Raw genomic sequence first — 56320 nt, forward strand, 5'->3', positions numbered from 1 at the left:
ACGAGCTTGCGGTAGCCCCCGAGCAGCAGCAGGGCGAGGTCGGCGCCGGACCGGGACATGGAGGGCACGGTACCGGCTTGCGAATCGACAACCTAGTTGTCTAGGGTTGGACAACCACGTTGTCGATATCCGGAGGCTCGCATGCCCGTTCCCGCCACCATCCCCGAGGTCGAGCACCACCGGTTCGCGACCGAGGGCACCGAGCTGCACTACGTCTCGGCCGGCACCACCGGCAGCCCGGTCCTGCTGGTGCACGGCTTCCCCGAGAGCTGGTGGGCCTTCCACCGGTTGATCCCGCTGCTCGCAGCCCATCACCGGGTCTTCGCCGTCGACCTGCGCGGGTTCGGGGACTCGGCCGTCGCCGACGAGTCGTTCGACAGCGCCACCGCCGCCGACGACCTCCGTGAGCTGATCGACCACCTCGGCGTCGGCCCCGTCCACCTGACCGGCCAGGACATCAGCGGCGGGGCCGTCCTCCGGCTGGCCGCCGCGCACCCCGAGCTGGTCCGCAGCCTCACCGCGATCGAGATGGGCCTGGCCGGGTTCGGGCTCGAGGCCTTCGCCGACGTCACCCACGGCGGGTCGTGGCACATCGGCGTGCTCGCCGACCCGACCGCCGCGGCGATCCTGCTGCCGGGCCGCGAGCGCGAGCTGCTCGGCGACTGGGCGTTCCCGTCGATGACGGCCGACACGACCGCCGTCGGCCCGCGGGACATCGACGAGCTCTCCCGCACCTACGCGCGTCCTGGTGGCTGGCTCGGCGCCGGCGGCCTCTACCGGTCGATGCTGACCGAGGGGGCGGCGCTTCGGTCGCTGGCCGCCACCAGACCGCTGGCGATGCCGGTCCTCGCCGTCGGTGGGGGCGGCGGTCCCTTCACCGCCGAGACGCTCTCCCAGGTCAGCAGCCGCCCGGTCAGGTCGGTGCAGCTCGCCGGGGTCGGGCACTACGTGGCGCTCGAGGCCCCCGAGGCGCTCGCCGCGGCGCTGCTGGAGTTCTTCGCCCGGGTGCCGGCCGACGTCTCCTGAGCGTCGCCCACCGGGATCCCCGCGACGCAGGTATGGACGGGTCACCGCCCGTTCACCTTGACCCGCGAGACTCGCGGGTTGTGACCACCGGACCGAATCGAGCACCGACCCCCCGACGGGTCACCTGCCGGTGACGCTGCTCCGATCCGACCGCGCGACGCCACCGCGCACCCTGGTCGACGTGTTCCGCGACACCCAGGAGGCGCACCCCGACGCGCCGGCCCTCGACAACGGCGCCGAGGTCCTCACCTACACCGAGCTCGGCGACGCGGCCGAGGCCGTGGCCGCCGCCCTGCACCAGCTGGGGATCGGCCCCGACGACCGGGTCGGGGTACGCCTCAGCTCGGGCACCGTCGAGCTGTACGTCGCGATCCTCGGCATCCTGGTCGCGGGCGCGGCGTACGTGCCGGTCGACGCCGACGACCCCGACGAGCGGGCGCGCACGGTGTTCGGCGAGGCCGGCGTCGCAGCCGTCATCGGGGAGGCGGTCACGATCGCCACCCACGGGGCCCCGAGACCCCCGATCGAGCACGACGGCCCCACGCCGGACGACGACGCCTGGGTGATCTTCACCTCCGGGTCGACCGGGACCCCCAAGGGCGTCGCGGCGACCCACCGCTCCGCGGCCGCCCTCGTCGACGCCGAGGCCCGGCTGTTCCTGCAGGAGCGCCCGATCGGACCCGGCGACCGGGTGATGGCCGGGCTGTCGGTGGCGTTCGACGCCTCCTGCGAGGAGATCTGGCTGGCCTGGCGGCACGGGGCGTGCCTGGTGCCGGCACCGCGGTCGCTGGTGCGGTCCGGCATGGACCTCGGGCCCTGGCTGGTCGCCAACGACATCACGGTGGTGTCCACGGTGCCGACCCTCGTGCTGCTCTGGCCGGTCGAGGCGCTCACCGAGGTCCGGCTGCTCATCCTGGGCGGTGAGGCCTGCCCGCCGGAGATCGGCACCCGGTTCGCGACGCCCGAGCGGGAGGTCTGGAACACCTACGGACCCACCGAGGCGACGGTGGTCTCGTGCGGTGCCCGGCTCACCGGCGGGTCGCCGGTGCGGATCGGCCTGCCGCTGGACGGCTGGGACCTCGCCGTCGTCGACCAGCACGGCGCACCCGTCGCGCCGGGTGGGACGGGCGAGCTGATCATCGGCGGCATCGGGCTGGCCCGCTACCTGGACCCCGAGAAGGACGCCGAGAAGTTCGCGCCGATGCCGAGCCTCGACTGGGAGCGCGCCTACCGCAGCGGCGACCTCGTGCGGCACGAGGACGAGGGCCTGGTCTTCGTGGGCCGGGCCGACGACCAGGTCAAGATCGGTGGCCGGCGCATCGAGCTCGGCGAGATCGACAACACGCTCCTCGCCCTGCCGGGCGTGACCGGTGCGGCGACCGCCGTACGTACGACGAGCGCCGGCAACCGGCTGCTGGTCGGCTACGTGGCCGTCACCGAGGCCTTCGACCCCGTGCGGGCGATGGAGCAGCTGCGCCGCACGATGCCGGCGGCGCTGGTCCCCCGGCTCGCGCGGGTCGACGACCTGCCGACGAAGACCTCGGGGAAGATCGACCGCGACGCGCTGCCGTGGCCCGTGCCCGGCAGAGAGGCCGCGGCCCCGGCGGGGCGGGTGCTCGAGGGCACCGCCGCCTGGCTGCAGGAGCTGTGGGGCGAGATCCTCGGCGCCGAGGCCGGCCGCAGCACCGACGACTTCTTCGACCTCGGCGGCGGCAGCCTCACCGCGGCCCAGCTCGTCGGCCGGCTGCGCAGCCGGTTCCCCGACACGACCGTGGCCGACGTCTACGAGCACCCCACCCTCGACGGCCTCGCCGCCGCCCTCGACGCGATGTCGACGGCGCCGACATCGACCGCGAACCGCCCGGTCCGGCCGGTGCCGGGCAAGACCCAGGCCGGGCAGGTGCTGGCGAACGTCGCGCTGCGCACGGTGACCGGGCTGCGGTGGCTGACGTGGACGGCCGCCGGCACCAACGTGGCGTCGCGCGGCCTCGACCTCGCGTGGCTGCCCACGACCTCGTGGTGGTGGGTCGTGCTCGGCTGGCTGCTGCTGGTGACCCCACCCGGGCGGATGGCGCTGACGGTCCTCGGCGCCCGCCTGCTGCTGCGCGGCATCGCGCCCGGCGAGTACCCCCGCGGCGGCCGGGTGCACCTCCGGCTGTGGCTCGCCGAACGGCTCGCCGACGAGATGGGCGCGGCCAACCTGGCCGGCGCGGCGTGGCTGCGCACCTACGCCCGGGCACTCGGCGCCAGCGTCGGCCAGCACGTCGACCTCCACTCCATCCCGCCCGTCACCGGGATGCTCCGGCTCGGCACCGCCTCCTCGATCGAGCCGGAGGTCGACCTGCGCGGCCACTGGCTCGACGGCGATGTGCTGCACCTCGGCGCGATCGAGGTGGGTGCCGGCGCCCGGATCGGGGCCCGCAGCATGCTCGCGCCCGGCGCCCGGGTCGGGGAGCGCGCCGAGGTGGCCCCGGGGTCGGCCGTCTTCGGCGCGGTGCCGGACGCCGAGGCGTGGTCGGGTGCGCCCGCGACGTACGCCGGTCCCGCTCGTGGCCCGTGGGAGGACGCCCCGCCCAACCGCCCCGTCTGGATCCTGGGGTACGCCGCGATCGCCGGGCTGATCTCGGTCCTGCCGCTCCTGGCGCTCCTCGTCGGCACCGCGGCCACCCCCCCCGGGCTGCGCGACACCACCTCGCTGGGCGACGCGGCGGGGGCGGCGCTCGTGCGACTGCCCCTGCTGGTGCTGCTGGCCGCGGCCTGCCTGCTGGTCTCGGTCTGGGCGCTGGTGCGCCTGCTGTCCCTCGGCCTCGACGAGGGGCACTACCCCGTGCACGGGCTGCGCGCCTGGCAGGCATGGTCGATCCTGCGGGTGCTGGACGAGTCGCGCACCTGGCTGTTCCCGCTCTACTCCAGCTGCCTCACCCCCACCTGGCTTCGAGCCCTCGGCGCCCGCGTCGGCAAGGACACCGAGGCCTCCACGGTCCTGCTGATCCCCAAGCTGACCTCGGTCGGCGACGGCGCCTTCCTCGCCGACGACACCCTGCTCGGCGGCTACGAGCTCGGCGGTGGCTGGCTGCGCATCGGGCGGGTGAAGGTCGGCAAGCACGCGTTCGTCGGCAACTCCGGCATGACCGCGCCCGGGCGCAAGGTGCCCAAGCTGGGCCTCGTGGCGGTGCTGTCGGCCGCGCCCCGTCGTACCAAGGCGAAGGCGGGCACCGCCTGGCTGGGCAGCCCCCCGACCCGGCTGCGCCGGGACGCCGCCGAGTCCGACCAGAGCCGCACCTACCGGCCCGCCACCCGGCTCCGGGTGGCGCGCGCGGCGGTCGAGCTGCTCCGGGTGGTCCCGGTGCTCGTCCACTTCACGATCGTGGTCGGGGCCGTCGCGTTGCTGCTCCTCCTCGCGGACGAGGCGGGCTGGTGGATCGCCGCGGTGCTCTCGGGGCTCGTGCTGATGACCGGTGGTGCGGTGGCGGCGGGGGTGACGACGGCGGCGAAGTGGATCGCGGTCGGACGGCTGCGGCCCGGCGACCACCCGCTGTGGAGCTCGTTCGTCTGGCGCAACGAGCTGGCCGACACGTTCGTGGAGTACGTCGCGGCGCCGTGGTTCGCGCGGGCGGCCACCGGCACTCCGGTGCTGAACCTGTGGCTGCGCTCGCTCGGGTGCCGCGTTGGCCGCGGGGTCTGGTGCGAGACCTACTGGCTGCCCGAGGCCGACCTGATCCGGCTCGACGACGGCGCCACCGTCAACGAGGGCTGCGTCGTGCAGACCCACCTGTTCCACGACCGCGTGCTCAGCATGGACACCGTGACCCTGCGTGCGGGTGCAACGCTCGGCCCGCACAGCGTGATCCTCCCGGCGGCCGTCCTGGGGTCGCACGCTACGGTCGGCCCTGTGTCGTTGGTGATGAGGGGCGAGTCGGTGCCGGCGAAGACCCGCTGGATCGGCAACCCGATCGGCCCCTGGGCCGACGAGCAACCGGTCCCGGAGTCCGCTTCGTGAAGGTGTCCGTCCCCGCGTCGGACGACTACTTCCCGGGCTCCGGCGACCCGCGCTACTCGGTGCGGCACTACGACCTGCGGCTGGACTACCGGGTCGACGGCAACCGGCTCGACGGGCACGCCGAGCTCGAGGCCGTGGCCCTGGTCGACCTCGACGAGCTCGCCCTCGACCTGCACGGCCTCGACGTGGCCAAGGTGCGCGTCGACGTCGCGGCGGTCGCCCGCTACACCCACAAGCAGGGGCGCCTGGTGGTCCGGCTCCGCCGTACGATCGCGGCCGGCACGGCCTTCCGGGTCGCCGTGCGCTACGAGGGCCGCCCGCGCCCGATCGCCGACGGCGACGACGGGATGGGCTGGGAGGAGCTGACCGACGGCGTCCTCGTCGCCGGGCAGACCAACGGCGCACCGACCTGGTTCCCGTGCAACGACCGCCCCGACGACAAGGCGTCGTACCGCATCGAGGTGACGACCGCCTCGGCCTACCACGTGGTCGCCAACGGCTCCCTGACCCAGCGGCACCAGGGCGCCGGCGCGACCACCTGGGTCTACGAGCAGCCCGAGCCGATGGCGACGTACCTCGCGACCGTCCAGATCGGCCACTACGTCGCCCGCCAGCTCCCCGGGGCCGTGGTCCCGATGACCGCGGTGCTCCCGGCCGGCCGGCTGCACGAGTACGACGCTGGGTTCGGCCGGCAGGTCGAGATGATGGAGTTCTTCGTCCGCCGCTTCGGGCCCTACCCGTTCGCCGGCTACACCGTGGTGATCACCGACGACCCGTTGGAGATCCCGCTTGAGGCGCAGACCCTCTCGATCTTCGGGTCCAACTTCCTCACCGACGACTGGGACTCGGTGCGGCTGGTCGCTCACGAGCTCGCCCACCAGTGGTTCGGCAACGCCGTGACCGCCTCGTCCTGGCGCGACATCTGGCTGCACGAGGGCTTCGCCTGCTACGCCGAGTGGCTCTGGTCGGAGGAGTCGGGCGGCCTGAGTGCCCAGGAGCGCGCCGAGGAGCACTGGCAGCGACTGAGCAGGCTGCCCCAGGACCTCCTGCTCGGCGACCCGGGCGCGACCGACATGTTCGACGACCGGGTCTACAAGCGCGGCGCGCTCACCCTGCACGCGCTGCGCGCGCAGGTCGGCGACGAGACGTTCTTCACGCTGCTCCAGGAGTGGGTACGCCGGCACCGGCACGGCTCGGTGACCACGGCGCAGTTCACCGAGCTCGCTGCCGAGATCGCCGGCGAGACGGCCGGTCCGGCGCTCGCCGAGCTGTTCACGGCGTGGCTGTGGCGCGAGCCGCTCCCGGACCTGCCGGGCTGACCACGAGCTCCGCCGGGTCGGTGGCCAGCACCGCGGCCGCGGTCACGAAGCCGGGCGCCGTCTCGACGTCGTACAGCCGCACGGCCGGCACGGCCGGCTCGGGCCACGCGAGCAGCTCCGGCTCCTGGTCCGGCCGGCTGAGCCGCACCGTGGCGGGGTCCACCCGCAGCCCGTGTCCCGTGGCCTTGAGCAGCGCCTCGGTGCGCACCCAGGTCACCGTCGACTCCGCGCCGGCGGCGTCGGCCCGCTCGACGTCGACGCCGACCGGCGCGGTGTCGCAGACCGCCACCACCGTCAGCGGGCCGGCCCGGCTGATGCTCAGGTGCGGCTCCGAGCGGCCCGCGAGCACGGGACGCCCGTGGTCGGCGGCGCCGCACCACGGGCACAGCCGCCGCACCTCGTGACCGTCGACCGCGCCGGACCCCGGCAGGCCGGCCAGCACGTCGGCGAGCAGCCGGTCCGCGAGCGTCCGGTCGCCGCCGAGCGCCCAGACGACCCGGACGCTCGGCCCCGCTGCCGGCGTCGAGGTCATCGCCGCAGCCAGGCCCGCAGGTCCGACGGGGCGGGCAGGTCGGCGTACGCGGCGAGGTACTGCTCGGCCAGCGCCCGGGCGCGCTCCTCCTCCAGCGCGTGCAGGCGGCCGAAGGTGAAGCCGTTCTCGTCACCGAGGTGCGTGCGGGCGCCGAGCTCGCGCAGCACCTGCCGGGCGACGACGGTGTCCTGGTGCTCGCCGAGCACCTGCTGCACCGCCTTGGCCCGCGTCGAGAGCATGGCGGCGCGCTCACCGAACACGGGTACGGCGGTCTCGGCCGAGTAGCGCAGCCGCTTGGCGGCCTTGCGCACCTCGTGCAGCGCCCGCCCGGCCGGCTCCGGATCGCCCGTGGCGAGGTAGGCGCGGTGCCGTCGGCGCACCCGCCGTAGGTCGGCGCGCAGCAGCGCCGGCAGCAGCCGGCGCGCCGGCTGGGCCGCGTCGTCGAGGAGCGGCGGCTGGTCGAGGAGACCCTCCACCCGGTCGAGGAGCCGGAAGTACCGATCACCATCGAGCTCCGCGTCGGCGGCGGACCGGGCGGACCGGAACGCGGCCCGCAGCTCGTCGTCGACCCGCCGCGCCACCGGTCCGAGCACCAGGAAGGCCGGCTGGCCGGCGACCAGCTCGAGCAGCCGCTCCCGGACCACCTGGGCGTCGCGCGCCGGCGCGAGCACCTCGCCCAGCCACCGGAGCTCGTCGCGGACCCCTCGCGTCACCGCCGCGTCCAGCACGTCGTCGTACGACGCGAGCGCGGAGCGCAGCCGGCGGGCCGCGATCCGCAGCTGGTGCACGCCCTCCTGGTCGCCGGCGCGCAGTCGCCGGTCCTCGGCCTGCAGGCGCTCGAACTGCTCGGCGAGGTAGGCGACGAGCACCTCGCCGGTCGACGACTTCCTGCCGACGGGCTCTGCCGACCGCCACGACGGCCCCGGCGGCAGGGACTCGGCGAGGACCCGCGCGAGCTTGGAGGAGCCGGCCGACCGCTCGGCACCGGCACCGAGCAGCACCGGCTCGGCCGCACCGAGCAGCTCGGCCGGGCCGCCGACGAGCTCGAGCTCCCACTCGCGCCACTGCTCGGCCGTCGCCGCGCCGCCCGCCGTGCCCGCCTCCACCCGGTCGTCGCACAGCTCGGCGAGCACCTGCTCGTCGCCGTCGAGGAGTCGGTGCACCTGCCGCCGGGTGCGCACCACCGCCACCGGCACCAGCGGGCGGTCGCGGACGATCGCCCGCACCCGGCGCACCAGCTCATCCGGCACGGGCTCGTCGGTGGCGGACGGGTCGACGATCGGCGCGTGCACCTCCTCGCGCCGGCCGGTCCCGGCGGGCAGCTTGAGGTGCCAGCCGTCGTCCACGCCACCGACCCGGCGGCGCAGCGTCACGCGCGCGGTGAGCAGCGCCAGGTCCTCGGTGTCCACGTAGGTCGCGGTCTGGTCGAGCTCCTCGGCCGGTGCCACCCGGGCCACCCCCGGCAGCACGGACAGGTCGGGCACCTCGCCGCACTCGGGCGCCACGTCGTACTTGTCCTCGATCTCGTACGTCGGCTCCGTCGGCTGCTGTGCCGGCATCGGCGACCTCGCTCTCGGTGCCGGTCGCTCCCTCTCAGGAGGACTGGTGTCGCCCGGCCGGCGACGTCTGTCGCCGGCCCAGGCGCTCGCGGACCTGGCGTTCGACCAGGATGGGGACGAAGTCTCGCACCGGTCGACCGGCGTACGCAGCCAGGGCCTCGGCGATCGCGGCGTCGACCTCGTCCGCGGTGAGCCCGAAGTCGGAGCGCAGGCGCTCGGAGACCTGCTCGAGGGCCCGCGCCTCGGCCGTCGGTCCGTCTGCTGTCCTCATGACGCCAGCCCACACGGGCGGCGTCCGCCGGACAAGGGTCCTCCGACCTGGGACCTGGGTCCCGGGACGACCACCCCCCGGTTCTGTGGATCTCCGTTCACCTTCGTGTGGTCCAATTTTCGGGTGTCAGCCACTCACGTGTCGGGACGTCACGCCCGGCTCGACGTATCGATCGACGGTGTCCGGATCACTCGTACGGCCTCGGACGCAGCGCGTCGGCACGTCGACCGCACCTCTGAGATCGGCTGGGACGACGTCACCGGCGCGGTGCTGCAGACCTCCCGCAAGGGCCGCGCGATCGTCCGCGTCCTGGTCGCCGACGCCGCGGTCGTCGAGAAGCACCGCGACGATCCCTACGCCGTGAAGGTCTTCCGGGGGGACACCGCCGATGCGTCGGCTGTGGTCGAGCTCATCGAGCACGAGGTCCGGGTGCGCCGCGACTGGCGAGAGCAGGCAGCCGGCAGCGCGCTGGGCTGATCCCCGGGCTCCGTCTCCTCGGCGGGTCAGGCGCCGACCGACTCCCTCGGCGCGGCCGCACGGGTGCCGGTGCGGTTGCGGCGTGCGATGAACAGCAGCGCCAGGCCGATCAGGATCAGCGGGATGCCGACGGCGAGGCCGACGACGGGGACGATGTCCTCGAGCAGCCGGAGCGTGGAGAGGGCCTCGTTGGCGTCGTCGACGTTCTTCTTCACCTGGTCGTCGGTGAAGGCGAGGTCGAGGTCGAGGAGGGGGGTGTCGTTGTCGGCGACCCGCTCCTGGTGGACGACCTGGTTGATGATCGATCCGGTCCGCGGCTCGATGTAGAACGTGTAGGTCGCGGTGTAGGTGCCGGTGATGTCGCCGACCAGGAGGACCCCGTCGGCGGTGGTGTTGTACTCGTACTTGTAGACCTTCAGGCCGTCGATCTTCTCCTCGCCCAGGTAGTCGGCGTCGACGGCCGCGCCGACGATGTCGTCCCAGACGGGGTAGGTCTTCTTCTCGGCGTTGAACGGCCACTTGTTCTGCAGGCCCTCGAGCTGCGGGGCGTCCGCCGGCAGGTAGTCGCCGTTGTCGACCGTCATCGCGGTGTGCCGGTCCGCGACGAACTGCGAGGTCTCGGCGCTGATCAGCCGCCCCTCGGGGTCGGTGTCGTCGACGCAGCTGTCGATCCCGCCCTCGTCGTGCACCAGGCACAGGGAGGTGTTGAACACGACGTTGTCGTCGTCGGACGCCTTGGAGTCGACCGCGTTGCCGCTCCAGGCCAGCACCGGGCCCTCGTCGAGGGTGTCCCCGCCGGAGAACACGCCTGCGGTGCCGGACAGATGGGTCGTGTTGTCGGTGTCGAGGGGCGTGCGCTCGACCTGGCCGGGCACCCAGGTCAGGGCGACGATGGCCACTACCACCAGGAACGAACCCACGGTGACGAGCAGAACAGGCAGCACCTTGCGCATGGCGACTCCTCGACGACACGACATCCAGGCACGACCCGCCCGGGGGGTCGAGCGGATTCGACCAGCCCGAACCGTACTAGACCCTGCGGCAGCCCGTTGGCCAGGAGACGCAGATCACACTACGCGCGTAGCGGCTCGATTGTCAGAGGTGGCGGCATCGGCCCGCCGCGTCGACCCGCCGACGAGCAACAAGCCCCCGACCGCATCGCTGCAGATCAGGGGCCGCGCTGGTGACAAGCTCACCGCGCAGCCTGACGGCGACATCGCCGACGCTCACCTCGGCTTGCCGGCCGGGTAGGTGCGCCTGTGAAATGAACGTGGCTGCGGGTTCCCGGCCGGCCTCGATTCGGATCTCGTGGCGGCGGGTGGCGACGTGCTCGCGCACCATCCAGTACGACAAGGCCGTGGGGTGGTGCTCGTCCAGGAGCCGGTCGAAGACTCGTTTTCGAGGTGTGCCGCTGCTTGCTGGGCGCGTCCGGGTCCGACCGCAGCCAGTCGTCGATCACTTCTCGCTACGGGTCCAGCCGAGAGCTCCGCTTCGGGGGTGGCTTCCGCTCCTACGGCCAGGCCGACGCCATGCTCGCGTTGCAGCGCACGGCTCGACATCCCCGAGCGGGCACCCCGCCGGATCGCGGCGTACAGCTCGACACGCGACTGCCTCACGCTGGGCCCTGCCTACCTCGTGGCGGCCGATGTTGGTACGAGCTGTGCGAACTGGTTCTCGAGGATCTTGTCGGGGCCAGCGGCCCAGGCGTCGGTCAGGAACGCGGTCGCGGGATCGGGGAATATGTCCTCGACACCCTGCTCGACCGCGTCGAGGATCGCCCGCGCGGCGTCCTCGGGGGAGGTCTTCGGAATGTCGAGCTCGCGGGTCATGTCGGTGTCGATGGGGCCGGCGAGCACGGCGTGGAACTTGACGCCATGGGCCGCCTGAGCCGCACGCAGCGTCTTGGTCAGCGAGAACGCCGCGGCCTTGGAGGCCGAGTACGAGGTGAACATCGGCAGCGGGGCGAGCGCGACACACGAAAGTAGGTTCACGACCGCCCCTCGCGAGCCGATCAGCGCCGGCAGGAGGGCCTGGGTCATCGCGTTGGCCCCGTACAGGTTCACGGCCAGGTGCCGCTCAAACACGGCGGGCTCGAACGGGTTGTCGGGCAGCATGACGCCGGCGTTGTTGATCAGGATGTCCAGCGCCTCAACCTCGCGCGCGGCTGCCTCGACCTGGACAGGGTCGGTGACATCGACGATCAGCGGCGTCAGCCGCGGATCGGGATCCGTCAGGGGCTGACGGGTGCCCGCATAGACCCGTGCGGCCCCCCTGGCGAGCGCCTCGTCGGCGAGCGCTTTGCCGATGCCGCGGTTCGCGCCCGTCACCAACACGGTCTTGTCTGCCATCGCGATGCTCTGAGTCACTTGCCGCTCCTTCGCGGGTGAGGTTCGAGTCAGGGGACGAGCGCGAGCTTGCCGACGGTTGCGCGCGCCTCGAGCTCCGCAAGCGCCTTCGGCCCATCAGCGAGCGCATGAACAGTGGGTTGGCCTGGGCCGAGCGGCTTCGCCACCATTCACCGCCGCCTGGCCGGTCCCGCCGGCCGCGGCGTGGATCAGCACCGACTGCCCCGGTTCGACCTTCCCGAGGGGCTTGAGGGCGGCCACGGCCGTGGGCCAGGACACCACCATGCCAAGGGCCTGCTCGTCAGACCAACCGTCCGGCACGGGGAGCGCGCCCATCGCCGGCAACACCATGTATTCGGCGAACGCCCCACCGGCGATGCCGACGCCAATCACGTGTGCACCGGGCTCCACGCCGGAAACCCCGTCACCGACGGCGACGACTTCGCCGGCCCCTTCGATCCCCGCCAGGTACGGCGGCTGCGGGCCACCGGCCGAGGCACCCCGGGACTGCGAGATGTCGAGGAAGTTGACACCGGCAGCAGTGACCCGGATAAGAACCTCGCCCTGACCAGGGCTTGGCACCGGCGCATCGGTCAGCAGACGAAGATCCTTCGGTCCATTCAGAGTGGTCTGTTGCAGGGCACACATCGTCGAGGGAGTGCTCATGACCGTCCGTCCATGTTTGTTTAGTGATTGCCAAACAAACCTTGCCACGGCCGTGCCCCGCGGGTCAACGTAAACTTGGTCGCACGACAAACAAACGACGGAGGCACGCCAGATGGCTACTCGAGGACGGCCGCGCACGTTCGACCCCGAGACTGCGCTGCAGCAGGCGACGCAGCTGTTCTGGGAACGGGGCTACGAGGGCACCTCGCTGAGCGACCTTGCAACGGCGATGGGCATCGCGTCGGCCAGCATCTACCATGCCTTCGGCAGCAAGGCGGACCTGTTTCGCCAGGTCATGGAGCGCTACGGCACGACCTACGGCAGCCCACCCAAGCGAGCCCTGACCGAGCACGCGACCACCCGCGAGGCGGTCCAGGCCATGCTGCGCGCAACGGCAGACCAGATCACCCGCGCCGATGCACCGCACTACTGCATGCTCATCCTCGCCGCACCCACCGGCACGGTCGAGAACCATGCCGTCAGAGAGTTCCTGGCAGACATCCGCCGCTCGCAGTACGCCGCAATCAAGGAACGACTCGACCGAGGAGTCGCCGACGGCGACCTCAGCATGCCACTGGACACCGTCGATGCACTCGCTCGCTACTACGCCACCGTGGTGCAAGGACTCTCGATCCAGGCCCGCGACGGCGCGACCCGCGACGAGCTAGAAGCAGTCATCGACTGTGCGCTGGCAGCCTGGGACCAAGTCGCCGGCGCGGCATCACCGGCAGGAGTATCCGCAGGCGCTCACACAACCGACACCCGCAGCGCCTGACACGAACGTCGACCTTGAGCCACGCCTCATCACGCGACCGGCGAGCCGCAGACCCAGAGTGAGCCACACCAGAACAGCCGGTGGGCGGCCGCATCCAGAACTGCCCTCGGTGGCGGACTCCTCCTCGTCGAGGGTGACCTCGGCCTTCATGGTGACGCCGTCGTCGTCGGCCACCGACACCGCACCGCAATCGTCGAGACTCTCACCCACGGCGTTCAGGATCGCGAGGAGATCACCTGCCTCGTCGGATGACGGCACGTGCTCGAACTACTCATGCGATCGCACCCACTCGCCCAGGGCTTTCCCGGACGCACGTCCTGGAAGGTCCAGGATCGCGGCGGCAGCAGCCAGTACCGCCTCATCGATCCAGCGCGGGATCTTGTCCCGGGTTCGCACGTAGGGGCGGATCATGCCGTAAGGCGTCTGCCGTACTGCGAGCGCTACGACGTCGGCCGTGCGTCCGCCGGTCGTGCCGTAGAGCGCCAGGGTCTGCTCGCGGCCGAGCGCCCAGATGTCGTCGTTGATCCGGGCGGCCGCCGGGCGGAGGCTTTCGGGTCCCGAGGCCACCAACTCTCGTTGGCTGTAGAGGCTCATGGCGAGGGCGTCGTCGGGATGGGAGCGGCAGAAGCGGGGCTGGTGCACGGCCTGGGCGAGTAGCGCGTCACGAGGGTCCTCGATCACCCGCGTAGCGAGCAGGCCAGCTTGGAACCGGCCGATGGCGCGGATCCAGAGGCTGGCCAGCAGATGCTCGCGCGAGGGGAAGCGGTGGTAGATCGATCCGACCGGGGCCCCGATCTCTGCCGAGACCTGGGCGATGGTGGCGCCGGGCCCGTGCTCGGCGATCGCCCTGGCGGCGCCGTCGAGGATGTCGTCGGCGGTGAACTTGGCGGGTCTTGCCACGTTCGCACCCTACCGCTAGTTTTTGTGCATGGGTTCTAGTACGCAGATTCTACAACGACCGCGGGCGGTGCGTCTCCGGCGGCCTCCCACTCGGTGGGCCCGGATCGCTGCCTGGGGCGCCTTCGCGTGCACGGTGCCGTCTGCGGTCTGGCGGGTGTTGATGATCGAGGGCTTGATGCCGGGTACGGCTGACCTGCGTTCGGCGCATGCTGCCGACCACGGCTACGTCTGGGCGCTGACCGTTGTCCAGCTCGCCACGGGCTTCCTCGCTGTCGGCCTGGTTCGTCCGTGGGGCGATCGGGTGCGTGGAGTCGAGGTGCCGCGGTGGCTTCCGATCGGACTGGGTGCGCTCGGTGGCGTCGCTGTCACTTTCCTGTTCACCGTGTCCTCGGTGGTCGGGCTGGCCCAGGGCCACAGGCCCGACCAGGGCCTGGTGCATGGCTGGGCCCTCGTCGTGATGGTGCTCTGCTACGCCCCGACCGTCTTGTGGGGGCCGCTCGAGCTGGCCGCTGTCGTGGCGTATGCCAGGCGAGGCCCGCTGCTTCTCCCTGGCGACGACGGTGAGGATGCGCCGCTAGGGAGGTGGAGAGTGTCAAGGAGGGCCCGGAGCCACCGTCAAGCAGCAACCGAACCGTGAAAGGCACGAACCCGAGCCACACCGTCAAGGAGGACTCGGGCTCGTGCACTGCTGTGGAGCCGCCTGTCGGAATCGAACCGACGACCTTCTCATTACGAGTGAGACGCTCTACCGACTGAGCTAAGGCGGCGCGCCGCCCGGCTTCTGGGGGTCCAGCGTCCGGGCAACCCGGAGAAGTATACGGACGCCGGTCCGGTGCGCGAAAACGGCGCCGGGCGGCGTCCGGACGGTCGGGACGAGGCCAGGGAGCGGGGTGCGTCAGGCGGCGAGCGTGACGGCTGCCGCGGACTCGGCGTGACGGCCGGTCACCATGGTCTGCTCGGCGCCGCACCAGCAGGTGAAGGTCACGACGATGCCGTGGTCGGTGTTGGTGAGCCCGGTGATCTGGGTCGGGTAGATCAGCTCGCGCCGGTCGCAGACGGTGCAGTGGTGGTCGAACATCGACGGACCCTCCTCGAGGTCGGCAGCGGGGATGCACCTCCATCCTCGGCGTACGGCGGCCCTAGGGGTAGCCTTGGTTTCCTTCACAGCCTCAAGGATCTCCCTATGTTGTCTCTGCACCAGCTGACCTGCTTCCTCGCGACCTACGAGCACGGTTCGCTGACGGCCGCCGCGGAGGAGCTCGGCTACGCGCAGCCCTCGGTCTCCGAACAGGTCCGCAGCCTGGAGAAGTCCCTGGGCGTCCAGCTCTTCCGCCGCGTCGGGCGCGGCGTCGTGCCCACCACGGTCGCCGACACCCTGCGCCCGCACGCCGAGCGGGTGCTCGCGTCCGTCGACGAGGCGCGCCAGGCGGTGCAGAGCGTGAAGTCCTTCGAGACCGGCACCATCCGGTTCGGGATGTTCGGCATCGCCCATCTGTACGCGGGCGCCGGGCTGATCGCCGACGTGCTCACCCGCCACCCCGGGCTCCGGGTCGAGCTGGTCGGCCAGAACTCCACCGAGGTCGCCGAGGATCTCCGCCGCGGCCGGCTGGAGGCCGCGATGCTCGCGGTGCCCCGGGTCGACAGCGAGGGGCTGACGGTGACCCCGATCGCGCGGGAGGAGCTCGTCTACATCAGCAACGACCACACCCGCCTGGCCAGCCCGGTCACCGCCCACCGGCTCGCCCAGGCGTCGCTGGTGATGTCGGAGACGACGTACCGCGCCGTCGACTCCACCCGCGCGACGCTGCGGCAGATGCTCCACGAGACCGGCCGCAACCCGACGACGCGGATCGAGGTCGAGGACGTCGAGACGGCGGTCGAGCTCGTCGGCATGGGGTACGCCGACTCCGTGATCCCCAAGGGCGCCGCCCGGCAGCTGCTGCCGCGGCTGGCGCCGAGCGCCGGGTGGGTCTCGCTGCGGCCGCGGCAGTACGACACCTTCGCGGTCGTGCACCGCACGGGCGCGATCCTGTCCCCCGCCGCCCGGCTGATGATCGAGCTGGCCACCGCGCGGATGCAGGCGATCGCCGAGCCGGTGACGCCCGGCCGGCCGCGGGCTACCGTCGGACCATGACCGCCGAGCAGACCGTCCGCGACTTCCTCGAGCACCTCGCCGCCGCCGAGACCGAGGAGGCGCTCGCCCTGCTCGCTCCCGACGTCGAGTGGCGCAACACCGGGATGCCGGCGTTCCGCGGCGACCGGGTCCACCAGATGATCCGTGACATGGAGAAGCGCGGCGTCGGCTTCGAGGTCCGCTGGCGGCACGTCGCGGCCGACGGCGAGACGGTCCTGACCGACCGCACGGACGTCATCAAGTACTCCGGCTGGGAGACGTCGTTCCGGGTGCGCGGCACCTTCCTCGTGCACGACGACCGGATCACCGTCTGGGACGACGCGTTCAGCTGGCTCGAGCTGCTCGGGTCCGGCGTCGCCGGCCTCGGCCGGGTGCTGACCGCGCGATAGCCTCGCACGCCCGCCGCGGCGGCCCTACGCTGCGACTCGTGTGCGACACCGTCGTCTTCCGCACCGAGCCCGGGATGGTGCTCGCGAAGAACTCCGACCGCGACCCCAACGAGGCGCAGCTGTGGGAGTGGACGCCGGCCGCCGATCACACCGCCGGCGCACGCACACGGACGACGTACGCCGACCTCCCGCAGGTCGCCCGGACCCACGCGACGGTGGTCTCCCGGCCCTGGTGGATGTGGGGTGCCGAGATGGGCACCAACGAGCACGGCGTCGCCATCGGCAACGAGGCGGTGTTCACCAAGGAGCCCACGAGCCTCGAGCCCGGCCTGCTCGGCATGGACCTCCTGCGGCTCGCGCTCGAGCGCGCAGCCTCGGCGCGCGAGGCCGTGGAGGTCGTCGTGGCGCTGCTCGAGGAGCACGGGCAGAGCGGATCGTGCAGCGTCGAGCACCGCCGCTTCACCTACCACAACAGCTTCCTCGTCGCCGACCGCGACAGCGCGATCGTGCTCGAGACCGCCGGGCGGCACTGGGCGACCGAGGAGGTGACCGGACCGGCACGCAGCATCAGCAACGGGCTCACGATCCCCGGCTTCGCCGAGCGGTACGCCGACCGGCTGCGCGGCCGGGTCGCCCGGTGCGGCCCCCGGCAGACGCTGACCCAGCACCGCGCCGGAGGGGCGGACGGCGTCCTGGACGCGATCTCGATCCTGCGCGACAACGGCACCGGCAGTGGTCCCCGGTGGTCTCTGGTCAACGGCTCGATGGCCGGGCCGAACATGCACGCGGGCGGCCTGCTCGCCTCCAGCCAGACCGTCGCGTCGTGGGTCAGCGACCTGGGGTCCGGCACCCACTGGGCGACCGGCACCGCCGACCCGGCGCTCTCGCTGTTCGTCCCGCTGCGCGTCGACGAGCCGCTCGCGGAGGCGGCGTACCCCACCGACGGCGTCAGCAACCGGCGCGACGACCGGTCGCTGTGGTGGCGGCACGAGCGGCTGCACCGCGACGCGCTGCGCGACTGGGACGGCGTCGAGGCGCGGATCGCCCCGGAGCGCGATGAGGCCCAGCGCCGGTGGGTGTCCCACCCGGTGCCGGCGGCCACCGCGCTCGCGGAGGCCGACGCGCTGCGCGAGCGCTGGGCCGCGGTCGCCGCCGCGACCACGGGTGACACCAGGCCGGCGTGGGTGCGCCGGCGCTGGACCGGATTCGAGCGGAAGGCGGTGGGCGCATGAGCCAGGTCATGAGCGACGTCATCGTGGTGGGAGCGGGGCTCTCCGGACTCGCGGCAGCCACCCGCCTGCGGGCGGCCGGGCGGTCCGTGGTGGTGCTGGAGGCGCGGGACCGCGTCGGCGGGCGCACCGAGGCGGGCGCCCTGAGCGACGGTCAGTGGATCGAGCTCGGCGGTCAGTGGGTCGGACCGACCCAGGACCGGATGTACGAGCTCATCGCCGAGCTCGGCCTCGAGACGATCCCGACGTACAACGACGGCGACATCGTGTTCTCGCTGTGCGGCCGCACAGGCAGACTGGCCGGCAAGAAGGGCGCGATCCCGCGGCTCAACCCGTTCGCGATCGCCGACCTCGCGCAGGGCACCCTGCGCTTCGCCCGCCTGGCGCGCCAGGTCGACCTCGACCGGCCGTGGACCACCGACCGCGCCGCCGCGCTGGACGGCCAGACGTTCCGGACCTGGGTGCAGCGCAACCTGCGCACGCCGCAGGGTCGGGCGTACTTCGAGCTCTACTGCGAGGCGGTGTTCTCCGCGGACCTCTCCGACCTCTCGCTGCTGCATGCGCTCTTCTACACGCGCTCCGGCACCGACATGGACACGCTGATGGCCGTCGACCGGGGTGCCCAGCAGGACCGGATCCTCGGCGGCTCCTGGCGGATCACCGAGCGCCTCGCCACGGGCCTCGACGTCCGCCTCGGGCAGCCCGTGCGGTCGGTCCACCACGACGGCGCCGGTGTGCGCGTGACGACCCGCGACGGCACGGCGTACGACGCGAAGCGCGCGATCATCACGGTCCCGCCCGCCCTGGCCGGCCGTCTGGAGTACGACCCACCGCTGCCCAGCTGGCGCGACCAGCTGACCCAGAAGGTCCCGGCCGGCAGCGTGTTCAAGGTCTACGCCGTGTACCCCGCGCCGTTCTGGCGCGACGACGGGCTCAGCGGCCAGGCCGGCTCGGACGTCGGTCCGGTCAAGGTCACCTTCGACAACACCCCGCCCGGCTACGACCGCGGCATCCTGATGGGCTTCATCGAGGCCGCCGACGGCCGGGAGTGGGCGCGCCGCGAGGCTGCGGAGCGCCGGGCCGCGGTCGTCGACTGCTTCGTGCGCTACTTCGGCCCGCGAGCGGCGGAGCCGCTGGAGTACCTCGAGCGTGACTGGATGGCCGAGGAGTTCACCCGCGGCTGCTACGGCGCGCACTTCGCGCCCGGCGTGTGGACCGGCTTCGGGCACGCGCTGCGGGAGCCGGTCGGCCGCCTGCACTGGGCCGGCGCCGAGTGCTCGCCGGTCTGGAACGGCTACATGGAGGGCGCCGTGCGCTCCGGTGAGGCCACCGCCGGGGAGGTGGCGGCTCTCCTGGGCGGCTGATCGAGGCCCGCCCAGTTTCGTCGGCCGGCCGACGAAACTCGCGCCCAGCCCACTCGCGCCCAGCCGCCTAGCAGGACAGCCCGTCCTCCGGCACGGTGCCGTCGACGAGGTAGGACTCCACCGCCTCGTCGACGCACTCGTTGTCGGAGTTGTAGCCGGTGTGGCCGTCGCCGTCGCGGCTGACCAGCACGCCCGACTCCAGCTGGTCGGCGAGGTGCACCGCCCAGTCGTACGGCGTGGCCGGGTCGCGGGTCGTGCCGATCACGACGATCGGCGCCGCGCCGGCCCCGCGAACGTCGCGGTCGCGCTCGGTGGAGCGGACCCGGATCCCCCCGCAGTTGGTGAGCCCCCACGCGAACACGCTGCCGAAGGTCGGCGACGCGGCCTCGAAGTCCGCCAGGTTGTCCGCCACCTCGTCCGGGCTGATCGCGTAGGGGTCGTCGAGACAGCTGATCGCGTAGATCGCCTCGGAGCTGTTGTCCTTGTAGCCGCCGCCGGGGGCACGTGAGGTGTAGAGGTCGGAGAGCTGCAGCAGCACCGACCCGTCGCCGGAGAAGCCGGCCCTGAGCGCCTGGCTGAGGATGACCCAGTAGTCGCGGCTGTAGAGCGGGAGCACGATGCCGTAGAACGCGTTGCCGACGTCGAGCTCGCGATCCCCTCCGCCGGGGAGCGGATGGGCGTCGACGTCGTCGATGAACCGCCGGATCCGGTCCAGCCCGGCGTCGACGGAGTCGCCCAGGAAGCAGTCGGTCGAGTCGACGCAGTTGGAGACGTAGGCGCGCAGCGCGGTCTCGAACCCCTGTGCCTGCTCCAGGCTGAGCTCGCGAGAGCTGATCGAGAGGTCGACGGCGCCGTCGAGTACCAGCCGGCCGACCTTGTCAGGGAACAGGTCGGCGTACGTCGCACCGAGCTTGGTGCCGTAGGACGCCCCGAAGTAGGTCATCGTCGACTCGCCGAGCGCCGCGCGCAGGACATCCATGTCGCGGGCCGCCTCGACCGTGGTGACGTGCGCGGCGAGCGCGCCCGAGCGCTCGGCACAGCCCTTGCCCAGCTCGTCCACCCAGCCCTCGTAGGCGGCAGCCTCCTCGGGGGTGTCCGGGTCGGGGTCGGTCGCGATGTAGTCGTCGAGCTGTTCGTCGGTGAGGCAGTCGACGGGGTCGCTGTCGCCGGTGCCACGGGGATCGAAGCCGACCACGTCGTAGACCTCGAGCAGTGGGTCGCGGAACACCGTCGCCGCGCTCGCGGCGTAGTCGGTGCCGGGCGCTCCGGGCCCGCCCGGGTTGACGACCATCGACCCGATCCGCCGGTCAGGGTCACTCGCCGGGACCTTCAGCACAGCCAGGTCGATGGTCTCGCCGTCCGGGTGGCGGTAGTCGAGCGGGACGGTGAGCGTCGTGCACAGCGCCTCGTCGTCGGGGCAGACCGACCACGCCAGGGTCTGGGAGTAGAACTCGGCCAGCGCGGGGCTCGGCGGCTCGGTCGCGCCCGGGTCGGGCCGCGTCGTCGGTGCATCCGTGCGGGGCGCCGGCCCGGGCTGGTCGCCGCCGGGGTCGAGGGCGGCCAGCACGGCGATACCGCCGACACCGAGCAGCAGGGCGAGGACGACCAGGAGGACCAGCGCGCGCTTCACCCGGCCCGCGCCTCCGGCGCGACGAGGCCCACCATCATCGACTCCAGGGCGAGCATCGGCTGCACGTTGAACTCCAGCATCTGCTCGCGAGCCTCGAAGATCGCGGCGATGCGACGCAGGTTGGCCTCGGGGGTCGACGTGCGCGCCAGCCGCTCGACGTCACCGCGGATCTCCTCGTTGACCAGCAGCCCGGGGACCCCGAGGGCGACCGAGATCGCGTCACGGTAGACCGAGACCAGGTCCATCAGCCCCCGGTCGATGACGTCGAGGTGGCGGCGCTTGGCGCGAGTCTTCTGGTCCTTCTCCAGGTCGCGGAGGGCGGGGGCGTACTCGCGCGGGCGGCGACCGCGCTCGACGACGCCGTACGCGCTGTCCAGGTCGGCCTTCTCGCGCGCGTCCAGATCAGCGGTCATCAGCTCGGCCTCCTGCTTGGCGACCTCGCTGAGGCTGGTGGCGGCCTCCATGCACGCGCGCAGGGAGACCAACCGCGCCGGCAGCGCGACGATCTCGCGGCGCCGGTCACGGGTCGCCTCGTCGCGGGCCAGCGCACGGGCCCGGCCGATGTGGCCCTGGCTGGCGCGGGCGGCGTACGACGCCACCGCGGCGTCGGCCCCGTCCGCGCGGGACAGGAACGCGGCGACGTCGGCGACGGTCGGGGTGGTGAGGGTGACCAGGCGGCACCGCGACCGGATCGTCGTCAGCACGTCCTCGACCGTGGGGGCGCACAGCATCCAGACCGTCCGGGAGGCCGGCTCCTCGATCGCCTTGAGCAGCGCGTTCCACGCGCGCTCGGTGAGCCGGTCGGCGTCCTCGATGATCATGATCTGCCAGCGCCGCCCGACCGGGGCGAGCGCCGAGCGCCGCACGAGGTCGCGCATCTCGTCGACGCCGATCGAGAGCTTCTCGGTGCGGATCACCGCGACGTCGGCGTGGCTGCCGGCGAGCACGGTGTGGCACTCGTGACAGGAGCCGCACCCACGCTCGGCGCCGGTGCGCTCGCACTGCAGCGCGGCGGCGAAGGCCACCGCAGCGTTGGACCGGCCCGAGCCGGGAGGGCCGGTGAAGAGGTAGGCGTGGCTCATGCCCTGGCCGTCGGCGGCCGCGCGCAGCGCCTCGATCGCACGGCGCTGGCCGACGAGGTCGTCCCAGACGGTGCCGGCGGTCATCGCCGCACCGCCTGCCGGAGCAGCGGGACCAGGCGCTCGCGGACCCGGCCGGCGATCTCGCCGCGGTCGGCGCGGGCGTCGATCACGAGGTAGTGGTCGGGGTCGGCCGCGGCCAGCCGGAGGAAGCCCTCGCGGGCCCGCAGGTGGAACGCCATCGACTCCCCCTCGATCCGGTCGCGCTCCTCGAAGCGGCCCAGGCCGTGCTCGGGCTCCAGGTCGAGGACCACAGTCAGGTGGGGGCGCAGGTCGTGGGTCGCCCAGCGCGCCACCTGTTCGACCTCGGCGACGTCGAGGGCCCGACCCGCGCCCTGGTAGGCGAGCATGGAGTCGACGTAGCGGTCGGTGATCACCACCTCGCCCCGGTCGAGCGCCGGCTGGACGACGGTGTCGACGTGCTCGGCCTTGTCGGCGGCGTAGAGAAGCGCCTCCGTGCGGTCGGAGATCTCGCCGGTCTCGGGGCTGAGCACGATCGTGCGCAGCTTGCGGCCCACCTCGGTGGCGCCCGGCTCGAAGGTGCACAGCACGGCGTAGCCCTGCTCCTCGAGCCAGTCCCCGAGCAGGCCGGACTGGGTGGACTTGCCCGACCCGTCGCCGCCCTCGAAGCAGACGAACACACCGGTGCCGGCGTAGACGCCGACGGGCGCCATCACCGGTCGAGTGCTCACGCGAGGAACCTACGGGGCGGCGCCGACGCTTTCCACCGCGGGTCCACAACGACATACGCCGAGCCCCGAGATCCCCTGGTCAGGGTGGGGGTCTCGGGGCTCGGACTCGGTGGCCTCGCGCCTCAGCGCCGTGCGGGTGTGAGGATCTCGCGCCCCTGGGGATCGTCGTGGTCGGAGTCGTCATCCGACGGCAGACCGATCACCAGGGACGCGAGCAGCACGGCGGAGGCGACGCCGAGGACCACCTGCACGAGGGCCCGGCGGCGAGTGGGGACGGGACGGCCATGATCGGCTGGTACCCACTCGCGCGCCGGGCGATGCGGTTCAGCGGACGCCGGGTGGCTCGGCTTCGAGGTGCGCGATCTCCTCGACGAGCTCGTCGGGCGGCGGCGGCGTGGGCTCCGCCTCGGCTCCGGCACCACCGGTGCCGGCGGTGCGCTTCTTGTTCCAGACGTCGAAGGCGACCGCAAGCAGCAGCACGAGGCCCTTGATGGCCTGCTGCCAGTCGATGCCGATGCTGTTCAGCGACATGCCGTTGTTGAGGACACCCATGACGAGACCACCGATGATGGCTCCGATCACGGTGCCGACACCGCCGGTGACGGCCGCGCCACCGATGAACGAGGCCGCGATGGCGTCGAGCTCGAAGTTGACGCCTGCCTTCGGGTTGGCCGCGGTGAGGCGGGCGGTCGTGACGAGGCCGGCGAGGCCGGCCAGGAAGCCCATGTTCGTCATCACCAGGAAGTCGACCCGGCGCGTGTTCACACCGGACATCGTCGCGGCGTCGACGTTGCCGCCGATGGCGTAGACGTGCCGGCCGAAGACCGTGCGGGACATGATGAACGTGTACATCCCGATCAGGGCGAACAGGATCAGGCCGACGATCGGCAGGCCGCGCGCGTCGGCGAGGAGGTAGGAGAACTCCATGATCACGATGCCGAGCACGATCTGCTTGAGCGCGAACATCGGGAAGGGCAGGACCTCGAAGTTGTAGCGCTTGGACGCCTGCCGCTTGCGGAAGTCGAAGAAGATCAGCAGGGCGACGACCGCGACGCCGAGGATCAGCGTCAGGTTGTGCAGGTCGGTGTCCGGGCCGACCTCCGGGAGGAAGCCGTTGCCGATCTTCTTGAAGCCGTCCGGCAGGCCGCCGACGGTCGCACCCTCGAGGACCACGAGCGTGAGCCCGCGGAAGAGCAGCATGCTCGAGAGCGTGACGATGAACGCCGGGATGCCGACGTAGGCGACCCAGAACCCGTGCCAGGCGCCGATCAGGGCGCCGAGGGCCAGGCAGAGGACCACGGCCAGGAACCACGGCACGTCGTGCTTGGTCATCAGGATCGCGCCGACCGCGCCGACGAAGGCCGCCACGGATCCGACCGACAGGTCGATGTGGCGGGCCACGATCACGATCACCATGCCGATGGCCAGGATCAGGATCTGGGCGTTCTGCACGACCAGGTTCGACACGTTGATCGGCTTCAGCAGCACGCCGTTGGTCGTGATCTGGAAGAGGATGACGATCGCCGCCAGGGCGATGATCATCCCGTACTGGCGGATGTTCCCGCGCAGGATGGAGGCCACGTTGCTCATCAGTTGTCTCGCTCCGCTGTCATGTACCGCATGAGCGACTCCTGGGTGGCGTCACTCTTCGCGAACTCGTGGGTGATCACGCCCTCCGCGAGCGTGTAGATCCGGTCGCACAGGCCGAGCAGCTCAGGCAGCTCGGAGGAGATCACCAGGACCCCCTTCCCCTCGCGGGCGAGGGACTGGACGATGCCGTAGATCTCGAACTTGGCGCCCACGTCGATGCCGCGCGTGGGCTCGTCGAGGATGAGCAGCTGCGGCTCGGTGTAGAGCCACTTGCTCAGCACGACCTTCTGCTGGTTGCCGCCCGAGAGCTTGCGGACCCCGTCGGCGACGCTGGTCGCCTTGATGCCGAAGCTGCGGCGATAGCGCTCGGCGACCACCACCTCCTCGCGCTCGTCGACCGTCAGGCCCTTGCGCAGCCGGTCCAGGCCGGCGGAGGTGATCGAGGTCTTCACGTCGTCGAGGAGGTTCAGGCCCAGGCCCTTGCGGTCCTCGCTGACGTAGGCGATGCCGGCGCGGATCGCCTCGTGCACCGTCTTGAGCTTCAGGTCACGGCCGGCCAGCCGCAGCTCGCCCGAGTGCCGGCTGCCGTACGAGCGCCCGAAGATGCTGCGGGCCAGCTCGGTGCGGCCCGCGCCCATCAGGCCGGCGATGCCGACGATCTCGCCGCGGCGGACGGTGAGGCTCGCGTTGTCGATGACCACCCGGTGGTGGTCATCGGGGTGCATGACCGTCCAGTCGTCGACCTCGAGGAGCACCTCACCGATCTGGGGGGTGTGGTCGGGGAATCGGTGCTCGAGGCTCCGGCCGACCATCCCGCGGATGATCCGGTCCTCGTCGACCCCGCCGGCGGTCACGTCGAGCGTCTCGATGGTGCGACCGTCGCGCAGGATCGTGATGGAGTCGGAGATCCGGGCGATCTCGTTCAGCTTGTGGCTGATCATGATCGAGGTGATGCCCTTGCCCTTCAGCCCCTTGAGCAGGTCGAGCAGGTGGTTGGAGTCGTCGTCGTTGAGCGCGGCGGTCGGCTCGTCGAGGATGAGGAGCCTGACCTCCTTGCTCAGCGCCTTGGCGATCTCGACCAGCTGCTGCTTGCCGATGCCCAGGTTCTTGACCGGGGTGAGCGGGTTCTCCCGCAGTCCCACTCGCGCCATCAGCTCGATGGCCCGGCTGTTGGCGGCGTCCCAGTTGATGACGCCGCGGGTCGCGGTCTCGTTGCCGAGGAAGATGTTCTCGGCGATTGAGAGGTCCGGGATCAGCGCCAGCTCCTGATGGATGATGACGATGCCCGCAGACTCGCTCTGCCGGATGTTGGAGAAGGCGACCGGCTGGCCTTCGTAGACGATCTCGCCGTCATAGGTTCCGTGCGGGTGGACGCCGCTCAGCACCTTCATCAGCGTCGACTTGCCTGCGCCGTTCTCACCGCAGATGGCGTGGATCTCGCCACGCTCGACGGCGAGGTTGACGTCAGACAGTGCCAGCACGCCGGGGAAGCGCTTGGTGATGGAGCGCATCTCCAGGATCGGCTGGGCCATGGGCCACCTCCTCGTTGGATCGGTGTTGGTAGCCCGCGGGCGGGCCCGGGTTGTCCGAGCCCGCCCGCGGGGGGATCACTTCAGCTCGTCCTCGGTGTAGTAGCCCGAGTCGACAAGCGCCGTCTGGACGTTCTCCTTGGTCACGAGCATCGGGTCGAGCAGGTACGACGGGACCACCTTGACGCCGTTGTCGTACGTCTCGGTGTCGTTGACCTCGGGCTCGTCACCCGCACTGATGGCCTTGATCATGTTGACCGTGACCTCGGCGAGGTCGCGGGTGTCCTTGAACACCGTGGAGTACTGCTCGCCGGCGAGGATCGACTTGACCGACTGCACCTCGGCGTCCTGACCGGTGACGACCGGCAGGTCCTTGCCGCCGCCGCCGTAGCCGTTGCCCTGGAGCGCGGCGATGATGCCCAGCGAGAGGCCGTCGTACGGCGAGAGCACGCCGTCGACCGTCTTGGAGGCGTAGGTGCCGGTGAGGATGTCCTCCATGCGCTTCTGCGCAGTGGCGGGGTCCCAACGCAGGATCGCGGCCTGGTCGAAGTCGGTCTGACCCGAGGGCACCACGATGTCGCCGGAGTCGATCATCGGCTGCAGGATCGACATGGCCCCGTCCCAGAAGAACGTCGCGTTGTTGTCGTCGGGCGAGCCCGCGAACAGCTCGACGTTGTAGGGGCCGTCACCCTTGGCCTTGAGTCCGTCGACCAGCGACTGCGCCTGGATCACGCCGACCTGGAAGTTGTCGAAGGTCGTGTAGTAGCTGACCGCGTCCGTGTCCCGGATGAGCCGGTCGTACGAGATGATCTCGATGTCCTGGCTGGCAGCGGTGTCGAGCACCTCGCCGAGCGCGGTGCCGTCGATGGCCGCGACGACGAGCATGTCGACGCCCTTGGTGACCATGTTCTCCACCTGGGAGACCTGGGTCGGGATGTCGTCCTCGGCGTACTGCAGGTCGACCGAGTAGCCGGCGTCCTCCAGCTGCTTCTTGATGTTGTTGCCGTCAGCGATCCAACGCTCCGAGGACTTGGTGGGCATCGCGACACCGATGGTGCCGCCACCGCCGCCGGAGCCGTCTTCCGCCTTCGAGTCGTCGTCCCCGCCGCACGCGGCGAGTGACAGCGCAAGGCCGCCTGCGACGATCGTGGTGAGTAGCTTGCGCATGCACCTTCTCCATATCACTACTTGCGGGCGCAGGTCGGTCCCACACCCTGCTCCGGTCGCCGGTGCCATCACAGGCCCTGCGCCAGTCGGTGGTACGCCGCGTTCCACCGGAGCTCCTTGGTGAGCCCGCGGACGGTGGTGTCGGCGTCGATCAGCACGAGCTCCGTGCTGAGCATCTCCGCGAGGTCGTCGAGGTGCTCGGAGGTCAGCGCGGTGGACAGCACCGTGTGGTGCGGTCCGCCGGCGACCAGCCAGGCCTCGGTGGACGTGCGGAGGTCGGGGGCCGGTCGCCACACCGCGCGAGCGACCGGGAGGTTGGGCAGCGGCTCGACGGGAGCCACGACCTCGATCTCGTTGGCGACGAAGCGGAACCTCTCGCCGAGGTCGGCGGTGCCGAGCACGACGCCGGGTCCGGGGGCCGCGTCGAAGACGAGCCGGACCGGGTCCTCGCGGTCGCCGATGCCGAGGGGGTGGATCTCGAGCGAGGGCCGCGCCACCGCGATGCTCGGGCAGACCTCGAGCATGTGCGCGCCGAGGATCAGCTCCTCGCCGGGCACCAGGTGGTAGGTGTAGTCCTCCATGAAGGACGTGCCGCCGGGCAGGCCGTCGGCGACGACCTTGAGGGTGCGCAGCATCGTGGAGGTCTTCCAGTCGCCCTCGCCGCCGAACCCGTAGCCGTCGGCCATCAGCCGCTGCACGGCCAGGCCCGGGAGCTGGCGGAGACCGCCGAGGTCCTCGAAGTTGCTCGTGAAGGCGGTGAAGCCGCCGTCGGTGAGGAACGCGCGCAGGCCCAGCTCGATGCGGGCGCCGTAGCGCAGGGACTCGTGCCGCTCGCCCCCGGGCAGCAGCTCGGCGGCGACGTCGTAGCTGTCGGCGTACTCCTGGCAGAGCTTGTCGATGTCGATGTCGGCGACCTCGTCGACGACCGCGACCAGGTCGTTGACGCCCCAGGTGTTGACCGAGACGCCGAAGCGCCGCTCGGCCTCGACCTTGTCACCGTCGGTGACCGCGACGTTGCGCATGTTGTCGCCGAAGCGGGCCAGCCTCATGCCGGCCAGCGCGTGGCGGCCGAGCGCCGCGCGCGCCCAGACGCCGACCCGGCGGGCGACCTCGGGGTCCTCGACGTGGCCGGTGACGGTCTTGCGGCTCACGCCCATGCGGGTCTGCACGGACGCGAACTCCCGGTCGCCGTGGGCGGCCTGGTTGAGGTTCATGAAGTCCATGTCGATCTCGGCCCACGGCAGCGCCTGGTTCGCCTGCGTGTGCAGGTGGAGCAGCGGCTTGCGCAGGGCGTCGAGCCCGGTGATCCACATCTTCGCGGGGCTGAACGTGTGCATCCACGCGATGACCCCGACGCAGGAGTCGGTCGCGGTGGCGTCGAGGAGGGCGCGGCGGATCGAGTCGGACTCGGTGAGGACCGGCTTGGTCACGACCCGCAACGGCAGGTGCGGCGAGGCGTCGAGCGCGGCGGCGATCTGCGCCGCGTGGTCGGCGACCTGGTCGATGACCTCCGGGCCGTACAGGTGCTGGCTCCCGGTGAGGAACCAGATCTCGAGGTCCTGCGGCTGCTGCGTCACGCGACTCCTCCGGTCTCTTGCTGAACCTGGCCATAGACGTTCTGGTAGCGGTCGAAGAGCGAGTCGACGTCCGCCTGGGCGATCGGCAGCGGCTCCCCGAGCTGGCGGGTGATGTGCACGGTCCGGGCGACGTCCTCGACCATCACCGCGGCCTTGACCGCCGCACGGGCGTCGCGGCCGACGGTGAACGGGCCGTGGTTCTGCATGAGGACGGCGGGCGAGCGGCTCTCGCGCAGCGTCTCGACGATGCCGCGGCCGATCGAGTCGTCGCCGATCAGCGCGAACGGCCCGATGGGGATCTCGCCCCCGAACTCGTCGGCGGCCATGGTGAGCACGCAGGGGACCGGCTCGCCACGCGCGGCCCACGCGGTCGCGTAGGTGGAGTGGGTGTGCACGACCCCGCCGACCTGCGGCAGGTGCCGGTACACGTAGGCGTGCGCGGCGGTGTCGGAGCTGGGCTGGCGGGTGCCCTCGACGAGGTTGCCGTCGAGGTCGCAGACCACCATCGCGGCCGCGTCCAGCTCGTCATAGGCGACGCCGGACGGCTTGATCACGAACAGGTCGGCACCGGGCACCCGGCCCGACACGTTGCCGGCGGTCCAGACGACCAGCTGGTAGCGGGTCAGCTCGGCGTGCAGCGCCGCGACCTCCTCGCGCAGCCGCTGCACGGCGGCGCGGTGCTCGGCCGGTACCTGGCTCGACGTGGGAGTCGACGGGGCGCTCATGCGGCACCGCCCGCGTGCGCCTCGCGCCGGATCGCCCGGAGCCGGCGCATGACCTCGTTGGTGCCCCGACCGAAGTAGTCGTGGAGGGTGCGGTACTCGGCGTACACCGCGTCGTAGGCCGCGGCCCGCGCCGGGTCGGGCCGGTGCGCGTCGCGCTGCACGCCGCCCATGGCTGCGGAGGCGGCGTGGATGTCGGGGTAGGCGCCCGCGGCCACGGCGGCGTGGATCGCCGACCCGAGGGCCGGCCCCTGGTCCGAGGTGATCACCGAGATCGGCATGTTCAGCACGTCGGCGTAGATCTGCATGAGCAGCTCGTTCTTCAACAGCCCGCCGGCGGCGACGAACTCGCGCACCGGGACGCCGGAGGCGTTGAACGTCTCGACGATCGTGCGGGTGCCGAACGCGGTCGCCTCGATCAGGGCGCGGTAGATGTCCTCGGGCCGGGTGGTGAGCGTCAGGCCGAGGACCACGCCGCTGAGCTCGTGGTCGACGAGGACCGAGCGGTTGCCGCTGTGCCAATCGAGGGCCACCAGGCCGTGCTCGCCCACCGCCTGCGACGCGGCCTTCTCGGTGAGCAGCTCGTGGACGTTGAGGCCGCGGGCGGCGGCCTCGTCGACGTACGCCGCGGGCACCGCGTTGGTCACGAACCAGTTGAAGATGTCGCCCACACCCGACTGCCCGGCCTCGTAGCCCCAGAGCCCCGCCGTGATGCCGCCGTCGACGACGCCGCACATGCCGGGGACCTCGCGCAGCACCTCGCCGTTCATGATGTGGCACGTCGAGGTGCCCATGATCGCGAGCATCCGGCCGGACTCGGTCGACTGGGCGGCGGGGGCGGTGACGTGGGCGTCGACGTTGCCGACCGCGACCACGATCCCGGCCGGCAGCCCGGTCCACGCGGCGGCCTCGTCGGTGAGCCGGCCGGCGGCCTCGCCGAGGTGGCCGGAGACGGGCTGGAGCAGGTCGTCGACGAACCCGGCGAAGTCGGGGTGCAGCTCGGCGAGGAAGTCGCGGGTCGGGTAGGTGCCGTCCTGGAAGATGCCCTTGTAGCCGGCCGTGCAGGCGTTGCGGACGTAGCGGCCGCACAGCTGCCACACGATCCAGTCGGCCGCCTCGACCCAGTGCTCGGTGGCCCGGTAGGTCTCCGGGCTCTCCTCGAGCAGCTGGAGCCCCTTGGCGAACTCCCACTCCGAGGAGATCAGGCCGCCGTAGCGGGGCAGCCAGGCCTCGCCCCGCTTGCTCGCGAGCGCGTTGATCCGGTCGGCCTGCGGCTGCGCGGCGTGGTGCTTCCAGAGCTTGACGTAGGCGTGCGGCTCGGAGGCGAAGCCGTCCACCTCGTTGAGCGGCGTGCCGTCGGCGGTGGTCGGCACCATCGTGCACGCCGTGAAGTCGGTGCCGATGCCGATCACCCGGGCCGGATCGACCCCGGCCATCTCGAGCGCGGCCGGCACCGCGATGCGCAGCACGTCGACGTAGTCCGCGGGCACCTGCAAAGCCCAGTCCGGGCCGAGCGGCGTCCCGTCGGGCAGCTCGCGGTCCAGGACTCCGTGGGAGTACTCGTGCGTGGCGGAGCCGAGCTCGGCCCCGTCCTCGACGCGCACGACGACCGCGCGACCCGAGAGCGTGCCGTAGTCGACACCGACCACGAAGTGGGAGCCGGAGCTCTGAGACACCACGGTGCACCTCCTGTGACGACGGTCATAAGTGAGCGTTCACACGAGTGTGAGCGTTCACACGGGGGTCGTCAAGAGGCGTGCGGAAGATGGGGACGAAAGTTCTCCAGCACGGGACGTAGGTCAGATCACGCCCAGGTCACGGCGGCTCCCCGAGCCTCCCTGATACCGCGCCGCGTGCGCCTGGAACGGCCCGGTTCAAGCCCTGGAGAAGATGGGAGCGCTCCCGAGGTCCGCCGGCCGATCGGCCCGGTCAGGTCGCGAGGACCCGCGGCGCCGCGGTCGAGGAGCGGACCACCAACGAGGTCGGGACCAGCTCGGCGGTCGGGTCCTTCTCCCCGCCCAGCACCCGCTCGAGCAGCGCCATCGTGCGGCGGCCGAGCTCGCCGAAGTCCTGCCGCACCGAGGTGAGCGGGGGGTCGATGAAGGCCGACTCCGGCAGGTCGTCGAAGCCGACCACGGAGACGTCGTCCGGCACCCGTCGGCCGGCCTCGCGCAGCGCCGCGATGACGCCGAGCGCCATCTGGTCGTTGGCCGCGAAGATCGCGGTCACCCCCGGGTCGCGGGCGAGGGACACCCCGGCCTCGTAGCCGCTCTGGGCGCTCCAGTCGCCACCCCAGCGCAGTGGCGGGACCTCGCGGCCCCAGGCCTCCAGCTCGAGCCGCCACCCCTCGACGCGCGCCGACGCCTCCGCCCATCCGGGCGGTCCGGCGACGTGGACCACCGTGCGGTGGCCGAGCTCGAGCAGGTGCCGCGTGGCCAGCTGGCCACCCTGCACGTTGTCGATGCCGACGGTCAGCGGCGTACGGGAGAGGTCGCCCTCGACGACGACCGTGGGCAGCCCGAGGTCCGCCTCGCGGGCGAACCGCAGCATCGAGTCGTGCGGGATGATCAGCACCACCGCCTCGACACCGAGCTGGAGCAGCTCCTCGACCGCCTCGCGGGTGTCCTCGGCGGTCAGGGCATGGAGCGTGCTCACCGTGATGCGGTACTCCGTCCGCCGGGCCGCGGCGTCGAGCGCCAGCAGCACCTGCTGCGGGCCGTGGTGGCTCGTCCCCCAGGTGGCGACCCCGATCAGACGCGAGTGCTTGGAGGCCAGCATCCGCGCCGAGCGGTTGGGCCGGTAGCCGAGGTCGACGATCGCGGCGCGCACGCGCGAGGCGGTGTCGGGGCGCACGCTGGGCGAGTTGTTGATGACCCGGGAGACCGTCTGGTGGGAGACACCAGCCTGCGCCGCCACGTCCGCCATCGTCGGATGGCGCTTCCTGCTCCGTGCGGGCATGGTCGAAGGCTACTGGCAGCCGCGCGGCGTACGGGTCAGGATCGCTTGGCCGCGGCCTTCTTCGTCGCCGTCTTGGCCGTGGACTTCTTCGCGGTCGCCTTCTTGGCCGGCGCCTTCTTCGCGCCCTTCTTGGCCGCCTTCTTGGCCGGACCCTTGGCCCGGCGCTCGGCGAGCAGCTCGGCGGCGCGCTCGATCGTGATCGACTCCACCGAGTCCTCCTTGCGGAGGGTGGCGTTGTACTCGCCGTCGGTGACGTACTCGCCGAACCGGCCGGCCTTCACCACCACCGGCTGGCCCGAGACCGGGTCGTTGCCGAGCTCCTTGAGCGGCGCCGCGGCCGCGGCCCGGCCGCGCTGCTTGGGCTGGGCGTAGATCCGCAGCGCCTCGTCGAGGGTGATCGTGAGCAGCTGGTCCTCCGAGGTCAGCGACCGGGAGTCGGTGCCCTTCTTGAGGTAGGGACCGTAGCGGCCGTTCTGGGCGGTGATCTCCTCGCCGTCCTCGGCCACGCCGACCACCCGCGGCAGCGAGAGCAGCTTGACCGCGTCGTCGAGGGTGACCGTGTCGAGCGACATCGACTTGAACAGCGAGCCGGTGCGGGCCTTCGCGGACTTCGGGGCGTCCTCGGGCAGCACCTCGGTGACGTACGGGCCGAAGCGGCCGTTCTTGGCCACCACCTCGAGCCCGGACTCGGGGTGCACGCCCAGCAGGATCTCCTCGCCCGCAGGGTTGGCCAGCAGCTCCTGGGCCTTCTCGAGCGTGAGCTCGTCGGGGGGCAGGTCGTCGGGCACGTTCGCGCGACGGGCGAGTGGCGTCCCGTCCTCGTCGGGCCCCTCCAGGTAGGGGCCGTACCGGCCGACCCGGAGGTTGATCCCCGAGTCGGGCCCGCCGACCGGGAACGTCGCGAGCTCGCGCGCGTCGATGTCGCCGAGGCCGTCCACGAGGGGCTTGAGGCCCACGACGCTGTCGGAGCCGAAGTAGAACTCGCCGAGCTCGGTCTGGAGGTCCTTGCGCCCGCCGGCGATCTCGTCGAGCACGTCCTCCATGCCCGCGGTGAACTCGTAGGAGACCTGCCGCGGGAAGTGCTCCTCCAGCAGCCGGGTCACCGAGAACGCCAGCCACGCCGGCACCAGCGCGGTGCCCTTCTTGTAGACGTAGCCGCGGTTGAGGATGGTCCCGATGATCGAGGCGTACGTCGAGGGCCGGCCGATCTCGCGGTCCTCGAGCTCCTTGATCAGCGTGGCCTCGGTGTAGCGGGCCGGCGGCTTGGTCTCGTGGCCGTTGGCGGCCAGCGACGCCGCGGCGACCCCGTCGCCCTCGTGGAGGTCGGGCAGCGGGACCTGGTCGTCGTCGCTGCGCTTGCCGCCCTCGGTGCCCTCGACGTACGCCTTGAGGAACCCGTGGAACGTGATCACGCGGCCGGAGGCCGAGAACACCACGTCGCGGCCGTCGGCGGCCGCGCCGCCGATGCGGACCGACACCGACTGCCCGACGGCGTCCTTCATCTGGGAGGCGACCGTGCGCATCCAGATCAGCTCGTAGAGCCGGAACTGCTCCCCGGTGAGCCCGGTCTGGGCCGGCGTGCGGAACGAGTCTCCCGCCGGCCGGATCGCCTCGTGCGCCTCCTGGGCGTTCTTGACCTTGCTCGCGTAGACGCGCGGCGTGTCGGGGAGGTACTCCGCGCCGTACAGCTCACGGACCTGGGCGCGCGCCGCCTCGACCGCGCCGCCCGAGAGCGTCGTGGAGTCGGTACGCATGTAGGTGATGAAGCCGTTCTCGTACAGACGCTGGGCGACCGACATCGTCACCGACGCGCTCATGCCGAGCTTGCGGCTCGCCTCCTGCTGCAGCGTGGTGGTGCGGAACGGTGCGTACGGCGAGCGCCGGTAGGGCTTGGCCTCGACCGAGCGGACGTCGAACGACGTGTCGGCGAGCGCCGCGACCAGGCCCTCGGCGGCGGCGCGGTCCAGGTGGACCCGCTCGCCCTTCTTGCTCTTGAGCAGGCCGTCGGGCCCGAAGTCCGAGCCGCCGGCCACCCGGCCGCCGTCGATCGAGTGGAGCTTGGCCGGGAACATCCTGGGCTCCTTGCTCGCCCCGGCGTCGAAGGTGCCCTCGAGGTCCCAGTAGGACGCGACGTGGAACGCCATCCGCTCGCGCTCGCGGTCGACGACCAGCCGGGTCGCGACCGACTGCACCCGGCCCGCGGACAGGCCGGACATGACCTTCTTCCAGAGCACCGGGCTGACCTCGTAGCCGTAGAGGCGGTCGAGGATGCGGCGCGCCTCCTGGGCCTCGACCAGGTCCATGTCGAGCTCGCGGGGGTGCTCGGCCGCGTCGAGGATGGCCTGCTTGGTGATCTCGTGGAAGACCATCCGCTTGACCGGGATGTCCTTCTTGGGCTTGAGCTCGTCGAGCAGGTGCCAGGCGATCGCCTCGCCCTCGCGGTCCTCGTCGGTGGCGAGGTAGAGCTCGTCGGCGTCCTTGAGCAGCGTCTTGAGCTTGGAGATGTGCGCCTTCTTGTCGCGCGGCACCACGTAGTAGGGCTCGAAGCCGTTGTCGATGTCGACACCGAACCGGCCCCACCACTTGTCCTTGATCTTCGCGGGGGTGTCGGCGGCGCTCTGGGGAAGGTCGCGGATGTGGCCGATGGAGGACTCGACGACGTACCCCTCACCGAGGTACCCGCCGATCGTGCGGGCCTTCGCCGGGGACTCGACGATCACCAACTTGTGTGCCACGAGGTGTGTTCTCCTGCTTCCTGCGGACGAGGTGCGCCCGATGGAGAGGGCTCACGGCCGAACACGGTAGCGCGTGCTCCGTCGGCGGCCGCGCCGAGCGTCTCGCCACGACACCGAGCGCTCCCTCAACGTTTCGGCGGTCCGCTCCGTCAAGGGACAGTACGTGAGAGGTAGGTCGACCCGACTCGGAGGCGCGCGTGACCGACGACCAGGACCAGGACTTCGCGGAGTTCGCGGCCGTCCAGACCAAGCCGCTGCTGGGGTTCGCGCATGCGCTGACGGCGAACCCGCACGACGCGTGGGACCTGACGCAGGAGACCCTGGCCCGGATGGGCGAGCGATGGGGCCGGTCGCGGTTCGACGAGCCCGCGGCGTACGCCCGCACGGTCATGGTGCGGCTCAACATCGACCGGCTCCGCCGGCTGCGGCGCGAGCTGCCGCTGCTGGCCGGACCGGTCGAGGACTCCCCGGTCGAGGTCGTCGGCGAGGCCGGCGGCTGGCTGGTCGAGGCGCTGACCACCCTCTCACCACGGCAGCGCACCGCGCTGGCGCTGCGGTACGTCGAGGACCTCGACGTGCGTGGCATCGCCGAGCGGATGGGCTGCTCGGAAGGAACCGTCAAGAGCCAGCTGTCCCGCGGGACCGAGCGGCTCCGGGAGCACGCGCGCGAGCACGGCCCGCTGCGCGCCACCACGGCACGAGAGGACTGACCGATGAACGGGGAGCTGATGACCGAGCAGCAGATCAGGGACGGGTACGCACGCCTCGAAGGGACGCTCGCGCCCCCGCTCGACGTCGCCGAGCGCGTGGAGCGGCGGATGACGGTACGCCGGCGGCGCCGGCGAGCCGGGGTCGTCACGGGGACCCTGGTGGCCGTGGTCGCCGTCGGCGGCGGCGTGGTCGCCGCGACCTCGGGTGACGACGGGCCCGGCGACACGATGGCCGTCGACCGGCCCGAGGGCCCGGTGAGCACACTCGTGATGACCCGGCCCGACGGCTCGACGTACGCCTTCCCGGACGTGACGGTGAGCTGCGAGCCGCCGGAGACCGCCGGCGGGGACCCGATCGGCACGACTGGCCGGATCTGGATGTACAGCCCGATGCACATCACGGGGTCCGAGGCAGGCGACGACGCCCAGGTGCGTGAGCCGTTCGTCTACTTCGAGGGCATTGTCGCCAAGCTGCAGAAGGACCGCACCTTCGAGCTGCCGGTGGACTGGCCGGGCGACTCGTCGCGCTACCCGATCACCCTCTTCATGGCCGACACCGAGGGCGCCCCGGACGGCAACGAGGTGGCGAGCAGCGCCGGCGGCTCCGGCACCGTGCGGGTCCTCGAGGCGGCCTGCGACCCCGTCCCCGTCCTGCGGCTCGAGGTGGACGCGACCCTGGGCAGCGAGGAGAACAAGCAGTCCCTCGACCTGGCGGGCGCCCTCGACTGACGGGCCGGCCTGGGCTGTGGATGACGCCCTCGGATCGGGGGTGGGACGTGCCAGCGTGGACGCCCCCAACCCGATCGGAGGTCCGATGCACCCCTACGACCACCCCTTCGACCGCTACGACGGCTACGACGGCTACCGGTTCGACGAGCCCACGCTCGACCGGGTCACCCACCTGGTCTTCGTCGACGGCCGCCTGGTCGACACCTGGCGCGAGCCCGCCACCGGCACCCAGTGGGAGGCGGTCGCGCTGCGTCACGACCGAGAGGCCCGACCGCCTGCGCCGCCGCCGAAGGCGCAGCACGAGCGGGTCATGGAGTGGCTGGTCGACGTCTGCGGCAGCCGGGCCGCGGTCGACGCCCTGACAGCCGAGCCGCTCGGCGACGACGCGACCGACCTGCCGACCGAGTACGCCGAGCGCGCCGCCGGCGACCGGATGGTGGCGACCGCCGAGCTGCTCGACGCCATCGCGGCGCGATCGTTCGACACCGAGTCGTCCCACGCGTTCCGGCACGCGCTGCTCGCGCTGTGGGCCGAGGACCCCGAGACGGTCACCCGAGCCGCCACGGCCGCGCACCTCGCCGGCGGCATCGTCTGGGCGGTCGGCAAGGCCAACGGCCTCTTCCACCCGGCGGGCCCGCTGCGCGTCGGTGTCGTCCAGCAGGACCTCGCGCTGCGGTCGCCGATCTCGAGCTACGGCGGCACGGTCCGCGCTGGGCTGAGGGGCTTCCGCGGTCAGCCGATCGACGGATGGGGCCGTCCGGGCGGGGTCCCCGACCTCCTCGCGCTCGGTCGGTCCGACCTGCTCCTGGGCGTCACCCGCGCCCGGCTGCTGCGGATCCGGGACCGGGCCCGGGCGGCGGCGGAGGCCGCGTGACCGGGGCGGTCAGCCCTCGAGGAAGCCCTCGCGCGCGAGCGAGCGGGCCGCCGGCAGGTAGTCCTCGCGGGTCTGCGCCGGGTCGAGCTCGAGCAGCTGGGCGACCGCCTCGAGGATCTGCCCGACGCTCAGGTCACCGTCGCAGGCGCCGGCGAGCGCCGCCTCGACGGTGTCCACCTGCCGGGCCCGCCGCAGGCCGCGCTGCTGGCGCAGCACCACGGTCTCGGGGTCGCTCTCACCGGGCCGGCCCGACGTCTCCTGCACGACGTCGGCGCGGATCACGAGGTGCGAGTCGAGCTCCACGACCGTGTCCCGGGCCACGGCCCAGTCGCGGATGGCGGACGCGATCGGCTGCTCGACGTCGTACGGCCAGGTGAGCAGCTCGCGCGCGTCGCCGCCGCTGCGGCGCAGGTTGATCCACCCGAAGCCGACCGCTTCGATGCCCTGGTCCTCGAACCACGACAGCCAGGTGTCGTAGCGCACCAGGTAGTCGGCCGAGCCGTGCAGGCCGGCGTCCTTGAGCCACAGCTCGACGTACGCCGCCGGGTCGACCAGCTCGCGCTGCACGACGAAGGCGTCGCAGCCCTCGGGCACCCAGCCCGCGAGCCGCTCCTCCCAGGCGCCGCCGCTGGGGATCACCCAGTTCGCCAGCACCTGGCACCAGCCGCCGTCGGCGAGGTGGTCCGGGGCGTTCCGCACGATGTGCTCGACCACCCGGTCCCCGGGCAGCCCGGAGTCGCGGTAGACCAGCTGCTCGCCGGTGGCCGGCGAGATCACGAAGGGCGGGTTGGTGACGATCAGGTCGAACGCCTCACCGGCCACCGGCTCGAAGAACGAGCCGGCGCGGACGTCGACGGGGGTGCTCACGGCGTTGAGGCCGAGGTTGAAGCGCGCGAGCCGCAGTGCCCGCTGGTTCACGTCGGTCGCGACGACCTCGTCGCTGTGCCGGGCCAGATGGATCGCCTGGACCCCGCAGCCGGTGCCGAGGTCGAGCGCGCGGCCGACCGGCTCGCGCAGCGTGAGCTGGGCGAGCGAGGTCGACGCGGAGCTGATGCCCAGCACGTGCTGGGGTCCGATCCGGGCGCTGCCGCCGTCCAGTCCGGGGGTGAGGTCGCTGACCACCCACAGGTGCTCGTCGTCGGTCGCGTAGGGCCGCACGTCCAGTCGCGCCGCCACCTCGCCGACCGTCTGCTCCACGAAGCCCTCCGCCGCCAGCCGGTCGACCAGCCCCGGGAGCGCCCGCTGCGCCGACGCCAGCTCGACCGGCGCCTGCAGCAGGAACAGCCGGATCAACGTCTCGAGCGGCCAGCCACCGGAGGTGCGCCGCAGGGCGGGGGTGGTCTCGTTGCGCGCGAGGGCCGCGTGCGCCTCCGGCCCGAGCACCTCGGCCACGGCGTCGTAGGTGAAGCCGGCCATCACGAGCGCGGCCCGCAGCCGCTGGGGGAGCTCCGAGATCGAGGGAGCGTTCACGACCCGAGACTATGCCGTCCGGCGGCACCGCGACCCCAGGCGGGGGTAGCCCGGATGGCCTAGACAGCACCGCCGATCGGCCAGCATCGACCAAGTTCCATGGTCTTCGGGACCTTGGTCCCTTTACATTCCGACCACGGGGACCCTCCGGGAGGGGAGGGCCACAGGGGAGGAAGTCAGCCATGCAGAGATTCGTCCGCGGCCTCGGAGCACTCGTCGTCACCGCACTCGTCGCCGCCGGTGTCACCCTCGGGGCCACGCCCGCGACGGCCACCGAGCCGGCCGCACCGGTGGCATCACCAGCGGATCGCGGGCTGCTCGACCTCCCGCTGCCGCTGCCCGACCAGCTCCCCCAGCTCACGGGGGGTCCCCGCGGTCGGCGAGCTCCTGACGGTCACCCAGCCGGTCTGGAACATCCTTCCCGGCGTGCTCAGCACCGACATCACCTGGCTGTGCGACGGCTCCCCGATCCCGGGCGCCCAGGGGGTATGGACCTATGTGCCCACGGAGGCGCAGGCGGGATGCCTGATCACCGCGCAGGTGGTCACCACGGCGCTCGGCTTCCTCCCGCTGACGATGGTCACCGACGCCCTGCAGGTCCCCGGCCTGGGTGAGACCGCGGTGACGTCCGACGGTGCACCCACCATCAAGGCGGACAAGGGGACGCCCACGACCGGGACGACCCTCTCCGTGAGCGTCGCGCCGTCGTGGCAGCAGGACGGCGTGGCCACGACGTACCAGTGGCTCCGCAACGGGCAGCCGATCACCGGCAAGGAGGGCACGTCGTACCTCCTGACGAAGGACGACGTGGACCAGTCGATCTCGGCCCGCGCCACCGGCAAGAAGGACGGCCTCTCGGACGGTGTCGTCACGAGCAACGCACTCACGGGCCAGCTGGGCGACGCTCCCAAGGCGACTCGTCAGCCGGTCATCACCGGCACCCCCGCGGTCGGCCGGACGCTGACCGTCGACCCCGGCACGTGGGGCACCGGGGAGCTCCCGGTGTTCACCTACCAGTGGCAACGGGACACCAAGGACGTCGACGGCGAGACCGGCCGGACCCACGTCGTGTCGGCGGCCGACGTCGGCCACACCCTGACCGTCGTGGTCACCGCGACTCGGGCCGGCTACCGCCCCGGGACCTTCCGCACCGCCGGCGAGACGGTCCCGGCCGCCAAGGCACGCTCGGTGCTCACGGCCACGCTGTCGAAGAAGACCGTGAGGCTGGGGCGCCCGGCGACGCTGCGGCTGGTCGTCACCGCGGTCGGGGTCTCCGCACCGTCCGGCCGGGTGAAGGTGCTCGACGGCACCAAGGTCGTCAAGCGGCTCTCGTTGACGGCCGGCAAGGCCACCGTCCGGCTGACGAAGCTCAAGCCGGGAGTGCACAGGCTCAAGGCGGTGTACGCCGGCTCGGCCACCGTGCTGGGCGCTACCTCCAAGGTCGTGAGGCTCACGGTCAAGAAGAGGTAGCCGGCCCGAGAACGACGTCGACCCGCCCGCAGGGTTCGGGCGGGTCGACGCCAGGTTTGGGGGGGGGGCCACGCCATGTGGTGCCCTGCGGTGCCTAGTGGTGGCCGGGCGCCTCGAACTGCTGGGTCGGAGCGGGCTCCGACGGCGGGGCCGCCTGGATCGGCGGGGGCGGGGGCGGCGGGGCCGGCGTACCGGTGTCGTCGCCACTCTCGATGTGGACCGGGCGCCGCTTCGAGATGTACACCGCGGCCACGATCCCGGCGAACGCCGCGAACGCGATCACCATGCGCAGCGGGGTGTTGGCGTCCTCGCCGATCGAGAGCTTGACGATCGCGGCCACGATCAGCAGCGACACCAGGTTCATGACCTTGAGCAGCGGGTTGATCGCCGGGCCGGCGGTGTCCTTGAACGGGTCGCCGACGGTGTCGCCGATGACGGTCGCGGCGTGGGCGTCGGATCCCTTGCCACCGTGGCTGCCGTCCTCCACCAGCTTCTTGGCGTTGTCCCAGGCACCACCGGAGTTGGCCAGGAACACCGCCATCAGGGTGCCGGTCGCGATGGCGCCGGCGAGGAAGCCCGCGAGCGGGCCGACACCGAGGCCGAACCCGACCGCGATCGGGGCCAGGATGGCCAGCAGACCGGGCGTCGCGAGCTCGCGGAGCGAGTCCTTGGTGACGATGTCGACGACCTTGCCGTACTCCGGACGACCGGTGCCCTCCATGATCCCGGGGATCTCCCGGAACTGGCGGCGCACCTCGTAGACCACCGCGCCGGCCGCACGGCCGACCGCGTTGATCGCCAGGCCGGCGAACAGGAAGACCACGGCCGCTCCGAGCAGCATCCCGACCAGGATGTTCGGGTAGGACGCGTCGAAGGAGAACGCCAGCCTGGTCAGTTCGCCGGGCTGCTCGGTCAGCTTCACCTCGTCGATCGCGGTGTGCATCGCGTTGGTGTACGAGCCGAACAGCGCGCTCGCGGCGAGCACGGCGGTCGCGATCGCGATGCCCTTGGTGATCGCCTTGGTGGTGTTGCCCACCGCGTCGAGCTCGGTGAGGATCTGGGCGCCGCGCTCGTCGACGTCCCCGGACATCTCCGCGATGCCCTGGGCGTTGTCGGAGACCGGGCCGAAGGTGTCCATCGCGACGATCACGCCGACCGTCGTCAGCAGACCGCAGCCGGCCAGGGAGACCGCGAACAGCGCGACGTCGATCGAACCGGAGCCGAGGAGGAACGCGCCGAACACCGCGGCGCCGATCACCAGCGTCGTGTAGACCGCGGACTCGAAGCCGACCGAGAGGCCGGACAGGATCACGGTGGCCGCGCCGGTGAGCGAGGTCTTGCCGACGTCCTTGACCGGCCGGTGGTCGGTGCCGGTGAAGTAGCCGGTGAGACCCAGGATGGCCGCGGCGAGCACGACGCCGATCAGCACGGCGCCGGCGGCGACGATGCGCGGGCTGGCGTCGGCGTCGACCGTCGAGTTCGTCAGGTCGGCGAAGTCGCCGGGCAGGTAGACCATCGCGAGCACGACGCTCGCGAGCCCACCGATGGCGGCAGAGATGTAGAACGCCCGGTTGATCGTCTTGAGGCCGTTCTCGCCCGGACGGGGCTTGCACAGGTAGACGCCGAGCACTGCGGTGAGCGCACCGATCGCGGGGATCAGCAGCGGGAACACGAGGCCCTTGTCGCCGAACGCCTGGGAGCCGAGGATCAGGGCCGCGACCAGCGTCACGGCGTACGACTCGAAGAGGTCGGCCGCCATGCCCGCGCAGTCGCCGACGTTGTCGCCGACGTTGTCCGCGATCGTCGCGGCGTTGCGCGGGTCGTCCTCGGGGATGTTGTTCTCGACCTTGCCGACCAGGTCGGCGCCGACGTCGGCGGCCTTGGTGAAGATGCCGCCACCGACTCGCATGAACATCGCGAGCAGCGCGGCACCGAAGCCGAAGCCCTCGAGCACGTGCGGGGCGTCCTCCTGGAACAGGATCACCACGATGCTGGCGCCCAGCAGGCCCAGGCCGACGGTCAGCATGCCGACCATGGCGCCGGTGCGGAACCCGATGTTCATCGCCGGGTCACGGCCCTCGTTCTGGGCCGCGGCGGCGACCCGGAGGTTCGCCTTCACCGCCAGGCCCATGCCGAGGTAGCCGACGCTGGCCGAGAAGCCCGCCCCGACCAGGAAGAACACGGACCGGAAGATCCGGACCGTCATGTCGTCCGCGGGCAGGGCCATCAGGGCGAAGAACGCGACCGCGGCGAAGATCGCCAGCGTGCGGAACTGCCGCTGCAGATACGCGTTCGCGCCTTCCTGCACCGCCTGGGCGATGTTCTTCATGTTGTCGGTGCCCTCACCGGCGGCAAGTACCTCCTGGCGGAACATCGCCGCCATCGCGAGCGCGCCAAGCGCGATCAATGCGACGACGATGACCAGGACGAGGTTGCCTCCGGAGACTTCCACGACAGCGGGAGCGATCCCCGTCATGTGTTTCCTCCTGGGAGAGTGATTCAGGTCTCACGGACGACGCGGAGTCTACGCACGGGCTGCCGGGGGACGCCGGGATGTGACCCGGGACACACAGCGAGGGCGCGGTTGCACGCCGTACGGGATGGGTTCGGCGCTGACGCTAGACCCGCCGTCCCGGGGGGTCGACGGGTCAAAGGACCTGAAACGGTCGGGACGTCGAGGACGCCTCAGGGGCCGGGCTCAGCTGCTCGCGAGGGCGGCGTCGGCGGTCTCGTGGATGACGAAGACCTTGGCGAGGCCGGTGATGCGGAAGATCTTGAGGAGGCGGTCCTGGTTGCACACCAGCTGGAGGGAGCCGTCGTGGGCACGCACCTTCTTCAGGCCGCCGACGAGGACACCGAGGCCGGTCGAGTCCAGGAACTCGACCTCTTCCATGTCGATCACGATGTCGTAGACGCCCGCAGCCACCAGCTCGGTGATCTTGTCGCGGAGCTTGGGGGCGGTGTAGACGTCGATCTCGCCCCCGACGGCAACGATGGTCTTCCCACCGGCGTCGCGCGTCGTCAGAGTCAGGTCCACCTAGTTCTCCCCGGTGCGGTTGTTCGGTTGCCGGAGGAGTCGCGGCTAGGAACCCGACATCCGGCCTGCACAATGAAACCACGCCCGCGCCTCCCCGCGCACAAACTGGCCACAGTTCGCCCCGGGAGCACGGCCAGGACAGGGTACGCCGGAGCGCCGCCCCCGGTGGCCCACGGGCGGATGTCGGCGCCGTCGGGGAGGATGACGGAGTGAGAGCGGCGCCTGGACTCCACGCCCGCAGGATGGGCGACATCGTCTCCCGGCTCGCGTCCGTGCCCGGCCGCGAGGACCGGGTGCGACACCTCGAGGTGCTGCCCGCCCGGCAGGCACGGCACGCCGACTGGCCCGTCTGGGCGGCGCCCGACGTCGTCGACGCCTTCCGGGCCCGCGGCGTCACCCAGCCGTGGGAGCACCAGGCCGTCGCCGCGGACGCCGCCCACCACGGCCAGCACGTCGTGCTGGCCACCGGCACCGCCTCCGGCAAGAGCCTGGCCTACCAGCTCCCGGCCCTCTCCGCCGTACGCCGCTCCCGCGGGCCCCGCGGCCAGCGCGGGGCGACGGTCCTCTACCTGGCGCCCACCAAGGCGCTGGCCCAGGACCAGCTGGCCGGGCTGTCGGGCCTGGGGCTCGACCTGCGGGTCACCACCCACGACGGCGACAGCGCCCGCGAGCAGCGCGACTGGGCGCGCGACCACGCGGAGTACGTCCTGACCAACCCCGACATGCTGCACCGCTCCCTGCTCCCCGGGCACGCCCGGTGGGCTGCGTTCCTCGGCTCCCTCCGATACGTCGTGGTCGACGAGTGCCACCACTACCGCGGGGTCTTCGGCGCCCACGTCGCCCACGTGCTGCGCCGGCTGCGCCGGATCTGCGCGATCTACGGCGCCGACCCGACCTTCGTGCTGGCCTCGGCGACCGTGGCCGAGCCCGAGGCCGCGGCCGCGCGGCTCACCGGCCTCGACGTGCTGGCCGTCACCGGAGACGCCTCGCCGCGGGGCGAGGTCTCCCTGCTGCTCTGGGAGCCTCCGTTCACCTCCTACGCCGGCGAGAACGGCGCCCCGGTGCGACGGGCGGCGTCGTCGGAGACCGCCGACCTCCTCGCGGACCTGGTCGCCGAGGACGTCCGCACGCTCGCGTTCATCCGGTCCCGGCGCGGCGCCGAGCAGGTCGCGATGGCGGCTGCGGAGCTGCTCGCCGACGTCGACCCGGCGCTGCCGTCCCGGGTGGCGTCGTACCGCGGCGGCTACCTGCCCGAGGAGCGGCGCGCCATCGAGGATTCGCTGCGCAGTGGCGAGCTCACCGGCCTGGCGGCGACCAACGCCCTCGAGCTCGGCATCGACATCAGCGGGCTCGACGCCGTGGTGATGGCCGGTTTTCCGGGCACCCGGGCGGCCCTGTGGCAGCAGATCGGCCGGGCCGGGCGGGGCGCCCAGGACGCGCTCGGCATCCTGGTCGCCCGGGACGACCCGCTGGACACCTACCTCGTCACCCACCCCGAGGCGCTCCTGGGCCGGCCCGTCGAGGCGACGGTGTTCGACCCGGGCAACCCCTACGTGCTCGGTCCCCACCTGTGCGCCGCCGCCCACGAGGCGCCGCTGACCGAGGCGGACCTGCCGCTGTTCGGACCGACCGCGCGCGAGGTCGTCGACGCCCTCACGGAGGGCGGGCTGCTGCGGCGCCGTCCGCGCGGCTGGTTCTGGACCGACCGGCGCCGGGCCAGCGACCTCGCCGACATCCGCTCGACCGGCGGCACCGCCGTCCAGCTGGTCGAGTCGGAGACCGGCCGGGTCATCGGCTCCGTCGACGCGTCGAGCGCGCACGCCACCGCCCACCCCGGCGCCGTCTACGTGCACCGGGGCGAGACCTGGCTGGTGCACTCGCTCGACCTCGACGACCACGTGGCCGTGATCCAGCGGGCCGAGCCCGACTACTCGACCACCGCCCGGGAGACCACCGAGATCACGATCGCGCGCGAGCGCGAGCACACCGCGTGGGGCGACTGCCGGCTGTCCTTCGGTGAGGTGGACGTCACCCACCAGGTCGTCTCGTTCCTCAAGCGCCGCCAGCCCGGTGGCGACGTCCTCGGGGAGGAGCCGCTCGACCTCCCCGAGCGCTCACTGCGCACCGCCGCCGTGTGGTGGACGGTCCCCGACCACGCCCTCGCCGAGGCCGGACTGGCCGGCCGCGACCTGCCCGGGGCCGCCCACGCCGCGGAGCACTGCTCCATCGGTCTGCTCCCGCTCTTCGCGACCTGCGACCGCTGGGACATCGGCGGGGTCTCGACCGCGGTCCACCCCGACACCGGCCGGCTCACCGTCTTCGTCTACGACGGCCACCCCGGCGGGGCCGGCTTCGCCGAGCGCGGGTTCCGGGCGGCGCGCGAGTGGCTGACCGCGACCCGCGACACCATCGAGTCGTGCACCTGCGAGGAGGGCTGCCCGTCCTGCATCCAGTCGCCCAAGTGCGGCAACCAGAACAACCCGCTCGACAAGGCCGGCGCCGTGGCGCTCCTCGACGTGCTGCTGGGCAGCGTCTAGGGTCCGGTCATGGTGATCCTGGGGCTGCTGCTCATCGCGCTCGGCGCGGTCGCGATCGTCGCGGCGATCGGCACCGCGGAGGGCTCCGGCGTCGAGCTGCTCGGCACCGACGTCGGCGCCGTCGCGCTGTTCTTCATCGGCCTCGGTGCGGGCGTCGCGATCCTGTGGGGCTTCGGCCTCACCAAGTGGGGCACCAAACGCACCATCCGGCAGCGCCGCGAGAGCAAGAAGCTCAGCGAGCTGTCGGAGAAGCTCGAGGAGCGCGAGGCGGAGCGCCGCGACGACGAGCGCGAGGACGGCGACGGCAGGTCGGTCTGAGCCCCGGCTGACGGTCAGGCCGGTCCGGCCCGGGCCTCGGCCGCCAGGTCGGCGGCCTGCCCGAGCCAGTGCGGCCCGGAGACCTCGACCCGGACCGTCGCCTCGAGACCGGCGACCTCGCACCATGTCAGCCGGGCACCGTTGGCCGCGGCCGTGCCGGCGCCGGCCGCGCAGGGGTCTCGGCCCTGGGCGAGCGCCGTGGCGGCCGCGAGCGCCGCCAGGTCGGCGGCCGACTGCGCCGACCGGTGCGCGCGGACCATCGCGGCGACGACCCCCAGCGCAGCGCCCACCAGCAGCAGCACCGCCAGGCACGAGACGACGAACAGGCTCGCGGACCCCCGCGCGTCGCGGTCACGGCGCATCGACCGACTCCTCACCCGCCGCGACCGCCTCCGCGCTGACGGTGACGCCCGGGAGCCGGGCGAACAGGCCGCCCGGGCCGTCGACCCGGCCCACGACGACGGCGGTCACCTCGCCGCCGTCGTCGTGGACGCTGATCCGGGCGCCGGCGGGCGCGACCCGCGATCCCCTGGACACGGCCTCCGCGACGCTGTCGCCACGGGCCACCGCGCGGGCGGTCTCGCGGGCGGCGTCGACCGCCCGCACCTGCGCGGCACCCACGGCGAGCAGCCAGACCAGGCCGATCGTGACCGCCACCAGCAACGGGAGCACCATCGCGAGCTCCGCGGTGGCGGCGCCGCGCTCGCGCCCGTGCCAACGCCGGCGGCGGGTCATCCGATGCCCAGGAGCCCGAGCACGTGGTCGAAGAGCGTCTTGAGGAGCTTGTCACCGAACCCGCCGGTGAGCAGCTTGAAGAGCAGGCCGGCCAGGCCCGCGCCAGCGGCGGTGCCGACGGCGTACTCGGCGGTGGTGATGCCGCGCTGGTTGCGGCGGCGAGAGAGGCGCTGCAGGGACATGAGGATCTCCGTTCCCGGCCGCCCGATGCGGCCGTCGGGACCGACCCTGCGCGACGTCACGGTCATCCGGCACGGCCTCGGACCGGAGCTGTGGAACCGCTCGCGCGGAGCGGCCCGGTGGACGGTGAACGGGCCGCTCGGGCTGCTGCGGGGGCGGCCTCCGACGGCCTCAGATGTCCAGCGTGGCCAGCAGGGCGACGACGAGCGGGACGATCCCGATCAGCACGAAGGCCGGGAGCAGGCAGAGGCCCAGCGGCAGCGCGGCCTTGACGCCCACCGCGCGGGCCCGCTCCTCGGTGTCCGCGCGGGCGGAGCGGGCGAGGTCGTCGGCCAGCCGCTCGACCGCCGCGACCACGGGGGCTCCCGAGGAGTGGGCGCGGGCCAGGGTGCGGCCCAGGCGCCCGAGGTGTGGGTCGTCGGCCAGGGTCGACCACACCTGGACGGGGTCGAGCCCCAGCGCGAGACGGGCGGCCACACCGGCGATTCGGTCGGCGGCCGGTCCCGGGAGTGCGGCGCACACCAGGCCGATCCCGTCGCCGGGCGCGGCGCCCGCCCGGAGCGTGGCGGCGAACAGCTCGACGACGTGCGGCAGGTCGCGACGCACGGCCTCGCGACGCCGGCGTACGTCGGGGAGCTCGGCGCGACCGATCACGACCCAGGTCACGGTCGCGGCGACGATCGCGGCGGGCACCGCGCCCCGGCCGCCGACGAACACCAGCGCCCCGACGCCCGCGAGGGCGCACCAGACGAGCCGGTGGCGTCGGAGCCAGCCCTCGGACGGCTCCCCGGTGGTCTCCGGGCGCGGCACCGGCAGGCCCGGACGACCCGGCAGCAGGAGGGCCGCGGCGCCGGCCGCCGCCAGGACCGGCAGCCAGGTCACAGCGACTCCTCGGCCGCCGCGGCGATCGCCTCGATCCACCAGAGCCCGGCGATCCCGAACGCCAGCCCGCCAGCGAGGCAGGCCAGCCCGGCGGGGTGGCCGAGCAGGAACCCCCACGGGTCACCGCCGGCGCCCGAGCCCATCGCGAGGGCGAGCACCGGAAGGCCGGCGACCAGCCGGGCGGTCGCGCGCGCCGAGCCGAGCTCGGCGGTGACCAGGCGACGGGTCGCCGCACCGGCACGCAGCGACTCCGCGACCCGGTCGACGGCGGAGGCGAGGCCCTGACCGGTGCGGTGCGCCACCTGCCACGCGGCGGCCACCACCCGCAGGTCGCCGGCACCGGCCCGCTGCTCCGCCAGCTCGCGCAGCGCCGTCGGCACGTCGGCGCCGACGCGGAAGGCCTCGGCGACCGGGCCCAGCGGCGGCCACGCGGACGCCGCCCGGGACAGGGCCTCCCCCGGCGGCCGGCCGGCCGCGAGCTCGCCGGCCAGCAGCTCGCAGGTCTCGAGCACCTGCCCGGCCACCCGCTCGGCGTCTCGTCGGAGTCGGCGCCGGCGCCACAGTCCCGCGGCTCCCGCGGCGGCACCGCCGAGCACGGCCGCGAGGCCGGCGAGCTGGGGAGTCGCGAGGGCGACCACCGCCGCCGCGAGCACCAGGGCGGCCGGCAGCCACCGGCCGCTCGTCGCGCGGCCGAGCGACCCCGGCAGCCGGGCGTGCGGGCGGACCACGAGGAGCGCGGCCAGCACCGCGGCGCCGACCGCCACGCCGGTCACGGGTCGATCCGGGCAGCGAGGGCACCGGCTCCGGGGCCGGGGCGGACCGTGCCGTCGTCGTCGACCTCGAGCGCAGGCACCATCGTCACCAGGCCGTCGGCTCCGCGCTCGGGGACCGCCACCTGGCGCAGCCGCCGCACGCCGTCGGACCCGCGGGCGAGGTGGAGCACCGCGTGGACGGCCGAGGCGAGCTGGCTGTGCGCGGCCTCGCGGCCCAGGCCCGCGGCCAGCGCCAGGGCCTCGATCCGGGCCGGGACGTCGACGGCGGAGTTGGCGTGGAGGGTGCCGCAGCCCCCGTCGTGCCCGGTGTTGAGGGCGGCGAGCAGGTCGACGACCTCGCCGCCTCGCACCTCGCCCACCACCAGCCGGTCGGGGCGCATCCGCAGGGCCTGACGGACGAGGGTGCGGACCTCGACGGCGCCGGCGCCCTCGAGGTTGGCGGGCCGGCCCTCCAGTGCCACGACGTGCGGATGGTCGGGACGCAGCTCGCTCGCGTCCTCGACCAGCACCAGCCGCTCCTCGGGGTCGACCCGGGACAGCAGCGCGGCGAGCAGCGCCGTCTTGCCCGAGCCCGTGCCGCCGCTGACCAGGAACGCCAGCCGGGCCTCCACGATCGCCTGCAACACCCGCGCTGTGCTCGGCGTCAGCGTGCCGAGGCCGACCAGCTCGTCGAGGGTGAACGTGCGCGGCCTCGGCACCCGGAGCGAGACGAGCGTGCCGGGCCGGGCCAGGGGCGCGAGCACGGCGTGCAGGCGAGTGCCGTCGGGCAGCCGGAGGTCGACGTACGGCGTCGCGTCGTCGAGCCGGCGCCCCCCGAGCGCGGCGAGACGCTGGGCCAGGCGGCGCACCGCCTCCTCGTCGGGGAAGCGGACGTCGGTCAGCTCCAGGCCGGACCCGCGGTCGAGGTAGACACGGTCGTGACCGTTGACGAGCACGTCGGTCACGTGGGGCGTGCGCAGCAGCGGCTCGAGCGGCCCGGCGCCGACCACGTCGCGGCGGAGCGCCTCGTAGGTCGCGAGCACGGCGGCGTCACCGACCGGACGGCCGCTCTCGCGCAGCGCCTGCGCCACGCGGTGGGGCGTCAGATCCCCGGGGCTGCGGGCCAGCCGGTCGCGGACCGCCTCGAGGTCGTCGACCGGGACGGCGCTCACGCCGCCGCCCTCAGCAGCATCAGCTGGTCGAGGACCTCGCCGGCGGCCCGACCGAGCGCACCCCGGCGCGACCGCACCGGCCCCAGGCCCAGGTCGATGGCCTCGCCGAGGCCGCGCTGGTCGGGCATCGTGGCCAGCACGGGGATGCCGGTCGCCCGGGTGACCGCCCGCGGGTCGACACCCGAACCCCGCAGCACGAGCCGGACGCCGGTGCGGTCGGGGTGGCGGGCGCAGGTGCGCACCGCCGACGCGACGCCCGCGACCGTGGGCACGACGACCACGAGCAGCCGGTCGCAGCGGGCGGCGACCTCGTCGACCAGCGCATCGGCGGCGCGCGGCAGGTCGACGACGACCAGGTCGTGACCGCGGCGCGCGGCGGACAGGACCTCGCGGACCGCGAACGCCTGGAGGCTGGCCGGCTCGCCGGCGTGCCAGGTCAGCGCGCCGAGGTCCTCACGCCGCGGCAGCGCCTCGCGCAGCGCTCGGGCGCTGAGCCGCCCGGTGGTCTGGCAGAGACCGTCCCACCGGACGCCGTGCCGGTCCTCGAGGCCGAGAACCCGGTCGACGCCGGGGCCCAGCGGGTCGGCGTCCACGACGAGCGCGCGCCCGCGCCGCGCCCCGACCTGCCCGAGGGCACAGGCGAACGTCGTGGCGCCGGCTCCCCCGCTGCCGCCGACCACCCCGACCACCAGGCCCTCCGCGGGCCCGGTGGCGCCGGTGTCGCCGAGGTCGGTGAGCAGCTCGGTCAGCCATCCTTCGGAGCGGCCGACCTGGGTCACGTTCTCGGCGCCGACCGCGACCGCGACCCGGAACATCTCATCGGGCACCACGCCCCAGGAGAGCACGTAGACCCGAGCCCGCCGCGGCGGCGAGATCCGGGCCAGCTCCTCGGCCATGTCGGCGCCGAGCAGCACCACCGGGGCGCGTGCCCAGCCGCGCAGGGCGGCCCCGCCGTCCGCGGCGACGTCCGGCGTGACGCCGGCGGCGGCAGCCAGGCGGAGCAGCTCGTCGAGGAGGGACTGGTCACGGGTGATGAGCAGCGGTGCGGTCATGCAGCGATGGTTCCCGCGCCGGCCGACCGGGTCCCGCCGTCGTACCGGCCCTGTGGACAAGGCCGTTCGACACGGGTGCTGTGGACGGCAGGTGGGCAGCACCCGCCTACGATTGCGCCATGGCGACCCGGTCCACCGCGGCCTTCTTCGACCTCGACAAGACGATCATCGCCAAGTCGAGCACGCTGGCGTTCAGCAAGCCCTTCCAGGCGGGCGGGCTGATCTCACGGCGCGCGGTGCTGCGCTCGGCGTACGCCCAGTTCGTCTACCTGGTCGGCGGCGCGGACCACGACCAGATGGAGAAGATGCGACAGTTCATGTCGCAGCTGTGCGCCGGCTGGGACGTCGCCACCGTCCGCGAGATCGTCGCCGACACCCTGCACAACATCGTCGACCCGCTCGTGTACGACGAGGCCGTCAGCCTGATCGAGGAGCACCGGCTCGCGGGCCGCGACGTCGTGGTGGTCTCCGCGTCCGGGGCCGAGGTCGTCGGGCCGATCGCCGAGATGCTCGGCGCCGACCGGGTGATCGCGACCCGCATGGAGATCGAGGACGGCCGCTACACCGGCGGCATCGAGTACTACGCCTACGCCGAGGAGAAGGCCCGCGCGATCGAGGAGCTGGCCGCCGCGGAGGGCTACGACCTCGCCAACAGCTATGGCTACAGCGACTCGGTCACCGACGTCCCGATGCTCGAGGCCGTCGGCCACGCCCATGCGGTCAACCCCGACAAGGAGCTGCGCAAGGTCGCCGCCGAGCGGGGCTGGCCGGTCCTGGTGTTCACCAAGCCGGTCACGCTGCGCTCCCGGGTGCCGCTGCCGCCCGCCAAGCCCACCCTCGCCGCGCTGGCCGTCGGCGGCGTCGTCGCGGTCGGCGGCGTGATGTGGGCCAACGCGCGCAAGCGGCGGCCCGGCGCCTGAGGTCGCTCCGCCGGGCGACCGGGACGTTCCATCCCTCGGAGCTCGGCGTGCGACCGAGCGTCCCATCGACCTGCAGCTGAGCGGGTGCAGCGCGGTCGAGGCTGGCGGGGCAACCCGTCCGGGACCGCCCCGGGGCGGCCGACGGCCCGCGACCTGCCGCCCCCGTCGACGCGCGGAAGTCAATACTCGAAGGTCCTTGAACGTGCGACGAATCAGGCGTAGACACGGACTCAGAACTCAACAGGGCAGCACGTGATCCGGGTACCCACGCGGCGATCTACCCTTCCTACAGGGCGCGAGCCGGCCGGGACCTTCCCGCGGCAGCAGTTAGATGTTGCACGCCTGGTAACCATCGGATTCACGTGTCAGCGACGGCACCCGGACCAATCACACACAACCGTCGGGTGCCGTTCGCATGTCCGAGGGCAGTGGACCGCGACGAAGGAGCGGTCCGCGTCGCCCGAGGAGGTTGAGGGCGCCCACGGCTGAGCCCGCGAAGCCGTGACGGCGCGTCTCGAAACCCAGCCAGAGGTCAGGTCGCATCAGCCCCAGGCAGCGGTCCGGTGGTTTCGAGGCTCGCTTCGCTCGCACCTCAACCACCGTGACCGGCCGGGCGGTTTCGAGGCTCGCTCCGCTCGCACCTCAACCACCGTGCGACGTCCGCTCGCACCTCAACCACCGTGCGACGTCCGCTCGCACCTCAACCACCGTGCGACGTCCGCTCGCACCTCAACCACCGTGCGACGTCCGCTGGCACCTCAACCACCGTGGGGCGTCCGCAGCGGGCTCGCCTCGGCGCCGGCGGCGTACGCCTCGGCCGCGTACAGCAGCCACGCGTGCACGCCGGCCGGGCCGCCCCCGGCGTACCCCCGCAGGTTCGACTCGTACGCCGCCCGCAGCGCGAGGTGACCGGCCTCGGGGACGACGAGCGACTTCTCGTCGACGCCCCGCGCGACGAGCACCAGCCGCTCGGCGGCGCGGGCCACGATGCCGTTGTGCGACGCGAACGGCGCAGCGGTCGCGAGCTCGGCGTGCACGACCGCGGCGACCAGCAGCGCCGGCGCGGTGGCGCTCGCCACCAGCAGGTCGCCGACACCGCGCAGCCGGGCGGCCGCGGCCTCGTCGCGGGGGCGCCCCCGGGAGTCGGCGGGCTGGCTCGCGGAGGCCAGCGCGTGGATGCGCGCCAGCGCCTGCAGCGGCGTACGGGACAGCGCCGGGACGAGCGAGAGCAGCTCGGCGGACACCCGCACCGAGTCGGCGGCCACCTCGTCGCCCCGCCCCTCGCGCACGTCGGCCAGCGACGCGGTCGACCCCTCCAGCACCGCGCTCGCGTGGGCGCCGCGCAGCAGGCTCTCGGCGGTCGTCTCGGGCGAGGTGCGCCGCAGCCCGCGGTCGCGCAGCATCGCGTCGATGCCGTCCCGCGCAGCGGCGTACGCCGACGGCACGCCTTCGAGGGACGCCAGGCGCGACAGGGGGTCTTGGCTCACGGGATCCCACAGTATCTGCGAGTACGGTTGCCTCGATGAGCGACCAGCCCTCCCCCTCGCCCGCGCTGTCGTTCGGTGACGTCGCGGCCGCCTACGACCGCGCCCGCCCCTCCTACCCCCGCGAGGCCGTCGCCTGGCTCGCCGGCGAGCAGCCCGCGACGGTCCTCGAGCTCGGCGCCGGCACCGGCAAGCTCACCTCCGTCCTCGTCGCCCTCGGCCACGACGTGCACGCGACCGACCCCGACGAGCAGATGCTGGCCGTCCTTCGCGAGCGGCTCCCCGACGTGCCCACCTCGGTCGCGGGCGCCGAGGACCTGCCCGCCGCGGACGCGTCGTACGACGTCGTGGTGGTCGCCCAGGCGTTCCACTGGTTCGACCACGAGCGGGCGCTGCCCGAGATCGCCCGGGTGCTCAAGCCCGGGGGCCGGCTGGCGGTCGTGTGGAACGCCCGCGACGAGCGGATCCCGTGGGTGCGCCGGCTGGGTGCGCTGATCGGCAGCCCGGAGCAGCTGCGCTCGATGGAGCAGGTGGAGTCCAGCGAGCTGTTCGGCCCGGTCGAGGAGGACACGCTCCGCCACTGGCAGGTCGTGGACCGCGAGTCGATCGCGGACCTCGCCCTCTCGCGCTCCGCCATCGCCACGCTCGACGCGGAGGCGCGGGCCGCGAAGCTCGCCGAGGTCGTGGCGTTCTACGACGACTTCGGGCGCGGCATGGACGGCATGCAGCTGCCCTACGTCGCCTGCTGCTTCCGCAGCACCGTCGCCGAGCGGGCCACCCCTGCCGCCGAGACCGACGAGGGCGCCGCACCGGTCACCGACGGCTCCGACACCGACATGCTGCTCATCGACTTCCGCTGACCATGGCCCGTCCGTGGCGCCGCCGGCATCTCGGGACCGAGGCCGACCGGGCCACGTTCCGGACCCTGCACAGCGCCTCCCTCGCGTCGCCCGCGCTGCGGGAGGGCCTGACCCCCGCCAGCGCGGAGCGCAGCATCCGGCACCTGCACGACCTGCTCGGAACACCCGCGCTGGCGCTGACCGACACCGCGACGACGCTGGCCTGGCACGGCAGCGGGCAGCACCACCAGGAGCAGTCCCCGGCCCTGGCGGCGGCCACGATCGAGCGCGGCAGCACCCGGATGTTCGACCGCGGCGACCTGCCCTGCGACGTGCCCGGCTGCGAGGTGCGGACCGCGATCGTCAGCCCGCTGGTCGTCGAGGAGCGCGTGGTCGGCACGCTGCAGGTCTTCGCGGCGTACCCGACCGCCGGCCTGGCCCGGGCCGCCGACGAGGTCGCGCAGTGGGTGAGCGCGCAGCTCGAGCTCGCCGAGCTCGACGCCTCGCGGACCCGGCTGATGGAGGCCGAGGTCCGGGCGCTGCGGGCCCAGATCAGCCCGCACTTCATCTACAACTCCCTCGGCGCGATCGCCAGCTTCGTCCGCACCGACCCCGACCGCGCCCGCGAGCTGCTGCTGGAGTTCGCCGACTTCACCCGCTACTCCTTCCGCCGGCACGGCGAGTACACGACGCTCGCGGAGGAGCTCCGCTCGATCGAGCGCTACCTGCTGCTCGAGCAGGCCCGGTTCGGCGACCGGCTCCGGGTCACGCTGCGGATCGCCCCCGAGGTGCTCCCCGTCGCCGTACCCTTCCTCTGCATCCAGCCGCTCGTCGAGAACGCCGTCCGGCACGGCCTCGAGTCGGCGGAGGGCGGCGGCCACATCCGGATCGTCGCCCGCGACCAGGGTCAGGAGTGCGTGATCGAGGTGGAGGACGACGGTGCGGGCGAGGACCCCGACGTCGTACGGCGAGCCCTCGCCGGTGACGCCTCACTCGACTCGACGGGCCTGGGGAACGTCGACGGCCGGCTGCGCAACGCGTTCGGCGACGACTACGGCCTGGTCGTCGAGACCGCACCCGGAGCCGGCACCAAGGTGACCGTCCGGGTGCCCAAGTTCGCCCCAGGAGTCCACGCATGAACACCCCACGCAATCGCAGGCTCCACTCGCTGCGCTCGCTCCGCCCACGATTCCGCGGGGACCCGTCATGAGCCACCGACTGCGCGCCCTGGTCGTCGACGACGAGCGGCCGGCCCTCGACGAGCTGCGCTACCTGCTCGAGCGCGACGACCGGATCCGCGAGGTGCTCACCACGGACTCCGCGACCGAGAGCCTGCGGATCCTGCGCGAGGGCGACGTCGACGTGGCGTTCCTCGACATCCAGATGCCCGGCCTCACCGGCCTCGAGCTCGCCCAGGTGCTCGGCCGGTTCCGCAACCCGCCGCGCATCGTGTTCGTCACCGCCCACGAGGGCCACGCCGTCGCGGCCTTCGACGTGCACGCGGTCGACTACGTCCTCAAGCCGGTGCGGGCCGACCGGCTGGCCGAGGCGGTACGCCGGGTGGTGGCCGGGTCCGACCGGGCGCCGGCCGGCGACGACCCCCAGGTCGCGGTGGAGCGCGGCGGTGTCACCCGCTTCCTCAGCCGCTCCGACATCACCCACGTCGAGGCGCACGGCGACTACGCGCGGCTGCACACGGCCGAGGGGTCGCACCTGGTGCGCACCCCACTGACCACGCTCGAGGAGGAGTGGGCCGGCGCCGGCTTCGTGCGCATCCACCGGTCGCTGCTGGTCTCGCTCGCCCACGTGCGCGAGGTGCGGATGGACGCCGGTCGCTGCACGGTGGTCGTCGGCGACCCGCCCGTCGAGCTCGGGGTCAGCCGACGGCACACCCGCGAGCTGCGCGAGCTGCTGCTCCAGAGCCGGACCCGCCGCCCGTGAGCGAGCCCGGACCCTCGCCGGACCGGGTCCGGGTGACCGGCCCGCCGCGCCGCCGTACGCCCACGGCGCGCACGGCGGACATCGACGACGAGACCCGGCTCGGCGGCATGTACATGGGCTCGCTGCTGCGCGAGCAGCTGCGGCTGGCGCTGGGCGTCCTCACCGTGCTCGGCCTCACCGTCGGGCTGCTGCCGCTGGTCTTCCACCTGGTCCCGGCGCTGTCGCGATTCGAGGTGCTGGGCGTGCCGCTCGCCTGGCTGCTGCTCGGGGCGCTGGTCTATCCGTGGCTGCTGGCGCTCGGCTGGATCTACGTGCGCCGGGCCGAGCGCAACGAGCGCGACTTCGCCGAGCTCGTGACGGAGGTCAACCGGTGATCACCCCGTGAACCTCGACGCCGCCCCCGGCATCGTCGCGGTGACCGCGGTGACGATCGCGACGCTGGTGATCGGGACCTGGGGGCTGCGGTTCTCGCGGACGACCAGCGACTTCTTCG

Annotated in this window: 54 protein-coding genes and 1 tRNA gene (2 of these 55 running past the window's edge); 22 read left to right on the forward strand and 33 right to left on the reverse strand. The window is 72.8% G+C overall.

Annotated elements, in window-relative coordinates:
- Positions 1–59, reverse strand: partial view of a MarR family winged helix-turn-helix transcriptional regulator gene (locus tag QQZ14_RS02285; protein WP_284532546.1) — the 5' end (the start) only. 409 nt of this gene lie to the left of the window's left edge; the window shows 59 of its 468 coding nt (coding positions 1–59); the start codon lies at positions 57–59; the stop codon falls past the left edge of the window.
- A gap of 82 nt (positions 60–141) precedes the next feature.
- On the opposite strand from QQZ14_RS02285, the gene QQZ14_RS02290 reads away from it, so the two are divergent.
- The 3 genes from QQZ14_RS02290 to QQZ14_RS02300 all read left to right on the forward strand — a co-directional run bounded on the left by QQZ14_RS02290 (position 142) and on the right by QQZ14_RS02300 (position 6345).
- The gene (locus tag QQZ14_RS02290; protein WP_284532547.1) at positions 142–1026 is read left to right on the forward strand and encodes an alpha/beta fold hydrolase; all 885 of its coding nucleotides are present in this window, start codon (positions 142–144) and stop codon (positions 1024–1026) included.
- A 130-nt stretch (positions 1027–1156) separates the two neighbouring features.
- A complete protein-coding gene (locus QQZ14_RS02295) occupies positions 1157–5026 on the forward strand; it encodes a Pls/PosA family non-ribosomal peptide synthetase (RefSeq protein ID WP_284532548.1) in 3870 nt (1289 codons plus the stop codon).
- Positions 5023–6345: a M1 family metallopeptidase gene (locus QQZ14_RS02300; RefSeq protein WP_284532549.1), complete on the forward strand. Its 1323-nt coding sequence runs from the start codon at positions 5023–5025 to the stop codon at positions 6343–6345. Before QQZ14_RS02295 ends, QQZ14_RS02300 begins: the two co-directional genes overlap by 4 nt.
- Here the strand turns inward: QQZ14_RS02300 and QQZ14_RS02305 are convergent.
- The 3 genes from QQZ14_RS02305 to QQZ14_RS02315 are packed head-to-tail and all read right to left on the reverse strand — an operon-like array spanning position 6299 to position 8707.
- Positions 6299–6877: a 4'-phosphopantetheinyl transferase family protein gene (locus QQZ14_RS02305; RefSeq protein ID WP_284532550.1), complete on the reverse strand. Its 579-nt coding sequence runs from the start codon at positions 6875–6877 to the stop codon at positions 6299–6301. The two genes, QQZ14_RS02300 and QQZ14_RS02305, sit on opposite strands and share 47 nt — an antisense overlap.
- Entirely contained in the window at positions 6874–8436 is a 1563-nt protein-coding gene (locus QQZ14_RS02310; protein WP_284532551.1) for a CYTH and CHAD domain-containing protein, read from the reverse strand. Before QQZ14_RS02310 ends, QQZ14_RS02305 begins: the two co-directional genes overlap by 4 nt.
- A 34-nt stretch (positions 8437–8470) precedes the next feature.
- A complete protein-coding gene (locus tag QQZ14_RS02315) occupies positions 8471–8707 on the reverse strand; it encodes a three-helix bundle dimerization domain-containing protein (protein ID WP_284532552.1) in 237 nt (78 codons plus the stop codon).
- Positions 8708–8830: 123 nt separating this feature from the next.
- On the opposite strand from QQZ14_RS02315, the gene QQZ14_RS02320 reads away from it, so the two are divergent.
- The gene (locus QQZ14_RS02320) at positions 8831–9184 is read left to right on the forward strand and encodes a hypothetical protein (protein WP_284532553.1); all 354 of its coding nucleotides are present in this window, start codon (positions 8831–8833) and stop codon (positions 9182–9184) included.
- 26 nt (positions 9185–9210) lie between these two features.
- Here the strand turns inward: QQZ14_RS02320 and QQZ14_RS02325 are convergent, their stop codons facing one another.
- The 3 genes from QQZ14_RS02325 to QQZ14_RS02335 all read right to left on the reverse strand — a co-directional run bounded on the left by QQZ14_RS02325 (position 9211) and on the right by QQZ14_RS02335 (position 12195).
- Positions 9211–10137 (reverse strand): DUF3068 domain-containing protein, encoded by a 927-nt coding sequence (locus QQZ14_RS02325; protein ID WP_284532554.1) that lies wholly within the window; start codon positions 10135–10137, stop codon positions 9211–9213.
- Between the two features lie 675 nt (positions 10138–10812).
- Positions 10813–11550 carry an SDR family NAD(P)-dependent oxidoreductase gene (locus QQZ14_RS02330; RefSeq protein WP_284532555.1) on the reverse strand — a complete coding sequence of 246 codons (738 nt, stop codon included), beginning with the start codon at positions 11548–11550 and terminating at the stop codon, positions 10813–10815.
- 96 nt (positions 11551–11646) lie between these two features.
- Positions 11647–12195, reverse strand: a complete 549-nt coding sequence (locus QQZ14_RS02335; RefSeq protein ID WP_284532556.1) for an alcohol dehydrogenase catalytic domain-containing protein — start codon at positions 12193–12195, stop codon at positions 11647–11649.
- Positions 12196–12307: 112 nt separating this feature from the next.
- On the opposite strand from QQZ14_RS02335, the gene QQZ14_RS02340 reads away from it, so the two are divergent.
- The gene (locus tag QQZ14_RS02340; RefSeq protein WP_284532557.1) at positions 12308–12970 is read left to right on the forward strand and encodes a TetR/AcrR family transcriptional regulator; all 663 of its coding nucleotides are present in this window, start codon (positions 12308–12310) and stop codon (positions 12968–12970) included.
- 267 nt (positions 12971–13237) lie between these two features.
- On the opposite strand, the gene QQZ14_RS02345 is transcribed toward QQZ14_RS02340, so the two are convergent.
- Positions 13238–13870, reverse strand: coding sequence for a TetR/AcrR family transcriptional regulator (locus QQZ14_RS02345; RefSeq protein WP_284532558.1), 633 nt, complete (start codon positions 13868–13870; stop codon positions 13238–13240).
- A gap of 154 nt (positions 13871–14024) precedes the next feature.
- Here QQZ14_RS02345 and QQZ14_RS02350 point away from each other — a divergent pair, with 154 nt between their 5' ends.
- A complete protein-coding gene (locus tag QQZ14_RS02350) occupies positions 14025–14507 on the forward strand; it encodes a hypothetical protein (RefSeq protein WP_284532559.1) in 483 nt (160 codons plus the stop codon).
- A gap of 54 nt (positions 14508–14561) precedes the next feature.
- Here the strand turns inward: QQZ14_RS02350 and QQZ14_RS02355 are convergent.
- A tRNA-Thr gene (locus tag QQZ14_RS02355) sits at positions 14562–14637 on the reverse strand.
- Positions 14638–14765: 128 nt separating this feature from the next.
- Positions 14766–14948, reverse strand: coding sequence for a hypothetical protein (locus QQZ14_RS02360; RefSeq protein ID WP_284532560.1), 183 nt, complete (start codon positions 14946–14948; stop codon positions 14766–14768).
- Positions 14949–15053: 105 nt separating this feature from the next.
- On the opposite strand from QQZ14_RS02360, the gene QQZ14_RS02365 reads away from it, so the two are divergent.
- Genes QQZ14_RS02365 through QQZ14_RS02380 form a run of 4 tightly spaced genes read left to right on the forward strand, consistent with a single transcriptional unit; the run spans position 15054 to position 18986 of the window.
- The gene (locus QQZ14_RS02365; protein ID WP_284532561.1) at positions 15054–16004 is read left to right on the forward strand and encodes a LysR family transcriptional regulator; all 951 of its coding nucleotides are present in this window, start codon (positions 15054–15056) and stop codon (positions 16002–16004) included.
- Positions 16001–16393 carry a limonene-1,2-epoxide hydrolase family protein gene (locus QQZ14_RS02370; protein ID WP_284532562.1) on the forward strand — a complete coding sequence of 131 codons (393 nt, stop codon included), beginning with the start codon at positions 16001–16003 and terminating at the stop codon, positions 16391–16393. The genes QQZ14_RS02365 and QQZ14_RS02370 overlap by 4 nt, the downstream gene beginning before the upstream one ends.
- Before the next feature lie 38 nt (positions 16394–16431).
- The gene (locus QQZ14_RS02375) at positions 16432–17625 is read left to right on the forward strand and encodes a C69 family dipeptidase (RefSeq protein ID WP_284532563.1); all 1194 of its coding nucleotides are present in this window, start codon (positions 16432–16434) and stop codon (positions 17623–17625) included.
- Positions 17622–18986, forward strand: coding sequence for a flavin monoamine oxidase family protein (locus QQZ14_RS02380; RefSeq protein ID WP_284532564.1), 1365 nt, complete (start codon positions 17622–17624; stop codon positions 18984–18986). Before QQZ14_RS02375 ends, QQZ14_RS02380 begins: the two co-directional genes overlap by 4 nt.
- 67 nt (positions 18987–19053) lie before the next feature.
- Here QQZ14_RS02380 and QQZ14_RS02385 read toward each other — a convergent pair whose 3' ends face one another.
- The 12 genes from QQZ14_RS02385 to topA all read right to left on the reverse strand — a co-directional run bounded on the left by QQZ14_RS02385 (position 19054) and on the right by topA (position 34725).
- Positions 19054–20616, reverse strand: coding sequence for an alpha/beta hydrolase (locus tag QQZ14_RS02385; RefSeq protein WP_284532565.1), 1563 nt, complete (start codon positions 20614–20616; stop codon positions 19054–19056).
- Entirely contained in the window at positions 20613–21782 is a 1170-nt protein-coding gene (locus tag QQZ14_RS02390; RefSeq protein ID WP_284532566.1) for a DNA polymerase III subunit delta', read from the reverse strand. The genes QQZ14_RS02385 and QQZ14_RS02390 overlap by 4 nt, the downstream gene beginning before the upstream one ends.
- A complete protein-coding gene (gene tmk / locus QQZ14_RS02395; RefSeq protein WP_342395214.1) occupies positions 21779–22447 on the reverse strand; it encodes a dTMP kinase in 669 nt (222 codons plus the stop codon). Before tmk ends, QQZ14_RS02390 begins: the two co-directional genes overlap by 4 nt.
- A 122-nt stretch (positions 22448–22569) precedes the next feature.
- Positions 22570–22692, reverse strand: coding sequence for a hypothetical protein (locus tag QQZ14_RS02400; RefSeq protein ID WP_284532567.1), 123 nt, complete (start codon positions 22690–22692; stop codon positions 22570–22572).
- A gap of 79 nt (positions 22693–22771) precedes the next feature.
- Positions 22772–24037 carry a multiple monosaccharide ABC transporter permease gene (gene mmsB, locus QQZ14_RS02405; RefSeq protein WP_284532568.1) on the reverse strand — a complete coding sequence of 422 codons (1266 nt, stop codon included), beginning with the start codon at positions 24035–24037 and terminating at the stop codon, positions 22772–22774.
- The gene (gene mmsA, locus QQZ14_RS02410) at positions 24037–25569 is read right to left on the reverse strand and encodes a multiple monosaccharide ABC transporter ATP-binding protein (RefSeq protein ID WP_284532569.1); all 1533 of its coding nucleotides are present in this window, start codon (positions 25567–25569) and stop codon (positions 24037–24039) included. Before mmsA ends, mmsB begins: the two co-directional genes overlap by 1 nt.
- Before the next feature lie 75 nt (positions 25570–25644).
- Positions 25645–26733 (reverse strand): multiple monosaccharide ABC transporter substrate-binding protein, encoded by a 1089-nt coding sequence (gene chvE / locus QQZ14_RS02415; RefSeq protein WP_284532570.1) that lies wholly within the window; start codon positions 26731–26733, stop codon positions 25645–25647.
- A 68-nt stretch (positions 26734–26801) separates the two neighbouring features.
- Entirely contained in the window at positions 26802–28310 is a 1509-nt protein-coding gene (gene araA / locus QQZ14_RS02420) for an L-arabinose isomerase (protein ID WP_284532571.1), read from the reverse strand.
- A complete protein-coding gene (locus QQZ14_RS02425) occupies positions 28307–29035 on the reverse strand; it encodes an L-ribulose-5-phosphate 4-epimerase (protein WP_284532572.1) in 729 nt (242 codons plus the stop codon). Before QQZ14_RS02425 ends, araA begins: the two co-directional genes overlap by 4 nt.
- Complete coding sequence (gene araB, locus QQZ14_RS02430) at positions 29032–30711, reverse strand: ribulokinase (protein WP_284532573.1); 1680 nt, start codon at positions 30709–30711, stop codon at positions 29032–29034. The genes QQZ14_RS02425 and araB overlap by 4 nt, the downstream gene beginning before the upstream one ends.
- Positions 30712–30961: 250 nt before the next feature.
- Entirely contained in the window at positions 30962–31990 is a 1029-nt protein-coding gene (locus QQZ14_RS02435; protein WP_284532574.1) for a LacI family DNA-binding transcriptional regulator, read from the reverse strand.
- 35 nt (positions 31991–32025) lie between these two features.
- Entirely contained in the window at positions 32026–34725 is a 2700-nt protein-coding gene (gene topA, locus QQZ14_RS02440) for a type I DNA topoisomerase (RefSeq protein ID WP_284532575.1), read from the reverse strand.
- Between the two features lie 197 nt (positions 34726–34922).
- On the opposite strand from topA, the gene QQZ14_RS02445 reads away from it, so the two are divergent.
- From QQZ14_RS02445 to QQZ14_RS02455, 3 genes are all read left to right on the forward strand, one after another.
- Positions 34923–35435: a sigma-70 family RNA polymerase sigma factor gene (locus QQZ14_RS02445; RefSeq protein ID WP_284532576.1), complete on the forward strand. Its 513-nt coding sequence runs from the start codon at positions 34923–34925 to the stop codon at positions 35433–35435.
- 3 nt (positions 35436–35438) lie between these two features.
- Positions 35439–36164, forward strand: coding sequence for a hypothetical protein (locus tag QQZ14_RS02450; RefSeq protein ID WP_284532577.1), 726 nt, complete (start codon positions 35439–35441; stop codon positions 36162–36164).
- A gap of 85 nt (positions 36165–36249) precedes the next feature.
- Complete coding sequence (locus QQZ14_RS02455; protein WP_284532578.1) at positions 36250–37038, forward strand: hypothetical protein; 789 nt, start codon at positions 36250–36252, stop codon at positions 37036–37038.
- 9 nt (positions 37039–37047) lie between these two features.
- On the opposite strand, the gene QQZ14_RS02460 is transcribed toward QQZ14_RS02455, so the two are convergent.
- A complete protein-coding gene (locus tag QQZ14_RS02460) occupies positions 37048–38508 on the reverse strand; it encodes a DUF7059 domain-containing protein (RefSeq protein WP_284532579.1) in 1461 nt (486 codons plus the stop codon).
- Positions 38509–38934: 426 nt separating this feature from the next.
- Between QQZ14_RS02460 and QQZ14_RS02465 the strand changes: the two genes are divergently transcribed.
- On the forward strand, positions 38935–39978 hold the full coding sequence (locus QQZ14_RS02465) for an Ig-like domain repeat protein (protein WP_284532580.1): 1044 nt from the start codon (positions 38935–38937) through the stop codon (positions 39976–39978).
- Positions 39979–40072: 94 nt separating this feature from the next.
- On the opposite strand, the gene QQZ14_RS02470 is transcribed toward QQZ14_RS02465, so the two are convergent.
- Together QQZ14_RS02470 and QQZ14_RS02475 are read right to left on the reverse strand one after the other, a co-directional pair.
- Positions 40073–42454 carry a sodium-translocating pyrophosphatase gene (locus QQZ14_RS02470; RefSeq protein WP_284532581.1) on the reverse strand — a complete coding sequence of 794 codons (2382 nt, stop codon included), beginning with the start codon at positions 42452–42454 and terminating at the stop codon, positions 40073–40075.
- 222 nt (positions 42455–42676) lie between these two features.
- Entirely contained in the window at positions 42677–43015 is a 339-nt protein-coding gene (locus QQZ14_RS02475) for an anti-sigma factor antagonist (protein WP_284532582.1), read from the reverse strand.
- A gap of 242 nt (positions 43016–43257) precedes the next feature.
- On the opposite strand from QQZ14_RS02475, the gene QQZ14_RS02480 reads away from it, so the two are divergent.
- Both QQZ14_RS02480 and QQZ14_RS02485 read left to right on the forward strand, forming a co-directional pair.
- Positions 43258–45552 carry a DEAD/DEAH box helicase gene (locus QQZ14_RS02480; RefSeq protein WP_284533070.1) on the forward strand — a complete coding sequence of 765 codons (2295 nt, stop codon included), beginning with the start codon at positions 43258–43260 and terminating at the stop codon, positions 45550–45552.
- Positions 45553–45561: 9 nt separating this feature from the next.
- Complete coding sequence (locus QQZ14_RS02485) at positions 45562–45870, forward strand: hypothetical protein (protein WP_284532583.1); 309 nt, start codon at positions 45562–45564, stop codon at positions 45868–45870.
- Positions 45871–45884: 14 nt separating this feature from the next.
- On the opposite strand, the gene QQZ14_RS02490 is transcribed toward QQZ14_RS02485, so the two are convergent.
- From QQZ14_RS02490 to ssd, 7 genes are all read right to left on the reverse strand, one after another.
- A complete protein-coding gene (locus QQZ14_RS02490) occupies positions 45885–46232 on the reverse strand; it encodes an Rv3654c family TadE-like protein (RefSeq protein WP_284532584.1) in 348 nt (115 codons plus the stop codon).
- Entirely contained in the window at positions 46222–46605 is a 384-nt protein-coding gene (locus QQZ14_RS02495; protein ID WP_284532585.1) for a TadE family protein, read from the reverse strand. Before QQZ14_RS02495 ends, QQZ14_RS02490 begins: the two co-directional genes overlap by 11 nt.
- On the reverse strand, positions 46602–46787 hold the full coding sequence (locus tag QQZ14_RS02500) for a DUF4244 domain-containing protein (RefSeq protein ID WP_284532586.1): 186 nt from the start codon (positions 46785–46787) through the stop codon (positions 46602–46604). Before QQZ14_RS02500 ends, QQZ14_RS02495 begins: the two co-directional genes overlap by 4 nt.
- Before the next feature lie 169 nt (positions 46788–46956).
- Positions 46957–47667 carry a type II secretion system F family protein gene (locus QQZ14_RS02505; RefSeq protein ID WP_284532587.1) on the reverse strand — a complete coding sequence of 237 codons (711 nt, stop codon included), beginning with the start codon at positions 47665–47667 and terminating at the stop codon, positions 46957–46959.
- Positions 47664–48440 carry a type II secretion system F family protein gene (locus tag QQZ14_RS02510; protein ID WP_284532588.1) on the reverse strand — a complete coding sequence of 259 codons (777 nt, stop codon included), beginning with the start codon at positions 48438–48440 and terminating at the stop codon, positions 47664–47666. The genes QQZ14_RS02505 and QQZ14_RS02510 overlap by 4 nt, the downstream gene beginning before the upstream one ends.
- The gene (locus QQZ14_RS02515) at positions 48437–49591 is read right to left on the reverse strand and encodes a TadA family conjugal transfer-associated ATPase (RefSeq protein WP_284532589.1); all 1155 of its coding nucleotides are present in this window, start codon (positions 49589–49591) and stop codon (positions 48437–48439) included. The genes QQZ14_RS02510 and QQZ14_RS02515 overlap by 4 nt, the downstream gene beginning before the upstream one ends.
- Positions 49588–50643, reverse strand: coding sequence for a septum site-determining protein Ssd (gene ssd / locus QQZ14_RS02520; protein ID WP_284532590.1), 1056 nt, complete (start codon positions 50641–50643; stop codon positions 49588–49590). Before ssd ends, QQZ14_RS02515 begins: the two co-directional genes overlap by 4 nt.
- A 119-nt stretch (positions 50644–50762) precedes the next feature.
- Between ssd and QQZ14_RS02525 the strand changes: the two genes are divergently transcribed.
- Positions 50763–51563 (forward strand): HAD family hydrolase, encoded by an 801-nt coding sequence (locus tag QQZ14_RS02525; protein ID WP_284532591.1) that lies wholly within the window; start codon positions 50763–50765, stop codon positions 51561–51563.
- A gap of 758 nt (positions 51564–52321) precedes the next feature.
- Here the strand turns inward: QQZ14_RS02525 and QQZ14_RS02530 are convergent.
- A complete protein-coding gene (locus tag QQZ14_RS02530; protein ID WP_284532592.1) occupies positions 52322–53050 on the reverse strand; it encodes an oxidoreductase in 729 nt (242 codons plus the stop codon).
- A 35-nt stretch (positions 53051–53085) separates the two neighbouring features.
- Between QQZ14_RS02530 and QQZ14_RS02535 the strand changes: the two genes are divergently transcribed.
- The 5 genes from QQZ14_RS02535 to QQZ14_RS02555 form a co-directional block, all read left to right on the forward strand.
- On the forward strand, positions 53086–53907 hold the full coding sequence (locus QQZ14_RS02535) for a class I SAM-dependent methyltransferase (protein WP_284532593.1): 822 nt from the start codon (positions 53086–53088) through the stop codon (positions 53905–53907).
- Positions 53908–53909: 2 nt separating this feature from the next.
- Positions 53910–55025, forward strand: a complete 1116-nt coding sequence (locus tag QQZ14_RS02540) for a sensor histidine kinase (RefSeq protein ID WP_284532594.1) — start codon at positions 53910–53912, stop codon at positions 55023–55025.
- A 67-nt stretch (positions 55026–55092) separates the two neighbouring features.
- Positions 55093–55827 carry a LytR/AlgR family response regulator transcription factor gene (locus QQZ14_RS02545; RefSeq protein ID WP_284532595.1) on the forward strand — a complete coding sequence of 245 codons (735 nt, stop codon included), beginning with the start codon at positions 55093–55095 and terminating at the stop codon, positions 55825–55827.
- Entirely contained in the window at positions 55824–56201 is a 378-nt protein-coding gene (locus tag QQZ14_RS02550) for a hypothetical protein (protein WP_284532596.1), read from the forward strand. The genes QQZ14_RS02545 and QQZ14_RS02550 overlap by 4 nt, the downstream gene beginning before the upstream one ends.
- A gap of 7 nt (positions 56202–56208) precedes the next feature.
- Positions 56209–56320, forward strand: the start of a protein-coding gene (locus QQZ14_RS02555) for a sodium/solute symporter (RefSeq protein WP_284532597.1). 1400 nt of this gene lie beyond the right edge of the window; only the first 112 of its 1512 coding nucleotides appear in the window; it begins with the start codon at positions 56209–56211; its stop codon lies off the right edge, out of view.

Origin of the sequence: Nocardioides sp. T2.26MG-1 (assembly GCF_950101795.1) — a bacterium.
GTDB lineage: Bacteria > Actinomycetota > Actinomycetes > Propionibacteriales > Nocardioidaceae > Nocardioides.

What these genes read in the sequence shown, in the direction of transcription:
- QQZ14_RS02290 (WP_284532547.1), top strand. Translation starts at nt 142, where the DNA reads ATGCCCGTTCCCGCCACCATCCCCGAGGTCGAGCACCACCGGTTCGCG.
- QQZ14_RS02305 (WP_284532550.1), bottom strand. Translation starts at nt 6,877, where the DNA reads ATGACCTCGACGCCGGCAGCGGGGCCGAGCGTCCGGGTCGTCTGGGCG.
- QQZ14_RS02310 (WP_284532551.1), bottom strand. Translation starts at nt 8,436, where the DNA reads ATGCCGGCACAGCAGCCGACGGAGCCGACGTACGAGATCGAGGACAAG.
- QQZ14_RS02315 (WP_284532552.1), bottom strand. Translation starts at nt 8,707, where the DNA reads ATGAGGACAGCAGACGGACCGACGGCCGAGGCGCGGGCCCTCGAGCAG.
- QQZ14_RS02325 (WP_284532554.1), bottom strand. Translation starts at nt 10,137, where the DNA reads ATGCGCAAGGTGCTGCCTGTTCTGCTCGTCACCGTGGGTTCGTTCCTG.
- QQZ14_RS02335 (WP_284532556.1), bottom strand. Translation starts at nt 12,195, where the DNA reads ATGAGCACTCCCTCGACGATGTGTGCCCTGCAACAGACCACTCTGAAT.
- QQZ14_RS02340 (WP_284532557.1), top strand. Translation starts at nt 12,308, where the DNA reads ATGGCTACTCGAGGACGGCCGCGCACGTTCGACCCCGAGACTGCGCTG.
- QQZ14_RS02360 (WP_284532560.1), bottom strand. Translation starts at nt 14,948, where the DNA reads ATGTTCGACCACCACTGCACCGTCTGCGACCGGCGCGAGCTGATCTAC.
- QQZ14_RS02365 (WP_284532561.1), top strand. Translation starts at nt 15,054, where the DNA reads ATGTTGTCTCTGCACCAGCTGACCTGCTTCCTCGCGACCTACGAGCAC.
- QQZ14_RS02370 (WP_284532562.1), top strand. Translation starts at nt 16,001, where the DNA reads ATGACCGCCGAGCAGACCGTCCGCGACTTCCTCGAGCACCTCGCCGCC.
- QQZ14_RS02380 (WP_284532564.1), top strand. Translation starts at nt 17,622, where the DNA reads ATGAGCCAGGTCATGAGCGACGTCATCGTGGTGGGAGCGGGGCTCTCC.
- QQZ14_RS02390 (WP_284532566.1), bottom strand. Translation starts at nt 21,782, where the DNA reads ATGACCGCCGGCACCGTCTGGGACGACCTCGTCGGCCAGCGCCGTGCG.
- mmsB (WP_284532568.1), bottom strand. Translation starts at nt 24,037, where the DNA reads ATGAGCAACGTGGCCTCCATCCTGCGCGGGAACATCCGCCAGTACGGG.
- mmsA (WP_284532569.1), bottom strand. Translation starts at nt 25,569, where the DNA reads ATGGCCCAGCCGATCCTGGAGATGCGCTCCATCACCAAGCGCTTCCCC.
- chvE (WP_284532570.1), bottom strand. Translation starts at nt 26,733, where the DNA reads ATGCGCAAGCTACTCACCACGATCGTCGCAGGCGGCCTTGCGCTGTCA.
- QQZ14_RS02425 (WP_284532572.1), bottom strand. Translation starts at nt 29,035, where the DNA reads ATGAGCGCCCCGTCGACTCCCACGTCGAGCCAGGTACCGGCCGAGCAC.
- QQZ14_RS02435 (WP_284532574.1), bottom strand. Translation starts at nt 31,990, where the DNA reads ATGCCCGCACGGAGCAGGAAGCGCCATCCGACGATGGCGGACGTGGCG.
- QQZ14_RS02450 (WP_284532577.1), top strand. Translation starts at nt 35,439, where the DNA reads ATGAACGGGGAGCTGATGACCGAGCAGCAGATCAGGGACGGGTACGCA.
- QQZ14_RS02455 (WP_284532578.1), top strand. Translation starts at nt 36,250, where the DNA reads ATGCACCCCTACGACCACCCCTTCGACCGCTACGACGGCTACGACGGC.
- QQZ14_RS02470 (WP_284532581.1), bottom strand. Translation starts at nt 42,454, where the DNA reads ATGACGGGGATCGCTCCCGCTGTCGTGGAAGTCTCCGGAGGCAACCTC.
- QQZ14_RS02480 (WP_284533070.1), top strand. Translation starts at nt 43,258, where the DNA reads ATGGGCGACATCGTCTCCCGGCTCGCGTCCGTGCCCGGCCGCGAGGAC.
- QQZ14_RS02485 (WP_284532583.1), top strand. Translation starts at nt 45,562, where the DNA reads ATGGTGATCCTGGGGCTGCTGCTCATCGCGCTCGGCGCGGTCGCGATC.
- QQZ14_RS02490 (WP_284532584.1), bottom strand. Translation starts at nt 46,232, where the DNA reads ATGCGCCGTGACCGCGACGCGCGGGGGTCCGCGAGCCTGTTCGTCGTC.
- QQZ14_RS02495 (WP_284532585.1), bottom strand. Translation starts at nt 46,605, where the DNA reads ATGACCCGCCGCCGGCGTTGGCACGGGCGCGAGCGCGGCGCCGCCACC.
- QQZ14_RS02500 (WP_284532586.1), bottom strand. Translation starts at nt 46,787, where the DNA reads ATGTCCCTGCAGCGCCTCTCTCGCCGCCGCAACCAGCGCGGCATCACC.
- ssd (WP_284532590.1), bottom strand. Translation starts at nt 50,643, where the DNA reads ATGACCGCACCGCTGCTCATCACCCGTGACCAGTCCCTCCTCGACGAG.
- QQZ14_RS02525 (WP_284532591.1), top strand. Translation starts at nt 50,763, where the DNA reads ATGGCGACCCGGTCCACCGCGGCCTTCTTCGACCTCGACAAGACGATC.
- QQZ14_RS02535 (WP_284532593.1), top strand. Translation starts at nt 53,086, where the DNA reads ATGAGCGACCAGCCCTCCCCCTCGCCCGCGCTGTCGTTCGGTGACGTC.
- QQZ14_RS02540 (WP_284532594.1), top strand. Translation starts at nt 53,910, where the DNA reads ATGGCCCGTCCGTGGCGCCGCCGGCATCTCGGGACCGAGGCCGACCGG.
- QQZ14_RS02545 (WP_284532595.1), top strand. Translation starts at nt 55,093, where the DNA reads ATGAGCCACCGACTGCGCGCCCTGGTCGTCGACGACGAGCGGCCGGCC.